The organism is Streptomyces endophyticus, assembly GCF_035798155.1.
GTDB classification, from domain to species: Bacteria; Actinomycetota; Actinomycetes; order Streptomycetales; family Streptomycetaceae; genus Streptomyces; species Streptomyces endophyticus.
Genome location: NZ_JAOZYC010000136.1, coordinates 228,120 through 284,236, shown reverse-complemented (window position 1 = coordinate 284,236; position 56,117 = coordinate 228,120). Strand labels below are relative to the sequence as shown.

The window sequence follows — 56,117 nt, the reverse complement described above, 5'->3', positions numbered from 1 at the left end:
CTGTGGGACGTCAGCGCGCCGCCCCGACCTCGACCCCGGTGCGTGGTTCGGAGACCCGGGCTCCCGGGACGGCCGCCAGCAGCTCCCGTGTGTACGCGTGCCGCGGCGAGCGGAACACCTCCTCGACCGGGCCGGTCTCGACCACGAGTCCTGCCTTCATCACCGTGACGTCGTGCGCGATCAGACGTACGACGCCGAGGTCGTGGGTCACGAACACATAGCTGAGCCCGAACTCGGCCTGCAGATCGACCAGCAGTTGCAGGATCTGCGCCTGCACCGACACGTCGAGCGCGCTCACCGCCTCGTCGAGCACGAGGATCTCGGGGTTCACCGCGAGCGCCCGCGCGATCGCGACCCGCTGCCGCTGACCGCCGGAGAGCTCGCCGGGCAGCCGGTGCAGATGGCTCTCGTCCAGCGCCACCGCCGTCAGCAGCTCGACCACCCGGGCCGTCCGCTCCCGCTTGCTCGTCGCGAGGCCGAAGGCGCGCAGCGGCTCGGCGATGAGCTTGCCGACGGTGAGCCGCGGGTCGAGCGAGGTGAACGGGTTCTGGAACACGAACTGCAGATCCCGGCGGACCTCCCGCAACCGCCTGCGATCCAGGCCGGTCAGCTCCCGGTCGCCGATGTGCACCGTGCCGCTGTCGGCCGAGGTGAACCGGACCAGGACACTCGCCAGCGTCGACTTGCCCGCCCCGGACTCGCCGACGATCGCGTGGGTGGTGCCCTTGCGTACGACGAGGTCGGCCCCGCCCAGCGCCCGCAGCTGCCGACTCCCGCCCCGGCCGCCGTGCAACCGGTACGCCTTGGTGAGCGCGCTCGCCCGCAGGACCGGCGGCGCGGCGGCCGGCACCGATCGCGCGCCCGACGTCGGCTCGAGTCGCTCCGCGTGCCGCGCGGGAGCCGCGTCGAGCAGCCGCCGGGTGTAGGCGTGGGTGGTGTGGTCCAGGACCTGGCGCACCGGGCCCTCCTCCACGATCCGGCCGTCCTGCATGACCAGGATCCGGTCCGAGCGGTCCAGCGCGACTCCGAGGTCGTGGGTGACCAGAAGAATGCCGATGCCCAGTTCCTCGCGCAGCCGTACCAGGTGGTCGAGGATCGTCTTCTGGACGGTCACGTCGAGCGCGCTGGTGGGCTCGTCGGCCACGATGATCTCCGGCTTGCCCGCCAACGCGATCGCGATGAGCACACGCTGCTTCATGCCACCGCTGAGCTCGTGCGGGTACTGATGGAAGACCTGCTCGACGTCCTTGAGGCCCGCGGTGCGCAGGCTGTCCAGCGCGGCCTCCCGGTACTGGGCCGCGCTCTGTGCCGTGGGCGCGTTGAACCGGACCGCCTCGATCACCTGGCGGCCGATCCGCTTGACCGGGTTGAGCGAGGTGTTGGGGTCCTGGGGGATGAAGCCCACGTAGTTGCCCCGCACCCGCGCCATGCGCTGGTCGCTCCAGCCGGTGACGTCGACGCCGGAGTAGCGGATCGAGCCGGACCGGATCCGCGCGGAGGCGGGAAGCAGCCCGAGCGCGCCCTGGACCAGGGTCGTCTTGCCGGATCCCGACTCTCCGACGAGCGAGACGAACTCGCCCGGATCCACCCGCAGTTGGGCCCCCCGGACGGCCGGTGTCCACAGGCGGCGCCCGGTGCGGTAGTCGATCGCGAGGTCGGTGATCCGCAGCAGCGGATCCTGCTCCTCACCGGGCGGGGCGGGCGCGTCGGTCATCGGTGGTGCTCCTTCCGGTACGAGGTACTGATGCGGTGGGTCGCGATGACGACCAGCGCGAGCGCGAGACCCGGCATGATCGAGGCCCAGGGGTGGACCGCCACGTAGTCGCGGCCCTCGGCCACCAGCAGGCCCCACTCCGGCTGCGGCGGCGGTGCGCCGTAGCCGAGGAAGCCGAGCGAGGCGACCGCGAGCACGGCCGTTCCCACTTCGAGCGCCGCCAGCGCGATCACCGAGTTCAGCGAGTTGGGGACGATGTGCCGGACCAGCACCCGCAGCCGGCCGCCCCCGAGGCCGTAGGCCGCCTTCACGTAGTCCTGGGTGACGACGGAGAGCACCTGGGCCCGCATCACCCGCGCGAACGACGCGATGGAGGAGATGCCGACGGCGAGGGCGATGTTCTGCGTGGAGTAGCCGAGGACGGAGACCACCACCATCGCCAGCAGCAGACTGGGGATCGCCAGGAACACGTCGACCACCCGCATGACGGCGGTGTCGACGAGGCCGCCGCCGAAGCCGGCGATCAGCCCGAGGACCGTGCCGATGCCGAAGGCCACGAGGACGGCCAGCAGGGTCGCGGTCAGGGTGGTGTGCGCGCCGTACACGGTGCGGGCGAACAGGTCCCGGCCCAGCCGGTCGGTGCCGAACCAGTGCTCCGCGCCAGGCGGTGCGAAACTCGCGGCGGTGTCACCGGAGTTGGGGCCGTAGGAGGTGAACAGGCCGGGGGCGACGGCCCAGCCGATCACGAGCAGCACGACGACCCACGAGAGGACGAGGAACGGCTGCTGCGCGAGCTCACCGAGGCGCCTGACGAGCGGGCCCGCCGGTCCCGGCCGGGCGGGGGCGGCGAGTTGGACGGTCATCACTTTCCTCCTCCGGCCGCCAGGGGCGGGCCGACGGCGAGCGAGGCCCGCAGTCGCGGATCCAGCAGCGGGTAGATCAGGTCGACGATCAGGTTGATCACCGCGAAGGTGGCCGCCACGACCACGACGATGCCCTGCACCAGCGGTACGTCCAGCGTGTTGATCGCGGCCTGCGTCATCCGGCCGATGCCCTCGCGGGCGAAGACGGTCTCGGTGATGACCGACCCGGCGATCAGGTTGCCGAACGTGATGCCGGCGATGGTGAGCGCCGGCAGGCTGGCGTTGCGGAAGACGTCGCGGACGACGATGCCGCTACGGGTGGCCCCCTTCGCCCAGCTCGTCGTCACGTACCCGGAGCGGAACTCGGTGGCGAAGCTGCGCACGAGGAGCTGGGCGATCGGCCCGAGCACCGGGATGGCCAGCGTGATCACCGGCAGGACCAGGCTCCTCGCCCCGCCCTCGCCGAAGGCCGGGAACCAGCCCAGCTGGAACGAGAAGATCTGCAGCATCAGGATGCCGGAGAGGAAGACCGGCACCGAGACCGCGCCCGACGGCAGCGCCTCGACGAGGTTGCGCACCCAGGCCCGGCGGGTCGAGGTCGCGACGAGCGCGATCACGAAGGCGACGAGCAGCGCCAGGGCGAGGGCGCCGGACGCGAGGACGAGGGTGCTCGGCAGCACGTCGGCGATCGTGGCGGTGACCCCGCGGCCCGACTGCACCGAGTTGCCGAAGTCACCGGTCAGCGCGTGCCCCAGGCGGGCGAGGTACTGCAGGAGCACCGGCTTGTTGAAGCCGTAGCTGTCCGCCACCTGCTCGCGGACCTTCGGGGTGATGGTGTTGAGTTCGGCGGGGTCGAAGAGCAGATCCACCGGGTTGGCCGGCAGGACGAACAGCAGGACGAAGGTGAGGGTGAAGGCGGCCCAGACGACGAACACGGCCCGTCCGACCTTCAGCGCGAGGTAGCGCAGCACGTCGCTCACTTCCCCTTGCTCTTCCAGGTGTTGACGAAGTGGTTGCGCGACTGCGCGTCGAAGATGATCCCGTGGACGTAGTCCGCCTGGGCGATCACCTGCGAGGGGTTGTAGACCGGGTTCACCAGCGCGTACTTGTCGAGCAGGAGGTCCTGCGCCGCCTTGGCGTACCGCTTGCGCTTGTCCGGGTCCAGGGTGAGTTCGAGTTTGCCCAGCGTCTTGGTGACCTCGTCGGCGTCCACTCCGGTCGAGTCCTTGCTGACGTAGGAGACGTTGCCGAGCTCCGGGTTGTACTGGAGGTTGAGGGCCGCCGGGTCGTTGCGCGAGCGGTTGCTCGCGGTGACGTTCCAGTCGTCCTTCGCCTTGGCGAGGTTGGCCGAGTAGTCCGGGATCGGGACGACGGTGAGCCGCAGGTCGATGCCCACCTTCTTGAGGTCCTGCTGGATCGCCTCGTAGGCCGGCTTGTTCACCACGAGGTTGTTGATGCCGAGCAGCTTGACCACGAGCTTCTTGCCGTCCTTGACGCGGATTCCGTCCCGGCCCACCTTCCAGCCGGCGTCGTCGAGGAGCTTCTTGGCCTTCTGAGGGGCGTACTTCAGGACCGAGCCGCTGTAGTCCTGGTATCCGTGGACCGACGGTTCGAGGATCGAGGTCGCCACCGAGTAGGAGTCGGTGAGCACCGTCTTCTTGAGCGCGTCCCGGTTCCAGCCGAGCTGGATCGCCTTGCGCACCGCCAGGTCATTGGTGGGGAACAGACCGGAGTTGAGGTTGAAGACGATGGGGGTGCCGGACACCGCCCTGTGGGTGATCCTGAATCCCTGCTCGGCCAGTGGCTTCTCGTCCGTGGTGCCCACGTCGAGCGTGGCGTCGAGCCTGCCGGACTCCAGCGAGCCGGTCCGGACGCTGGCCTCCGGGATCGTGTTGAACACCAGCTTGTTCAGATACGCCTCGCCGCGGTGCTTCAGAGCCGGCGGGGACCAGGCGTAGCCCTTGCGTCTGGTCAGGACGGTGCTCACCTGCGGCTTCCACGACCGGTACACGAACGGGCCGGTGCCGATCACCTTGGTCGCGTCCGTCCGCTGTTTCGCGCTGAGCTTCAGCGTCGAGGGCGACAGGAAGCCGGGCCCCGCGTTGGCCGTGAACGACGAGGCCTGGAGGAAGCTCGCGAGGGGCTTCTTGAAGCGGATGACGGCCGTGTGCTCGTCGGGAGTCCGCGTCTCGATGTAACCGGGCAGCAGGGGCGCGCCGTTGGGGAGGATCCCCAGCTTCCGGTCGCCGCGCACGTACTGGTCGAAGTTGGCCTTGACCGCCTCCGAGTCGAACGGGGTGCCGTCGCTGAACGTGACGTCGGAGCGCAGGTGGAAGGTGAACTCGGTCAGGTCCTTGTTGTACTCCCACGACTTCGCAAGCCACGGCGTGATCTTCCCGGTGTCCGGGTCCTGCCAGGTCAGCTTGTCGGTGATGTTGTCGCCGATGAGGGACTCGGCGTAGTTGGTGCCCCATTGCGGGTCCGGGCTGCGCTGGTAGTCGATCAGCGCGAACTGGAGGGTGCCGCCGCGGACGGGTGTGCCGTCACCGGCGGCCGGGCCACCGGAGTCGTCGCCGCGCGCGAGGGCGAGCCCGCTCGCGGCGACGAGGACGACGGCGACGGCGCCCGCGGCCCAGGGCCATTTCTTGCGCCGCGGAGCGGCACGCTCGATGGAAGTGCGAAGGTCGGACATGGCGTTACCTCGTGAGGGGTGGGCGGACGGTGGTGGCTTGCCGAGGTCGGGGGAGGCCGTATCGCTCGCGGAGCGTGGGGGCCGGGTAGTCCTTCTGGAACAGTCCGCGTTCCTGGAGGATCGGAACGACCAGCCTGGTGAAGTTCTCGAAGTCGACTGCGGTGTCGGCGGGCATGACGGTGAAGCCGTCGGCCGCTCCGGCGCGGAACCAGTCCTCCAGGTCGTCCGCGATCCGTGCGGGGGAGCCGACCAGGAGGCGGTGACCGGATCCACCGGCCGAGCGGTGGACCAACTCCCTTGGAGTCATGGGGCGTTCGGCGATCAGCGCACGCGTCGACTCGCTGAAGCCGACGGAGAACGCTGCCTGGGGTGGAGCGTCCGGCAGGTCGTCGACCGTGATGACGTCGTCGGGTCCGAACGCGTCCGCGGGCAGACCGAGGTCGGCGATGACGGCCGCGGCGAGTGTCTCCAACGGGAGGGTCCCGTGCAGTTCCCGCTCACGGCGCCGGGCCTCCTCCTCGGTCTCGGACACGAGGACGACCACGCCGAGCGAGATCTTGACGTCGTCCGGCCGACGTCCGGCAGCCGCGGCGCGCCGCCGGATGTCCTGGCGGAACGCGACCGCCTTCGGCCGGGTCTGGGCCACGGTGAAGACGACATCGGCGAACTCGCCCGCGAGTCCCAGGCCGCCCTCCGAGCCTCCGGCCTGGACGATCACGGGTCGGCCCTGCGGACCCGCGGGTACCGGCAGGGGGCCGCGTACGGAGAAGAACTCGCCGTGGTGGTCGATGGCATGGATCAGGTTCACGTCGGCGTATCTGCCGCTCGCCCTGTCGCCGACGACGGCACCCGGCTCCCACGCGTCCCACAGCCGTGTCACCACGTCGAGGAACTCGTGGGCCCGGCGGTAACGGGTCTCCTTGTCCAGATGCCTGTCCAGACCGAAGTTGGCCGCGGCGGCGGGAGTCGCGGTGGTCACGATGTTGACCGCGGCACGTCCCCTGCTCACATGGTCGAGCGCGTTGAACCGACGGGCCAGGTTGTAGGGCGAGTTGTACGTCGTCGAGCTGGTGATGACGAAGCCGAGACGGTCCGTGCTCCCGGACAGATGGGCCAGCAGGATCAGCGGGTCGAGCCCGGTGCCCGGCGCGTTCTCGATGCCCGGCCCCAGGGCGGGACCGTCGCCGAGGAAGACGGCGTCGATGCTCGCGTCCTCGGCGGCCCGCGCGAGTCGCTCGAAGTGGCCGATGTCCAGGTGGGCCCGGGGATCGACGTGGGGCAGCCGCCAGGCCTGCCGGAAGTGCCCGGGAGTCAGCAGCGAGAGGTTGAGGTGAAAGCCCGTCATGACGGGTCCGGGAGCGGGCGCCAGCCGAGCAGCGGCGCGACCTCCTGCGCGGTGGCGGCGAGCAACCGGAGATGCTCGTCGAACGCGGGCACACCAGGGACGAAGTTGACGAGCAGGTCGGTGACCCCCGCGAGGGACGGGTCGGCGGCCAGGGACTCGGCGAGCGCCTCGGCGGGCCCGAGCAGCGACCGGTCGCGCTCCAGGTACTCCTGAACGCCGAGCTCGGCGACATCACGGCGCTTCGAGGCCCATGACTGCCAGCGGTGCACACCAGGTGTGACGGCGTGGACCGCAGTGGCCCGGTCGGGGTGCGGATAGACCGCGCGGGAGATCTGGACGCGCGGCTCGTACCCCGCCCCGGCCGCGGCCTCGCGGTACGTGGCGACGATGTCGGCCTGCTGCCGCGTGTCCTGCCGGCCGGACCAGTCGCCGGCCCGGGAGAGCTGCAGCCCGTCACCGGCCCTGGCGGCGGCGACGGCCGAGTCGACGGCCCGCGTCGGCTCGCTCGTCGTCGCCTGCCACAGCCGCTGCCGCACGCCCGCACCCGGTGGATGAAGCGATTCACCAGCAGTGTTGACCGGGCGTCCTTCGAGGGTCCCGTGCAGTGCGGCCACGCTCTCGTCGAACAGCCGGTGCCTGTCGTCGAGGCTGCGGCCGAACGCCTCCCATGCGGTGGGGAACGGCCCTGACCCGACGCCGAGTTCGAGCCGTCCGCCACTGAGCTCGTCGAGCACGGCCGCGTCCTCGGCGACGGCCAGGGGGTCGGCGAGCGGCAGGATGAACACGCCGGTGCCGAGCCGGATCCGGCTGGTGTGCTCGGCGATCGCGGCCAGCAGGACGAGCGGGGCGGAGACATGCTCGTTCCCCTGGCGGAAGTGACGGTGAATCACCCAGCCCGAGTCGTAACCGAGTTGCTCGGCGGCCACGAACAGCTCGATGGCCTGGCGGTACGCCTCGGCGGGAGTGAGGTCGGAGTCGAGGTGCAGCAGAAAGGCGAGCCGGAAGGGTCGGCCGTCCGGCACTCCCGCTCCGATGGCGGGGGTCAGGGATGCCATGAATCGATGTCCGTTCGAGAGTTGAGGGGACAACGCGGGGATGTGGACGCGCCCGCGGCGCGGCGGATCACAACGACGGGATGCGGCACCGGGTCGTACGCGCCAGGCACTCAACTAGGCGGCGCGCAGCACCACTTCAGGGGCCGTCGGTGTATCCGTACAGAAAGGGCCCGGACGGCCGGAGGCCGCGGGCCGCGGCATGGATCATGCCGCGAGGTTCATCAACAACTCGCGCTGGAAACCCTCAGCAGGTCGACGCAGCGTTCGCTGGTCAGCAGGGGGTCCAGGAGGTTCATGGGCACAGAGTCTGTGGCGGACCGGCGAACCTTGTCAACCATGTCCCGGGCCACGAACTCCGAGCTCCGGCACGGGGATGCGGCCGCGGTGGACGGCTCGGCCGGTGCGTCTGTTGCGGGCTCATGGCAAGGGTGTGTCAGGCCTCTTGCGGCGGCGGGGCGGTGCCGAAATCGCCGTTGACAAGGTCGATGGAGGCACCACAGACTCTGGGCCCATGAGCCGGGACCCGCTTCTCACCAGTGAGCGATGTGTCGACCTGCTCAGGGTTTCCAGCGCGCAGTGTTGATCCGGCCTTCCGGGCCGGCGCCGCACCTGTCATCGGGTGTCCTCACCGTCGGCCCTGACGCGGTCGATCGATAACGCCTTTCCTGGCGCCTCCCGCCTTCCGCCTTCCGCCTTCCCTCTGCCGGGATGTGTGCTGCCCCGGTGCGGCCCGGTGCGGCCTGGTGCGGCCGGCAGACCCCAAGGAGCCCTGTGTGAACCGGCGCTCCGTGAAGGGACAACAGCAGTGACACGACAGCTGCATCTCAACGTCAACATCCTCAACGCCGGTGTGTTCGGCGGCTCGTGGCGGCTGCCGGGATCGGACCCGCTGGCCAGCTACGGCATCGAGCACTACACGTCGATCGCGCGGAGGGCCGAGGCCGCGAAGCTCGACGCCGTGTTCCTCGCCGACGGCCCCGTGGTCGAACCGCACCTGCGCCACCGTCCCGGCAACAACCTCGAACCGACGACCGTGCTCGCGCGGATCGCCGCCGTCACCGAGCGCGTCGGACTGATCGGCACGCTCTCCTCGACGTACAACGATCCGGTCGAACTCGCCCGCCGGGTAGGTGACTTGGACGTTCTGTCGGGCGGCCGGGTCGGGTGGAACGTCGTCACCACCGCAGGGGCCGCGGCGGCCCGCAACTTCGGCAGGGACGAGGAGCCCGAGCACGCCTGGCGCTACCGGCGGGCGGAGGCGTTCGTCCACGACGTCGTCGACCGGTGGTCGCGGCGCACCCGCCCGGTGTCCCCGCAGGGCAGTCCCGTACTCGTACAGGCCGGGGGATCGGGGGACGGGCGGCGGCTCGCCTCCGCGGTGGGCGAGGTCATCTTCTCCGCCGACCAGGACCTCGCGCACGCCCGCGCCTTCCGTGCCGAGATCAGAGCGGGAGCGGTGGCCGCCGGGCGCCGCGCGGAGGACGTCGTCGTCCTTCCGGGCCTTTCGACCGTGCTCGGATCCACGGAGCGGGAGGCCCGCGAACGGCGCGAGCTGCTGGACGAGTTGCTGCCCGAGGTGTACGCGCGGCGGCGCCTAGAGGGCCAGCTCGGCTTCTCCCTGGAAGGCCTCGCGGCCGACGAACCGCTCCCGCGTGAACGGCTGGTCGAACCCGGCCGGGCAGGCGGCTCGCAGACCTTCTACCGGATCGTGAAGTCCATCATCGACCAGGAGAACCCGACCCTCGGCCAGCTGCTGCGCAGGCTCGGCGGAGGTGGCGGCCACCGCATCGTGGTGGGCACCCCGGAGCAGGTCGCCGACGACATCGAGCGGTGGTTCCGTGAGGGCGCCGCCGACGGCTTCAACGTGATGCCCGACGTCCTGCCCTCCGGGTTCGACGACTTCGTGGAACAGCTGGTCCCCGAACTGCGCCGCAGGGGCCTGTTCCGGCACGACTACACGGAATCGACGCTGCGTGGCCACCTCGGCCTCCCGGCGCGCGGCCTGCCGCGAGCACCACTCGCGTCGGCCGAACGCATTCCCCAGCCCAGGAAGCAGAGGACCGCATGACCGGATCCGTCATTCTCGGCCTGACGCCGGAGATCTCCCCGTCCGACGCGACTCCGCTGGCGGGGACCATCGAGTTCGTGCGGGCGGCCCACGCGGCAGGAGCGACCGCCGTCCGGCTGACGGACGGCAGTCGCGACGGGGCGCTCGACCCGACGGCCGTCGCCGCCTATCTGGCGGGGCTCCTCCCGGAGTTCCGATGGATCGCCGAGGCACCCACGTCCCGCAACGCGCCCTACAACCTCGCTCGTCGACTGCTGTCGCTCGACCGGGCCACCGACGGCCGCTCCGGTCTCGTGCTGCGGGCGGGCGACGGGGACGAGGTGAGCGACGTGGCGGTGCTGGAGCGGGATCCGGAGCGGGTGCCGGTGCCAGTGCCAGTGCCGGTGCCGGTGCCGGAGTCGAACGCCTCCGGCCGGTCCGCGCGGTGGGCCGAGTACGCGCGGGTGCTGACCGGCCTGTGGGAGACCTTCCCCGCCTCGGCCCTCCTCGGCGACCAGGCCACCGGGGTCTTCGCGGAGGACTCGCTGATCTCCCCGCTCGGTCACGAAGGGCGCTTCTACCGGGTGGCGGGACCGCTCGACGGCCCGACCTCACCGCAGGGCAGGCCTGTCCTCGTCGCGGACACGCGGGACACCCTGGACTGGGCGGACATCGCGGCGTCGGCCGACGTGCTCGTCGTCACCGAGGACCAGGCGCCCGCGGCGGCGGCGCGTCTCGCCGAGGCGTGCGCACGCGCCGGGCGCCGCCGAGCGGACCTGGCACTGCTCGGCCGGACCTCGCTGCCGTACAGCGTCAGCTCACCCGAGGAGACGGCGGCGGCACTGGCCGGCTGGACCGCACGCCACGGCCTCGACGGCCTCGAACTCGCCGCGCCCCACGAGCCCGAACGGCTGCTCGCCACACTCCCCGCGCTCGTGGCACGGCTTGAGCCCGCACCCGGAGACACCCTGCGCGCCGCCCTCGGCCTGCCCGAACCGATCGGAGCCGCCGCATGACGGAGACCCTGGATGGCGCGTCACCCGCCACCGCACCGGACCACCCCGGTGCCGCGGCGGCACCCACCGTCGCCGGCATCCGCGCCGCGATCGCCCCCGTACTCGCCGAGCTCGCCGCGACCGCGCGGCAGCGCGAGGGAACCCGGGACCACCCGTTCCCGCACGTCCGGGCGCTGGCCGAGGCGCGACTGCTCCTCATCGGCATCGCTGAGGAGGACGGCGGCGCGGGCGGCACTCTCCGCGATGTCGCCGAGGCGGTGATCGAGGTGGCCCGGGCCGACTCCAATGTCGCCCAGGCCCTACGCGCCAGCTTTCTGACCGCCCATCAGGTGGCCACGCGCCACGACCTCGCGAACCGGGAACTGAACCTGGAACGGCTGTGGCGTGCGGAGCTGTTCGCCGGGACCAGCAACGAGCGGACCGGCGGTGCGAGCGGTTCGGTGTCCGCGACGGTACGCAGACAGGGCGCGCGCCACGTGGTCAATGGCGTCAAGTACTACAGCACGGGCGGCCTGTACGCCGACTGGTTCAGCGGCACCGCCGTGGACGAGGACGGTTCCGTGGTCAGGTTCACCGTCCGCACCGACGGCGAGGGCGTCGAACTGCTCGACGACTTCGACGCGGTGGGCCAGCGGCTCACGGCGAGCGGCAGCACGCGGCTGACCGACGCGCCGCTGGCCGAGGGAGGGCTCGTACGGTTCCGCGAACAGGAGCCTCCGCACCCGTGGCAGGGGTCGTTCGCCCAGCTCTATCTGACGTGTGTCGAGGCGGGGATCGCCGCGTCGGCCCGCGATGACGCGGTGTGGTTCGGCCGGGAGAAGGCGCGCCCGATCAAGCACAGCACGGCCGACCGGAGCGTCGACGACCCGTATGTGCGGCACGCGGTGGGAAGGATCGCGGCCCGCGCGCACGCCGCCAGGTCCGCGGTGCTGCTCGCCGCCGAGGCGCTGGAGGCGGTCCGGCACGTGCCGCGGGTGGAGCTGCGTGCGGCAGGCGCCGCCGCTGCCGTCACGGTGGCCGAGGCGCAGTACGTAGCCGTCGAATCGGCCCTGGAAGCCGCGGAGTTGCTCTTCGACGTGGGGCAGGGATCGGCGACCAGCCGGGAGTACGCCCTGGACCGGCACTGGCGCAACGCGCGGACCGTGGCCAATCACAACCCACGGGACTGGAAGGCCGCCGTGGTCGGCGGCTACTACCTCGCGGCGGAGGAACCACCCACCAGCGGCCTGTTCTGAACGCGGCCCTATTACACGGCTGTCCCGAACTCCGGGTCGCTACAAGGTTGTTCGGCGCACCGCACATCACTACGAGCCGCACATCACTACGAGAGGACACCATGGCACTGGACGAGACACGGCGGCTCGGCCGCACCGGGGTCATCACGAGCCCGCTGACCCTGGGCGCGATGAACCTCGGCCGGTGGACCGACGAGGCGCGGAGCCTGGAGATCGTCGCGGCCGCCCTGGACGCGGGCGTCACCGCGATCGACACGGCCGACGTGTACGGGCAGGGCGCGTCCGAGGAAATCGTCGGCAAGGCCCTCAAGGGCCGCCGGGACTCGGTGTTCCTGGCCACCAAGTTCCACGGGCAGATCGGCGACGACCGCCGCCGGGCCGGCGGCAGCCGCCACTGGATCACGCGGGCGGTGGAGGACAGCCTGCGCCGGCTCGGCACGGACCACATCGACCTGTACCAGGCGCACCGGCCCGACCCGCACACCGATCTGCTGGAGACGCTCCAGACACTCGACGGCCTGGTGCGGCAGGGCAAGATCCGCTACTACGGCACCTCCGTGTTCCCCGCGAGCCGGCTCGTCGAGGCCCAGTGGCTCGCGCGGGAGCACCGGCTGATCGCCCCGCACACCGAGCAGGTGCCGTACTCCCTGCTGGTGCGCACCGTGGAGCGGGACACCCTGCCGGTCGCCGAGGAGTACGGCCTGGGCGTCCTCAGCTACGGGCCGCTCGCGGCGGGCTGGCTGTCGGGCGCCTACCGGACGGGCGGCGAGCAGCCGGCGTCGGCCCGCGCGGACCTCATCCCGGGGCGCTTCGACATCTCCCAGCCCCACAACCAGCGCAAGCTCCGTGCGGCGGACGCCCTGGCGGCCCTCGCGGAGGAGGCCGGTCTCGGCCTCGTCGACCTCGCGCTGGCCTTCGCGCTGAACCATCCGGCGGTGAGCAGCGTCATCATCGGGCCGCGCACACATGAACACCTCGACGCCTATCTGAAGGCCGCGAACACCGTGCTCGACGACGCGGTGCTCGACCGGATCGACGAGATCGTCGCACCGGGCACCCACTTCATCGAGCGGGACACCGGGCGCGACCTGCCAGCCCTGGATCCCGCCGCCCGGCGCCGCGTCCGCCATTGACCACCTGAAGCACCCTTCACCACCTGAACCACCCCCACCACCCTCCGCTGGAAAGGCGACACATTCATGGCCGTCCCCGAGTCCTACGGCACCACGTACCAGGCAGCCGAGGACCGCTACGAGAACCTGGAGTACCGGCGCACCGGGAACTCCGGTCTCGACCTGCCCGCGTTCTCCCTCGGGCTGTGGCAGAAGTTCGGCACCGACTACCCCGCCGACGTCCAGCGCGACATCGTGCTGCACGCCTTCGACCTGGGAATCACCCACTTCGACAACGCCAACCGCTACGGCCCCCCGCACCGCGCCGCGGAGAAGTTCTTCGGCACGGTGCTCCGCAAGGACCTCGCGCACCACCGCGACGAGCTGATCCTGTCCACCAAGGCGGGCAACCCGCTCGGCCCGAGCCCGTACCTCAAGGGCGGCTCGCGCAAGTCGCTGCTCTCCTCCCTCGACCACAGTCTGCGCGACCTCGGCACCGACTACGTCGACATCTTCTACAGCCACCGGCCGGACCCCTCGACGCCGCTGGAGGAGACCGTCGGCGCGCTGGTGAGCGCGGTCCAGTCCGGCAAGGCCCTGTACGTGGGTGTCTCCAACTACCCCGCGGAGACGGCACACCAGGCGGCGGAGCTGCTCCGCGCCGCCGGGGTGCCGCTCCTGGTCCACCAGCCGCGGTACTCGATCTTCGACCGCAGGCCGGAGACCGGCGGGCTGATCAAGCTCGCCGCCGAGGACGGCTTCGGCCTCGTCGTGTACAGCCCGCTCGCCCAGGGACTGCTGACGAACAAGTACCTCGACGGGACCATCCCGGCCGGCGCCCGCGCGCTCAACAGCACCTTCCTGTCCGCGGACGACATCGACGACACCTACCGGGAGCGGGCCGGCGCGCTCGACGAGATCGCCCGGGAGCGCGGCCAGTCCCTCGCGCAGCTCGCCCTGCAGTGGGTGCTGCGCCAGCCGCAGGTGACGAGTGCGCTCATCGGGGCCAGTTCGACCTGGCAGCTCGATCACAACGTGCGGGCCCTGGAGTTCCCTCCGCTGACCGATGAGGAACTGGCCCTCATCGACCGGCACGGCATCCATGGGACCGGGGTCCGCGTCTGAGTCGATCCCGGCCGGGAAAGCGGGTCCTGGCGGTGGACGATCAGGCCCGCCGCTCGTGGGGGATCCGCTCCCCGGCCTCGATCGCCACCGGGAGCCGGTTCTCGGCCGGCGGCAGCGGGCAGGTGGCGAAGTCGGTGTAGGCGCAGGGCAGGTTGGTGGCGCGGTTGAAGTCGAGCACCACGGTGCCGTCGGGTCCCGGGGCGTCGACCCGCAGCGCGCGATTGGCCGCGTACGTGGTCACGCCGGAGGTCGCGTCGGTGAACAGCACCAGAAGGCCGCCCGGGGTACTCCCGTTGAAGGCGGTCAGCTCCAGTGCCCTGCCGTCGATCCGGAAGCGGATGCTGCCGGGTGCGTCGTAGACGTGCTGCAGCCCTTCGACCGCGGCGCCCACGGTGGTCGGTCGCGGCTCGGTGAAGGGGGCGTACGTGCCGGTGACCACCCAGCGCCGGTCGGGCGCGTACGCGGGTGTCCCGGTGAACGCGGTGCGCAGTGGATGCCGCGGGTGTCGCGGGCGGATCACGTGGTGGCCGCCGCGCTTGGCGATCTCGATCACCGCGTCTCCCCAGCCGGCATTGACGCCGCCGCGTTCGGGGATGTCGGTGAACGTGTGCCGCCCGCGCACCGGGGCGCCGTCGACGACGAGTTCCTCCCCGTCGTCGAGCACGACGGTGACGCCGTCGTCGCCCGTCGACCAGGTGCCGGGCGTATCGGGGAAGCGCTGAGGGACGGTGGTCGGCCAGTGCAGGCCGGTGACGGCGAGAAATCCGTGCTCATGGGCGAGCGCGGTGTCCTTCTGCTGGTGCCACGCCTCCCACTCCGTGGCGAAGGTGTCGTTGCCGGTGGGGGAATCCTGGACGGTCATGTGTGCTCCTAGAAGTCGAAGGGAAGCGGGGTGCCCCAGCCGTCCGCGAGGCGACATGCGTGCTGCCTTTCGGGGAGGGGTGGGAACCTGTCACGGCCCGTGGAGGAGTTCCCTGACGAGTGCGGCGACCTGTTCCGCCTCGATGAGGAAGCCGTCGTGGCCGTAGGGGGACTCGATGACCCGCGGGGCGTCCGCCGTGCCGATGCCCGCCGCCAACTCCGCCTGCTGGGACGGCGGGTAGAGACGGTCGGAGTCGACGCCGGCCACGAGGGTCCTGGCCGTCACCCGGCTCAGCGCGGCGGCCGTGCCGCCACGCCCGCGGCCGATGTCGTGGCTGTTCATGGCCTCGGACAGCACGACGTAGCTGCCCGCGTCGAAGCGGCGCACCAGCTTGGCCGCGTGATGGTCGAGGTAGGACTCGACCTGGTACCGGCCGCCGCTCCAGGGATCCTCCGCGCCCTGGGACGAGCGGCCGAAGCGGACCTGGAGCTCCGGCTCGCTGCGGTAGGTGACATGGGCGAGCCGCCGGGCCAGGCCGAGCCCGTCGTGCGGAGCCCTGCCCGTGTGGTGGTAGTGGCCGCCGAGCCAGTGCGGATCGGAGCGGATCGCGTGCAGCTGGATGTTCGCCCAGGCGATCTGCTCGGCACTCGCCGCGGCCGACGTGGCGAGCAGCAGGAGCGCGTCCGTGCGTTCGGGGTGTGACACCGCCCATTCCAGCGCCCGCATCCCGCCCATCGAACCGCCGACCACCAGGGCCCAGCGGTCGATGCCCAACGCGTCGGCCAAGTCGGCCTCGGCTGCTACCTGGTCACGTTGCGTCAGATACGGAAAGCCGCCGCCCCAGTGCCGACCGGAGGGGCCCGGCGAGGCGGGTCCGGTGCTGCCCTGGCAGCCACCGAGCACGTTCGGTGCCACGACGAACCAGCGGTCCGTGTCGAGCGCCCGCCCCGGCCCGATGAGCTCGTCCCACCAGCCCGGGGTGGGGTGACCCGGCTCGGCGGGTCCCGCCACATGGCTGTCGCCGGTGAGGGCGTGCAGCACCAGCACCGCGTTGGACCGGTCCGGCGCGAGCCGCCCCCAGGTCTCGAACGCGAGGCGCGGCCGGGGCAGTTCGCCCCCGGCCTCCAGCGGGAGCGGCCGCTCCCGCTCGTACCACTGGCGGCGCCCGGGCGGGTCCCCCTCCCGCCAGGCCCCGGAGGCCGGCGGGAGGGGGACCTGGGACGGTGTCAGCACGGAGTTCAGGACGCGCCCTTGGCCGCGCGGAACCCGGCCTCCAGGTCCGCCTTGAGGTCGGCGAGGTTCTCGATGCCGACCGAGAGGCGCACCAGACCGGGGGAGGCGCCGGTGGCCGCCAGCTGGTCCTCGTCGAGCTGGCTGTGGGTGGTGGAGGCGGGGTGGATGATGAGGCTGCGTACGTCGCCGATGTTCGCGAGTTGGCTGAACAGCTCGACGGCGTCCACGAATCGCTTGCCGGCCTCGATGCCGTCCCGCAGCTCGAAGGAGACGATGGCGCCCGCGCCGTTCGGGAGGTACCTCTGCCCGGCCTCGTACCAGCGGCTGGAGCGGAGTCCCGGGTAGTGGACGGCGGCCACCTCGTCGCGCTGCTCCAGCCATACGGCGAGCGCCAGCGCGTTCGCGGAGTGCCGCTCGATGCGCAGGCTCAGCGTCTCCACGCCCTGGAGGAGCAGGAAGGCGGAGTGCGGGGAGAGAGCGGGGCCGAGGTCGCGCAGCAGTTGCACCCGCAGCTTGACGGCGAAGGCGCCGGGGCCGAGCGCGGGCCAGTACTGGAGGCCGTGGTAGCTCGGGTCGGGCTCGGTGAAGTCGGGGAACCGGTCGGTGTGTGCCCCGAAGTCGAAGGTGCCGCCGTCGACGACGACGCCCGCGATGGTCGTGCCGTGCCCGCCCAGGAACTTGGTCGCCGAGTGCACGACGATGTCCGCTCCGTGCTCAAGTGGGCGCAGCAGATAGGGAGTCGGGACGGTGTTGTCCACGATCAGCGGCAGGCCCGCCTCGTGGGCGAGGTCCGCGACCGCCCGGATGTCGAGGACGTCACCGCGCGGATTGCCCAGGGTCTCCGCGAACAGCGCCTTGGTGTTGGGCCGGATCGCGGCCCGCCAGGACTCGGCGTCGTCCGGGTCGTCCACGAAGGACACCTCGATGCCCAGCTTCCGCAGCGTGTGCCGGAACAGGTTGTAGGTGCCGCCGTACAGCGAGGTGCTGGATACGATGTGGTCGCCCGCGCTCGCCAGCGTGAGGATCGCCAGGGTCTCCGAGGCCTGCCCGGAGGCCAGCGCCACGGCGGCGACACCGCCCTCCAGCGCGGCGACGCGCTGCTCGAAGACGTCCTGGGTGGGGTTGTGGATGCGGGTGTAGATGTTGCCGGGCTCGGCCAGCGAGAACAGGTCGGCGGCGTGCTGGGTGTCGCGGAACACGAACGACGTCGTCTGGTAGATCGGCGTCGCCCGCGCCCCGGTCGTGGGGTCGGGCGCGGCACCGGCATGGATCTGCTTGGTCTCGAACGACCAGGCCGAGGTGTCGGGCCCGGCGGGCGCGTCGTCGGGGGTGTGTCCTGCGGTCACGGAGTCGATGGGCTGGCTCATGGTGGTGCTCCCTTGTGCGGAGACGGCAAACGCGAAGGGACCGCGGAACCGCGAGCCGCGCCCCGCGAAGGGGGCGACGGGCAGCGCGATGCGGTGGGAAGAAAGCGAGAAAGAGAAAGACGGGCTGCTCAGCAGCCGGAGCGCGGCGTCAGCTCGCGGCGCAACAACCCGTGGTGGTGACACGCACGTAGTCGACGTGGCGGCGGGTCACGAGCACGGTCATGCAGCCAGGTAACCACACACGGGCCCCGGCGCACCAGATCACCCGGCGACAGGTGAACCGGATGATCGGAATCGCGGAGGCCCGGCACAACCGCCCACGCCTCCGCACGTGTTGCCGCGATGCCGCGTTGCCGCGGAGTCGTGGGACGCCGTGCGTTCCTATCCGCGTGCCGCTTCCTGCCGACGGGACCGCACGCGCACGCGCCGTGCGGCGACGCAGAGCAGGGCGACCGCGGCGACGGCCAGCAGGACGTGGCCGACGAGGTTGACCGTGCCCGCCGAGCCCTGGTCCGGGTCCTGGCCGAAGCCGACCCAGACGTAGGTCAACGTGGCACCGGCGGCCAGGGCGAAGGTGTGGGGAGGCGCCCAGTCACGCGCGCGTGCCCAGTAGTGGAGAAGTCCCCCGGCCGCGACGGCGATCGCGAGCGCGGCGGCCACACCCGGCCAACTCGGCTGAAGCACCAGCCAGAACGCGCTGGTGGCCGCGCACGAGGCGACGCCGACGAACAGCGGCCGGGGCGCTCCCCGGGAGTCGAGCCCGGCGTGCGGGCGGGGGATCAGGAACGCGGTGGCCACGAGCACGGCCACCACCACGGCCGTGCCGGCCAGCAGCGGCCACGGGGCCATGTAACCGCTGTCGTCGTAGCTGCCCCAGCCGACGACCACGGCTCCCAGCACCAGCAGCCCGGCCGTGACGGTGAGACCGGTCCGTCCGAGCCACGGACGCGCCGCGCGCTGCGGGACGAGGGCGTCCATGAGCGCGATCGGCACGGTGATGCTCCACAGCGCGTGCACGGCCAGGACGGAGATGAGTCCGTAGGCGCCGGTGCCGAGCAGCGGGATGTGCGTCACGTTGACCATGTCGTAGTTGCCGGAGTAGTCGGCGTTGAACAGCATCTGGTCCAGCAGACCCTCTTCGAGCAGGGCGTACGCGGCGCCCAGCAGCAGGATGGAGCCCCAGCCGCGGCCGGTCCTGAAGACGAGCTCGCGGATGAGCAGGGCGCCGCTGCCGTAGAGGAGGGCGAGGACCGGCAGCAGGGCCAGGGCGTCGAGGGAGGTGGCGCCGAGGAGCATCTCGCCGACCAGCGGCGCGAGGAAGAACAGTCCCACCGCCGGCATGCTGTTTCTCATGCCGTCGACGCTACGGACACCGGGGGTGCCCACGCGTCGGCCGAGCGGCTGACCTGGCCGGTCGAGTGGCTACGGGCCTTCGGCCACAAATAGCCGAACGTATACCGCGGAGCGACTTTCGGCGGATGCGGTGGGCGGCTCCTCGTCATCTCTGGCTGATCGCTCGATGCCGCATGAAGGGTCAAGTGCCGTGTGGTGCACCAGGGTTGACGGTGAAAATGGCACCTGGTTTCGTTCTCAGGGCGCGGCGCCGTCCGTCCACGTTCTGACAACGATGTCAGACGCTCGACGGGAGCGGTGACCGTGCCACGCCGGTCAGTTCCGCTGCTCCGAAGGGACCGCACGATGCGCACCCGTACAAGAAGGCTCTCCCTCCTCCTGACCGCCACCACCCTCGGCCTGAGCCTGCTGGCCGCGGGCCCCGCCACCGCCGCCCCGCGCGCCGACCGGCACCAGGACGCGGTGGACGCCGTGGACGGCCTGATGACCTGGTGGAACGCGGACACCGGCGCCTTCGAGAGCACCGGCTGGTGGAACAACGCCAACGACCTGCAAGCGCTCCTCGACTTCTGGCAGGCCCCCGGCGACACGGGCGGCCATGACATCAAGAAGATCGCCGACCGGATCTACGAGAAGAACGTCGACGCCAAGGACGGCCAGTTCCGCAACGAGTACCTCGACGACACCGGCTGGTGGGGCCTGGCCTGGCTGAGGGCGTACGACCTCACCGGCGAGAAGCGCTATCTGGACACCGCGATCGCCGACGCCGACCACATGTGGAAGCACCACGACAACACCTGCGGCGGCGGGGTGTGGTGGAACTACGAGCACAAATACAAGAACAGCATCACCAACGAACTGTTCATCACGCTCTCGGCGGGCATCCACAACCGCCTCGACCGCGACTCGACGTACCTGGGCCGGGCGCAGAACGTCTGGAGCTGGTTCCAGTCGAAGAAGCTGATCAACAAGGACAACCTCATCAACGACGGCCTCAACGACGCGTGCGTCAACACGGGCGAGTCGACCACGTGGACGTACAACCAGGGCGTCATCCTCGGCGGCCTCGTCGAGCTGCACAAGGCCACCGGCTCCAACGCCGTCCTCACCAAGGGCCGCAAGATCGCGGACGCGGTCGCCGCCTCACCGCTGCTCGCGCCCGGCGGGATCCTCTCCGAGCCCAACGACGACGACACGGACGGCGGCGCCGACGGCCCGTCGTTCAAGGGGGCGTACATGCGCGGCCTCGGCGCGCTGAACCGCACCCTGCCCGACCACCCGTACTCCGGCTTCATCGACCGTCAGGCCGACGCCCTCAACACCCTTGACCGCAGCGGCAATTACTACGGCTTCCACTGGAACGGCCCCTTCGACAAGGCCGACGCGGCCCGCCAGCACAGCGCGCTCGACGCGCTGACGGCCGCCACCTACTGACCGGATCCTCCCGTCGGGTGCGCACGCCGTGGGTGTCGCACCCGACCCTCGTCCGCCGCGTCCCCGCTCAGCCGATCGGCACCGGCAGCGGCGTCACCGCGTAGGCCAGCGTGATGGTGTCACCGGCCGACGGGTCGGACAGCTCCACCCGCCAGGCCTCGCCGAACTGGTCCACGCCCTCGGCCATCGGAATCGTGCCGGAGATCAGCACCGTGCCGGGGAGCAGCTCGCCGCGCTCGCGCAGCACGTCGGCCCAGTAGGAGGGCGTGAGCAGCTCCGCGAGCGTGCCGTCCTGGATCAGGGACTCCTCGCCGTTCACCGTGACCCAGGCGCGCAGCGTCAGGTCGTCCAGGCGGCCCTCCACGTCTGAAAGGCGCCAGGCGCGGCGGGCCAGCACGTCCGGGCTCGCGTTCTTGCTCCAGGCCACGCCGTGCACCTCGAGCTCGCGGTCCGTGTGGTCGCACGCGGCCGTGAGCAGCAGCTCGCCGTCCTGTGCCACGATCAGCGCCCACTCCGCCTCGCCCGAGGTCCGCCCGTGCTGCACCGCGACCCGCTCGGTCTGCTGCGCGAGGTAGGGGGAGATCGGGTACAGCGCCGGGGTCGTGGTCGGCGCGGGCACGCCGAGTTCGGCGAGCTCGGCGACGTGCGCGGCGACGTCGTCCTGGCTGCGCCCGGCGTAACCGGCATTGAGGACCTGGGCGACCTGCACGTCGCGGGTGGAGCCGTCGGGGAGTTCAAAGGTGAGCAGCGTCATGGAAATCTCCGGGGGTGAGCAGGTAGGAGGGTTGCGAAGCGGTTAACTTCCCGTTCAGGGCTTGCGCATACGACCTGTATACAAGAAGTATGCCGGAAGGTCGATGTCTCCCCGAACGTCGATGTCGCACCCCGACCGCCGAAGTCCCCCGAACCGAGGACCGAAATGCTGCAAGACTCCCCAAGCGGCCCGGCCGCCGCACCGGTCGTCACCCCGAACCGCTCCGGTCTCGTCCGGGCCTTCTTCGCGAGCCTGACCGGCACCGCCCTGGAGTGGTACGACTTCGCGGTCTACTCCGCCGCGTCGGCCCTGGTCTTCGGTGACCTGTTCTTCCCCTCCGAGGACCCGCTGACCGGCACGCTGCTGGCCTTCTCCACGTACGCCGTCGGCTATGTCTCGCGCCCGCTCGGCGGCATCGTCTTCGGGCGGCTCGGCGATGTGATCGGCCGCAAGAAGGTGCTGATCACGACGCTCGTGCTGATCGGCGCGGCCACGTTCCTGATCGGCCTGCTGCCCACCCACAGCAGCATCGGCGTCGCCGCGCCCATCGCGCTCGTCGTGCTGCGGTTCGCGCAGGGCGTGGGCGTCGGCGGCGAGTGGGGCGGCGCCGTGCTGCTCTCCAGCGAGTTCGGCGACCCGAAGAAGCGCGGCTTCTTCGCCTCCGCCGCGCAGGTCGGACCGCCCGCGGGCAACCTCCTCGCCAACGGCGTCCTGGCGGCGCTCGGCGCCTTGCTCACCGAGGACCAGTTCCTCTCCTGGGGCTGGCGCGTCGCCTTCCTGGTCTCCGGCGTGCTGGTCGGATTCGGTCTGTGGATCCGCGCGAAGCTGGAGGAGACCCCGGTCTTCAAGGCGATGGAGGCCGAGCAGAGCCGCCCCGAGGCTCCGGTGCGCGAGGTGCTCACCCGCCAGCCCCGCGCGCTGCTCGCGGCGATCCTCTCCCGCGTCGCCCCGGACGTGCTGTACGCGCTGTTCACCGTGTTCGTGCTGACCTACGCCACCGACAAGCTGGGCATGTCGCGGGGGTCCGCGCTGGCCGCCGTACTGATCGGCTCCTCGCTTCAGATCGTCCTGATCCCGCTCGCGGGCGCCCTGTCCGACCGGATCAACCGCCGTCTGCTGTACGGCTGTTCGGCCGTCGCTGCCGGTGTGTGGCCGTTCGTCTTCTTCGGCATGGTCGACGGTGGCTCGTGGGGCCTGCTGGTCCTCGGTGTGATCGTCGCGCTGATCCTGCACTCGCTGATGTACGGACCGCAGGCCGCGTTCATCGCCGAGCAGTTCTCGCCGCGGCTGCGCTCCACGGGGTCCTCCCTCGCGTATACGCTGGCCGGTCTGATCGGTGGCGCGATCGCTCCGCTGCTGTTCACGGCGCTGCTCGGCTCGTTCGACAGCTGGGTTCCGCTCGCGATCTACGTCGCCGTCACCGCGGTCGTGACCATTACCGGGCTCCTGCTGGGTCGCGACGCGGAGGCGGCCACGGACGAGGACGCGGAGCTGGTCGCCCAGGCGAATGCCTGAACCGTCACACCAACCGCCTTACCAGGAGGGACACCTCATGCGCATCGCTCTGAGCCAGCTCACCACCGGGCCCGACCCGGCCAAGAACCTCGACCTCATCGAGGAGCAGGCGCGGCGCGCGGCCGACGCGGGCGCCCGCGTCGTCGTCCTGCCCGAGGCGGCGATGGCCTGCTTCGGCACACCCCTCGCCCCGCTCGCCGAGCCGCTCGAAGGACCGTGGGCCAACCGGCTGCGCGCCATCGCAGAGGCGGCGGACATCGTCGTCGTCGCGGGCATGTTCACCCCGGCCGACGACGGACGGGTGACCAACACCCTGCTCGCGACCGGGCCGGGCGTCGAGGCGACCTACGACAAGATCCACCTCTACGACGCCTTCGGTTTCGCGGAGTCCGACAGCGTCGCCCCCGGTACGCGGGTGGTCACCATCGACGTCGACGGCGTCCGCCTCGGCCTCGCCACCTGCTACGACGTCCGCTTCCCCGAACTCTTCCGGGCCCACGCCGACGCGGGCGCGGTCGCCACGCTGCTCCCCGCGTCCTGGGGCGCGGGCCCCGGCAAGCGCGAGCAGTGGGAACTCCTCGTACGGGCCCGGGCCCTGGACGCCACGGTCTGGGTCGCGGCCGTGGACCAGGCCGACCCGGCGGCGAGCGGCATCAGCGTCGCCGGCACGGCCCCGACGGGCATCGGTCACAGCATGCTGGTCGGCCCGGACGGCACGGTGCGCGACGCCCTCGGCGCGGAACCCGGCCTCCTCGTCGCGGAGTTGGACGTCGCCGAGGTCGACCGGGTGCGCGAGAAGACGTCCGTACTGGCCAACCGCAGGCTCGGGCGCGACGACTCGGTGATCACCTACCCGAAGTGAAACGGCCGGGGGGGGGGTAACCCGGGTCGGTGTCCAGGGATCCCTGGACACCGACCCGGGTTACCCCGCCAGCAGCACCTTCAGCGTCGACTCCAAGTGGCTGTCGATCGCCGCGCCCACCGCGTCGGCGTCACCCGCCACGAGCGCGTCCAGGATCACCTTGTGCTCGTCGATGACCGACTTCTGCCGGCCGCTCTGGTTGTACAGCGCCACGACGCCCGCGCGCACCTGGCGGCTGCGCAGCCCGTCGTAGTGGCGGTCCAGCAGGCCGTTGCCGACGGCCGAGACGATCGTCGCGTGGAAGCGGTGGTCGATGGCGATGAACTCCTTGGCGTCATCCGGCCCGCTCAACCCGCGCTGCCGGTCGAGGAGTTCGCCCAGTTCCTCCACCGGCACCCGGCCCGCCCTGATGACCTGCTCCGCCGCGTAGCGCTCCACCATGCCGCGCAGCTCCATCAGTTCGGTGATCTGCCGCCCGGTCAGCCGGGAGACGCGCGCGCCGCGCCGGGGCACCATCTCGACCAGGTCCTCGGCGGCGAGCAGCAGCAGGGCCTCGCGGATGGGGGTGCGGGAGACGCCGATACGGTCGGCGATCTCCTGCTCGGAGAGGAACTCGCCCTGCATCTCGGGGTCGGTGAGCACCGTCCCCTTGAGGTAGGCGTACGCCTTCTCTCGACCGGACGTCCCCATGTGCTCTCCCGTGGACCGTGGACCGTATGTTCGTGATGTTCGTGGATCTGGATCGCATACAACTTGTATACGGAAGTTACCACGGGGTGGAGAACAAGAGGCCGTGCCTACCGCGCCCGCTCCCAGCCCAACGCCGCCGACACCCGGTCCGCCGCACCGACGGTGATCCGGCCGGTCCGCTGGAGCCGATCGGCGAACCGGTCCGCGGGAGCGCCGACGTTCAGCGCGGCCACCACCCTGCCCCGGAAGTCGCGGATCGGGGCCGAGACACCCACCAGGTCGGACTCGAACTCCTCGCGCACCTCGGCGAATCCGCGCTGCCGGGCCTCCTGGATGCGCTGCCACAGCTCCTGGACGGAGTGCACGAGGGAGCCGTCGAAACCGTCGGACAGGTCGTCCATGCCCAGGCGCACATACAGTTCGTCGGGTGTCGCGTCGAGCAGCAGCACCCGCCCCGCCGAGGTGCGCGCCGCCGGAACACCCTTGCCCTCCCAGCCGTGTGCGCGGAAGTCGTGCGCGGAGACCGACAGGAGGGTCAGTACCTCGGCGTCCCTGAGGACACACAAGTGACACGTCTCCTCGATCTCGGCCGCGAGGCGGCGCATGACCGGGGACGCGACCCGGACAAGCCGGTTCTCGGCGGTGCGCGCCACCAGGGAGAGCAGCCGCCAGCCGAGCCGGTACTCCAGGGTGTCGGCGTCGCGCTCGACCACGCCTTCCTCGGCGAGCGCCTTGAGCGCCCGCGAGACCTGGCTCTTCTCACGGCCCGAGCGCGCGGCGAGCTCCACCACCCCGAGTCCCCGCCCGTGTTCGGCCTCGTGCAGGGCCAGTACGTCGAGCAGGCGCAGATCGCGGCTGAGGCCGTGGCGCCGGGCGCCCTCCGCGGAGGTGTCAGCCACGGCGGCCCCCGGACAGCTGTGCGCCGGTTGCTCGCAGCGCAACCGACATTGCGATCCACCAGGATTCATTGCCCCTGGTCAGGGCCCTGCCTACGGTGGTCCGCAGAACCCGCGCAGCGGCTCGCGGCCTCCGATTCACCAGCACGTTCCCACCTCTAGATCTCCGTGCCAATGTACGCGCGCACCGGGGTGCGGCACGTCCCAGGGAGCAACCCATGAAGATCACGGACATCACGCTCGACCATCTGCGGCTCGAACTCGACCCACCGTTCCACGCGGCCTGGGACCCGGTCCCGCGGCGGCACTTCGACGCGACCATCGTGCGGGTGCACACCGACGAGGGCGTCACCGGCATCGGCTCGGGCGACACCATGGACGGCTTCGACGCCTTCCGTCACCTCTTCATCGGCCAGGACCCGCTGCACATCACCCGGCACGTGAAGGCGATCGAGACGGCGAACTTCCACGGCGGCCACTACTGGCCGCTCGAAGCCGCCCTGTGGGACATCGTCGGCAAGGTGCACGGACGGCCCGTGTCCGAGCTGTTCGGCAACGCCACGAAGCGCCTGCCCGCCTACGCCTCCTGCGGTGAGCTGAAGTCTCCGGAGGAGCGCGTGGCCACCGCCCTGAAGGTGCGGGAGGCCGGCTTCGGGGCGATGAAGATACGGATCGACCGCGACCGGGTGAGCGAAGGGATCGCGGCCGTACGCGCGGTGCGCGAGGAGCTCGGTGAGGACTTCGACATCATGGTCGACCTCAACCAGTCCTGGCGGATGGCCGGTGACACCACCGACGCGACCGACCTCGCCCGCACCCGCAAGACCCTCGCGCGCCTCGCCGAGCTGGACGTGTTCTGGGTCGAGGAGCCGCTGCCGTACGCGGATCTCGACGGTTTCAAGCGGCTGCGGGCGGAGAACCCCGGCGTGCGCATCGCGGCGGGGGAGATGCACCACTCGACCACCGAGCTGCTGCGCTACCTCGAAGAGGACGCGCTGGACGTCTACCAGATGGACGTCGTCCTGGCCGTCGGCATGCACCGTGCGCGCACCCTGGCCGAGGTGGCCCGGCTCAAGCACCGCCACTTCACCCCGCACAGCTGGACCAACGGCATCGGCGTCCTGGCGAACCTGCATGTCTCGGCGGGCGTCGGCGGCGGCCCGTACTTCGAGTTCCCCTTCGACCCGCCTGGCTGGACTCCCGAGCGGCGCGACTTCATGCTCGCCGAGCCGGTACGGGTGGACGCGGAGGGGTGTGTGCGGGTGCCCGACGCGCCCGGCCTCGGCGTCGAGCTGGACGAGGACGCGGTGGAGCGGTGGCGGGTCGGCTGAGCCCGGCCGGGCCGACGTCGTACGTCATGAGGTGTGCGGAATCGTGAGGCGGAACTGGGCGCCGCCGCCCGGCGCGGGTTCGGCGACGAGGTCGGCGTGGTGTGCGTGTGCGATCTGGCGGGCCATGGCGAGGCCGAGTCCTGACCCGGGCAGGGCGCGGGCGCTGCGGGCGCGGTAGAAGCGGTCGAAGACGTAGGGCAGGTCCTGTTCGGAGATGCCGGGGCCGTGGTCGCGGACGGTCAGCTCCAGTGCGGCCGGGGCGGAGGTGAGGGTGACCTCGACGGGGCGGCCCGGCGGGCTGAACTTGGCCGCGTTGTCCAGCAGACTCGACAGCAGCCGTGAGAGCCGGGCCGGCACACCTGCGACGGTGGCGGTGCGTGCCTCGGGCGCGATCGCGAGGGCGAGCGGGGTGGCCGGCCAGTGGCCGCGTGCCGTCTCGACGGTGTGCGTCACGATGTCCGCGAGCCGGACCTCCTCGATCAGCGGGTCCGGCTCCTCGTTGCGGGCCAGCTCGACCAGGTCGTTGACCAGGAGGGTGACCTCGCGCAGCTGACGGCTCAGCGCACCCGCCGCGCGCTCGCGCTGGGCGTCGCTGAGACGGGAACTCCTCGTGAGCAGCTCGGCGTTGGTGCGCAGCGCGGTCAGCGGCGTGCGCAGTTCGTGGGAGGCGTCGGCGACCAGGCGCCGCTGCGCGCCGATGGACTTCTCCAGTTCGTCGAGCATGGTGTTGAACGAGGCGGCGAGCCGGGTGATCTCGTCGTCCTGACCGGCGCGTTCCGGCGGCAGCTCGATGCGGTGCCGGGCGTCGCGCGTGGCGGCGATGCGTTCGGCGGTGGCGGTGAGCCGGGTGACGGGCGCCAGTCCCGTACGGGACACCCAGGCACCGAGGGCACCGGCCAGCAGCACACCGGCCACGCCCATGCCGCCGAGCAGCACCGCGGCCTGGCGCACACCCCGGTCCACGGTGTCGGCCCGGACCGCGACCTGGAGGGCGCGTCCCTCGGGCAGCGGTGTCGTGAGCATCCTGCCCCGGTGACCGGCCAGCGTCAGCTCGCTGTAGTACGGCCCACGGTCGCCGGATGCCACCTCGCGCGTGGAGTCGGTGACCGGCAGGAGGTACGGGTCGGCGGGATCGTCCGCCGGCCGTGCGGGGACCAGTTGCGCGCAGGCCGGGGCGGCGAGGTAGCGGCACTGCCCCTGCACCACACCGGACGGCTCGTGGCCGGACTGCTGGGTGGCCAGCCGCGCGGACTGCGTCAGGTGCAGGTCGAGCTGGTGCAGGAGTTGATGGCGGATCACCACGAAGCTGCCGGCGCACAGGCCGACGGCCACGGCGGCCACGGCCGCGGCGGCTGCGAGGGTCAGCCGGGTGCGCAGGGGGCGGCGGCGCATCCAGCGGGCATGTCTGCGCCCGCCCCTGGGCCGCGACGGGGACTGCGCTGGAGTGCTCGCGGCGTGAGTGCTCGCGGGTTGAGTGCTCACGCCAGGTCCAGCCGGTAACCGACGCCGTGCGCCGTGTGGACGAGGCGCGGTTCGCCGGCGGCCTCCAGTTTGCGGCGCAGATACCCGACGTAGACGGCGAGGGAGTTGGAGTCGGGGCCGAAGTCGCGGCCCCACACCCGCTCCATGATCGTCTCGCGGGGGAGCACCTGCCCCGGGTGGCGCAGCAGCAGCTCAAGGAGGGAGAACTCGGTGCGGCTGAACTCGATGACCCGTGTGCCGCGCCGCCCGCTCCTGCTGGCAGGGTCCACGATGAGGTCGGCGAACCCCAGTGTCGTCACCGACTCCTCGGGCGCGGCCGTGCGCCGCAGCAGCGCCCGGATCCGTGCCACCAGCTCGTCGAGCGCGAAGGGTTTGACCAGGTAGTCGTCGGCCCCCGCCTCCAGGCCGTCCACCCGCTCGCTCACCGAGCCCAGCGCCGTGAGCACCAGGACCGGCGTGCGATCCCCGAGCGCCCGCAGGCGACGGCAGACCGCGAGGCCGTCCATGCCCGGGAGCATGACGTCGAGCACCATGGCGTCGGGCTCCCAGGTGGCGAGCGCGGAAAGTGCCGCGAGGCCGTCCTCGGCCCCGCGCACCTCGTACCCCTCGACCGCGAGTCCGTCCTCGACGGCGTACCGCACCTCCGGCTCGTCATCCACCACCAGAACCTTCGGTGCGTTCGTGCACCCGTCGGCCGCGTTCATGGTCACAGCCTGCCAAAACCCGGTCTTAGAAAGTTCTTAGAGCGCGTCAGCAGTGTGTCGGCCATGAGGACACAGCGAACATCCCATGACCGGCTGTCGGTGGTGATCGGTGCGGGCGGCACGGGCGGACACATCTATCCGGGGCTCGCGCTGGCGGACGCGCTGCGGCGGGCCGTGCCCGATGCCGAGATCTCGTTCGTCGGCACCGAGCGCGGCCTGGAGACCCGGCTCATCCCGGAGGCCGGGTACCGCCTTCACACCGTCGACATGATTCCCTTCGATCCGTCGCTCGGTGCCCGGCGGTTCCTGCTGCCCGCCGCGCTCGTCAAGTCCGGCGCCCAGGCCAAGTCGGTCCTGCGGGCGCAACGGGCGCAGGTCGCGGTCGGCATGGGCGGCTACCCGAGCGCCCCGGTGATCGTCGGAGCGCGGATGGCCGGGCTGCCCAGCGTCATCCACGAGTCCAACGCGGTGCCCGGGCGCGCCAACCGCTTCGCCGCGCTGCTCACCGACCAGATCACGCTCGCCTTCGAGGAGAGCCGGGCGCATCTGTCCGGCAGTCGGCACGCCGACGTCGTGGGTATGCCGATCGCCTCGGAACTCGCCGCGCTGGACCGGCCCCGGCTGCAGGGCGACGCCCGGCGGGCCCTGGGAGTGCCCACCCACGGACGGCTCCTGCTGATCAACGGCGGCAGCCTCGGCGCCGCCCGGCTCACCGCGGCCGCCGCCGACCTCGCGAGGCGCTGGCGGGACCACGTCGGCGTCCACCTGCTGATCAAGACCGGCCCCGCCGCCCTGGACGAGGTCCGCCGGCGGCTCGCCGAGACCGGCGCGGACCGGGTGGCGACCGCCGTGCCCTACCTCGACCGCATGGACCTGGCGTACGCGGCCGCCGACCTGGCCGTCTGCCGCGCCGGGTCCGCGACCGTCGCCGAACTCGCGGCCACCCGCACCCCCGCCGTCCTGGTGCCCTACCCCTACGCGCCGGGCGACCACCAGACCCACAACGCGCGGGTCCTCACCGACGTCGGCGCGGGGCTCCTGCTGCCCGACGCCGAGACGGACGGCGAGCGCCTGGCCTCCCTCGTCGAGCCACTGCTGGCCGAACCGGCCCGGCTCGCGGCCATGTCGGCCGCCGCACACCCCGGCCGCCACGGCGAAGCGGCCGACCTGCTGGCCGCCCACGCCCTGCGGCTGGCCGGCCACCCCCTCAGCCACCCCGCCCTTCCCACACCCCACACGGAGATCGCCATATGACCACCCACGCCCACTCCGCCGCTGCCGCCGACTTCGACTGGACCGGCCGCACCGTCCTCGTCACCGGGGCCGAAGGGTTCATCGGTTCCACCCTCGTCGACCTCCTCGTCGCCCGCGGGGCGAAGGTCCGCGCCTTCGTCCACTACAAGCCGTACGGCGAAAAGGGCAACCTCGCCCCCTACCTCGCCGAAGCCCACGGCCCCGTCGAGATGATCGCCGGTGACGTCCGGGACGCCGGTCGTGTCATGGACGCCGTCGAGGGCTGCGACACCGTCTTCCACCTCGCCGCGCTCATCGGCATCCCCTACAGCTACGACTCACCCGGCGCGTACGTGCAGACCAACGTCGTCGGCACCGAGAACGTGGCCGAGGCCTGCCGCCGCCACCAGGTGCGCCGCCTGATCCACACCTCCACGAGCGAGGTCTACGGCACCGCTCGCACCGCCCCGATCAGCGAGACGCACCCGCTTCAGCCGCAGTCCCCGTACTCCGCGTCCAAGATCGGCGCGGACATGATGGCTCTGTCCCACTGGCACGCCTTCGAGCTGCCGGTGACGGTGGTGCGCCCGTTCAACACGTACGGCCCCCGGCAGTCGGCCCGCGCCGTCATCCCCACCATCCTGGCCCAACTGCACGCCGGACGACGCGAGATCAAGCTCGGCTCCCTCACCCCGACACGCGACTTCACCTACGTCACCGACACCGCCCGCGGCTTCCTGGCCCTGGCCGCCTGCGACGCGGCCCTGGGCCACAGCGTCAACCTCGGCACCGGCCAGGAGATCGCCATCGGGGACCTCGCCAAGGCGCTGATCAACGCCTCCGGCCGGGACGCCGAGGTCGTCGTCGACCGCAGCCGGCTGCGCCCCTCGGGCAGCGAGGTGCACCGCCTGCTGTCCGACAACTCCCGCGCCCGGGACCTGGCCGGCTGGGAGCCGGAGGTCTCCCTGGACGAAGGACTGCGCCACACCTCCGACTGGGTCGCGGAGCACCTGCACCTGTTCGCGGCCGACCGCTACCAGGTCTGACCGGCGGGTCAGGAGGCGGTCGACGCCGACGTGCCGGGGGCCGCGACGACGTCGAGACCGTGGCGGTGGATCCGGTCGCGGCCCCACTCGCCCAGCGGCAGCAGCGCCTCGTTGAGCGCCGCGCCCGATGCGGTGAGGGAGTACTCCACCTTCGGTGGCACCTCCGCGTAGACCGTGCGGTCGACGAGGCCGTCCGCTTCCATCTGGCGCAGATGCTGGGTCAGCATCTTCTCGCTCACGCCCGGCAGCGCGCGGCGCAGTTCTGCGAAGCGCCGAACGCCGTGGGTGTGCAGCTCCCACAGGACGAGGCCCTTCCACTTTCCGCTGACGACGTCGAGTGCGGCGTCGATGCCGCAGATGTAGGGGCCGTTGCGCGGTGCCTGCGCCATGGTCGGCAGTCTCCACTCTCTCCTTGCTCACCAAAAGGTAAGTACCGCAGTAAATAGTGGGTACTTCCGCGACGATACAGGCTTGCGCAGCATGGTCGTCGTGTCCGAACCCACTCGAAACCCAGTCCAGTTGACCGACGTCAGCGTGCTCGGCCTCGGCGCGATGGGCAGCGCGCTGGCGACCGCGCTGCTCGGCGCCGGCCGTTCCGTGACCGTCTGGAACCGAACCCCTGACCGTGCCGCGGAGCTGGTGACGCGCGGCGCCCGCGGCGCGGGCTCGGCCCGCGAGGCGGTGACGGCGAGCCCGGTCGTCATCGCCTGCCTGCTCAAGTACGCATCCGTCCGGGACACCCTCGGTCCGGTCGCCGACGACCTGCGCGGTCGCACTCTCGTCAACGTCACGACCACCACACCGAACGAGTCCCGCCAACTCGCCGCCTGGGCCGCCGAGTTCGGTGTCAGCTACCTCGATGGCGCCATCATGGCCGTCCCCGCGATGATCGGATCCCGCGAGGGCCAGATCTTCTACAGCGGCTCGCGGAAGGCCTATGACGCCCTCCTGTCGACCCTCGACATCTGGGCCACGAGCGAGTTCCACGGCGAGGACGCCGGCCGGGCGTCGCTGGTGGACCTGGCGATGCTGTCGGGGATGTACCAGATGTTCGCGGGGTTCATCCACGGTGCCGCGATGGTCGCCGCCATGGGGATGAGCGCGTCCGAATTCGCCGCCCGCCAGGCCCCGTTCCTGTCCGCGATGACCCAGGGGCTCGGCGGCTACGCGGAGGTCGTCGACGGCGGCGACTACACCGTCCCGGGCCAGCAGAGCCTGGACTTCTCCGACCTGTCGCACCTCGTGCGGGCCAGCGAGGAGCAGGGCGTTGACCCCGCCCCCATCGCCGCCGTCCAGGCGCTGATCAGCCGTCAGATCGATGCGGGGCACGGCTCGGAGGGGTTCGCGCGGATCTACGAGAGCCTGCGCGCCGCTCACCCCGCCACCCGCTCGGCTATCCGCCCCCAGGAAGGAACCGCGGCATGAGTGCCACCCCCGTCACCCTGATCGGCCTCGGCCCGATGGGCCAGGCCATGGTCCGTACGCTGCTCGCGGCCGGCCACCCGGTCACCGTCTGGAACCGCACCACCGCCCGGGCCGACGGCCTCGTGGCCGACGGCGCCACCCTCGCCGCCTCACCAGCCGACGCGGTCGCCGCGAGCGAACTGGTCATCCTCAGCCTCACCGACTACCAGGCGATGTACGACATCCTCGGCACCGCGACCGCCGCGCTGACCGGCCGCACCCTCGTCAACCTGAGCTCGGACACCCCCGACCGCGCCCGCGAGGCGGCGGCCTGGGCGGCGTCGCACGGGGCGACGTTCCTGACCGGCGGTGTGATGACGCCCCCGCCCATGGTGGGCACCGAGGCGGCGTCCGTGTACTACAGCGGCCCGCCCGAGGTCTTCGAGGAACACCGCCCGGCACTGGCCCGCATCGGAACGCCGCGCCACCTCGGCGAGGACGCCGGCCTCGCGCAACTGATGTACCTGGCACACCTCGACGTCTTCCTGACGAGCCTCTCGGCACTGGCACACGCCACCGCGCTGCTGGGCTCGGCCGGGATCACCGCGACGGAGGCGGTCGACGAGCTGATGGCGACGCTGACCGGCCTCCCGGCGATGCTCCAGGCAGGGGAGAACGTCGGCGCGCAGATCGACGCGGGAGAGCACCCGGGCCACCTGAGCACCGTGACCATGATGGGCGCGACGGCGGACCACATCGTCGGCGCCGCGGCCACGGCCGGAATCGACCCCACGCTGCCGCGCGCGGTCCAGGGCCACTACCTGCGGGCGATCGCCGACGGCCACGGGAAGGAGAACTGGACCCGGATCGTCGACGGGATCCGGAGCCCGGGGGTGAACGGGTAGACGCCGCACGGCCCGCTGCACGGTGCGCGAGGCGCCGCACCCACCGCTCGCGGTCGCGATGAGTTCCCGGGATGCCGGGAGTCGTACGGGGGCGAATCATGTTGTCGGGCGAAGGAGAAGTCGATGCGCAACGATGTGTGGCCGCTGGTGCATGCGGAGCGTGCGGCGCTGATCGACGACCTCGCGCAGCTCGATGACGAGCTGTGGTGGCAGCCGTCGCTCTGTGAGGGATGGACCGTGCACGACGTCGCGGCGCATCTGGTCGACTCGGCCCGGACGACACGCCTGGGGTTCGCGGTCGGCCTTGTCCGGGACCGCTTCGACTTCGACCGTCAGAACGCACGCGGTGTGGAACGCGGGCGTGGTTCCTCGCCGCAGGAGACATTGCGGCGGCTTCGGCAGGTGGCACCGCGGAGGTCGGGTCCTCCGGCGCCGCTGGACAGCAGGCTCGTCGAGGAGGTCGTCCACGGCGAGGACATCCGCAGGCCGTTGGGACTCACCCGTGCCTACCCGCCGGAGGCCGTGGCCCGAGCGCTGCGCCTCCAGGCTCGTACGCCCGCGTCCTTCGGCGGGGCCAAGGAACTGACAGCCCGTGTCCGGCTCACAGCGGTGGACGCCGACCTGTCCATCGGAGCCGGCCCGGAAGCCAGGGGCCCCGCACTCTCCCTCCTGCTGGCCGTCTGCGGACGACGACCGGCGCTGGAGGACCTCGAAGGACCGGGAACCGCCAGGCTCGGGCTTCCGCGCGAACCGGCGTGATGGCCCGAGGACCGCTGCCCGCACCGCTCCGTTCAGGACTCTCCACGGTGGAATCAAGCCATCCACTTGATTAATGCAGGCGTTTTAACTTGGGTGGGTGCTGCGGTCAGGCACCTACTCCGGAGGCACCATGCGCCAGGGAACCAAGGACGAAGCAGCAGTTCCGCACTACCCGTTCGGGCAGCCCGCGCCGCTTGAGGCCCCGGTCGAGTGGGGGCGGATGCGGCAGGAGTGCCCGGTGGCCCGGGTGACGCTGCCCAGTGGCGACGAGGCCACCCTGCTCACCCGGTACGACGACGTCCGCACGGCCCTGCGCGATCCGCGGCTGAGCCGCGAGGGCGCCGCGAACGAGGACGCCGCGCGGGTCGCCGAAGGGGACGGGGACATCTTCAACAGCCCGATGGCCCGCACCCTGAACGCGGTCGGGCACGAGCGCTGGCGCCGCCTGCTCGGACGCTGGTTCACCGCCAAGCGGATCCGGGCGCTGCGCCCCGACATGGAGCGCGTGACGGAGCGGCTGATCGACGAGATGACCGCGCAGCCGGGCCCCGCCGACCTGGTGGCCGGGCTCGCCTTCCCCTTTCCCGTCTACGTCATCTGCGCCATGCTCGGCGTGCCGGAGCGGGACCGGGACTCCTTCAAGAACTGGTCGGACACGTTCTTGAGCGTCACGAAGTACAGCGCCGACGACATGGCCACGGCCCAGCGCGAGTTCGCCGACTACATGACGGCGCTCATCGCCGAGAAGCGCGCAGACCTGGACGCGGGCCGGGTGGCCGAGGGCGAGGAGGATCTCCTCACACTGCTGCTCACGACGCCGGACGGAGAAGGCGACGTCCTGCCGGACGAGGCACTCGTCGCCACCGGGCAGGCACTGCTCCTCGCCGGGCACGAGACCACCGCGGGATTCATCGCCGTGATGGTCGCCCACCTGTTGTCCGACCGCGACCGCTGGGAGCGCCTGCTGGCGGACCGTACGCTGATCAGGCCCGCGGTCGAGGAGGCCCTGCGCATCGACCCGAGCAACGGATTCGGCATGGTCCGCTACGTGCACGAGGACATCGAGTTCGGCGAGGAACGGGTACCGAAGGGCACCACCGTCGTGTGCAGCATGTCCTCGGCCAACCGGGACGAGCGCGCCTTCGAGGGCGCGGACACCATGAACCTCTCCCGCTCGCCCAACCCGCACCTCACCTTCGGCGCGGGCCCGCACTCCTGCCTGGGGCAGCCACTGGCCCGCACCGAGATGCAGACCGTCCTGGAGGTGCTCCTGCGCCGCCTGCCGGGCCTCGAACTCGCCGTGGAACGCAGTGAGTTGCGGCAGGTCGAGGGTCTTCTGACCGGCCCGCTGCGCGAGTTGCCGGTGAGGTGGTGAGCGTGCCCGCCGAACAGGTGGCCCGGGGCGGGGCCCGGTCGCTGGAGACGAGACACGCCATCATGGCCGCCGCCGAGCGCCTCTACGCCGAGCAGGGCATCGCCGGCGTGTCCAACCGGCAGATCAGTGAGGCGGCGGGGCAGGGCAACGTGGCCGCGGTCGGCTACCACTTCGGCTCGAAGGTCGACCTGGTGCGCGCCATCACGGCACACCACTCCGCGGCCGCCGAACTCATCCGCCAGGACATGCTCGACCGCATCGCGGACCCCGAGGACGTGCGCGCATGGGTCGAGTGCCTGGTGCGGCCCGTGCCGGAGTACCTGGCGGGGCTCGACTCCCCGTCCTGGTACGCACGGTTCTCGTCCCAGCTCATGACCGACCCCGTACTGCGGGCCGTGCTCACCGACGACGCCCTGAACCGCCGCCCCCTCGCCGCGGTCCTGCGAGGACTCGGCCCGCTCCTCGGCCATGTGCCGGCCGAAGTGCGCCGTGCCCGCGCGCAGATGGCGACCCACCTCATCGGTCACACCTGCGCCGAACACGAGGAGCGGGTGGCCCGCGGCGAGGCACCGCCGGCCTCCTGGCGAGCGACGGCCACGCTCCTCACCGACGCCGTCAGTGGCATGTTCGCCGCGCCCTCCACCCCCACACCGAAGGAGTGCCCCGCATGAAGATCACCGTCGACGAGGACACCTGCTGCGGAGCCGGCCAGTGCGCGCTGATCGCGCCCGACGTCTTCGACCAGCGGGACGAGGACGGCATCGTGGTCCTGCTCGACGCCCAACCGCCCTCGGAGCAGCACGCGTTGGCCGACGAGGCCGCGAGCGTCTGCCCGGCCTCCGCGATCCGGGTGAGCGGGAGCGCGTGAGCGAGTTACGCCGCTCTTGAGTCCTCGCCGGCCAGGAACGGACGCAGCAGTGCGAGCAGGGCATCCGGGCGGTGCAGCGGGATGATGTGTCCGCAGTCCTCGATGAGGTGTGTGGTGAGATCGTCGGTGAGCGGGCGGAGTTGGCGTTCCAGGGCCGAGCCGACGGGGTGGGCGCCCAGGGCCATCGTCGGCACCGTCAGACGGGCCGCAGTGACCGCCTCGTCGATCTGTGCCGCGCTTTCGGGCATGGCCCGGTAGTACGAGAACGCGCGGCTCAGCGCCTCGCGCCCCGTGTACGCGCGGACGAAGGCGTCCCGGACGGCAGGGCGCACCCCGGCGCCGAGCGTGCCTGCACGCAGGAACCAGTCGATGTACTCGGCCTCGTGGCCTTCCAGCACGGTCTCGGCCAGGCCGGGCGCGGCCGAGTGGAAGCCGAACCACCACGGCGGGCCGCCGGCCAGGAAGTCCTCGGCGCCGGGCAGCCTGCCCAGCAGGGACTCCATGACGACCAGGCGGCGGACGAGACCGGGGCGGCGCAGGGCGAGGAGGAACGCCGGCGGGGCGCCCGCGTCGATCCCCACCACCGCGGCCGAGGACACACCGAGCGCGGCGAGAAGCCCCTCGGCGTCCTCGGCCAGGGTGCCCGCGTCGTACCCGGAGTCGGCCGGGCCGCTCGCGCCGAACCCGCGCAGATCCGGTGCGATGACGCGGTGGCGGCCGGACAGGTCGGCGATGACGTCCGTCCACAGTTCCCACGTGTGCGGGAAGCCGTGCAGCAGCAGGACGGCCGGACCCGATCCGGCGAGGGCGACGTTCAGTTCGACACCGTTGACGGTGATGCGTCGGAGTTCGGGCATGGGGGACTCCAGGGGAGGGGCTACGAGGGAGCGGCGAGGAAGGTGGCGAGGGAGGCGGTGAGGAAGGCGGTGAGGAATGGTGACAACGTCACGATAGGGAACTAGCCTGGTCCGTCCAAGACGGCACTTTTCCTTCAGGTGGTGAGCCCCAGGTGACCACGTCGAGATCCGGCGGACCCGACCAGCGGCGCGGCGAGCGCGGTGACCTGCTGGATCCGCTCTGCCCGACCCGCCGGTTGCTCGACCGCATCGGCACCAAGTGGACGTCGATGGTGGTCAAGGTGCTGGCCGAGCACGCCCCGGGCGAACTCCGCTTCGCGGAGCTGCGGCGCCTCGCCCCCGGCATCTCGCAGAAGATGCTGTCCGTCACCCTGCAGAGCCTGGCCCGCGACGGCCTGGTCGCGCGCCGTGTGGAACCCACCGTGCCGCCCGCCGTCCACTACCGGCTCACCGCGCTCGGCCTGTCCCTCGAAGAACCGCTCGCGGCCCTGCGGGGCTGGGCCGAGACCCACATGCCGGAGATCGACCGCAACAACCAGCTCGCCGGCGAGTCGTCGCCCGCCTAGGGAGCCGGGGAAGCCGGGGTTCGGAAGAACCGAACCCCCGTTCCGGGGGAATCCGCCATTGTGGCTCTGACCTGCGATTTCGTAGCGTCGATGGCATGAACAACGTACTTGAGCTGGAGCGGGTCAGTCGGTCCTACGGCCGCCGTGGACGTGCCGTGCACGCCCTGTACGAGGTGGACGTCCAGGTGCCGGAGCACTCGCTCACGGCTGTGATGGGACCGTCCGGCTCGGGCAAATCGACGTTTCTGCAGTGTGCCGCCGGTCTTGACCGGCCCACCTCAGGGGTGGTGCGCCTCGGCGGCCGGGAGATCAGCCGGATGAAGGAGCGCGGCCTGTCCCGGCTGCGGCGTACGGACATCGGATTCGTCTTCCAGTCCTTCAACCTGCTGCCCGCGCTCACCGTGCAGCAGAACGTGCTGCTGCCGCTGCGTCTTGACGGGCGGCGCCGCGATCCGGCCCGCGCGCGGGAGCTGCTGGCCCGGGTCGGCCTGGACGGGCGCGAGGACGCCCGGCCGGGGCAGCTCTCGGGCGGGCAGCAGCAGCGGGTGGCCATCGCCCGGGCCCTGATCACCGAGCCCGCCGTGGTCTTCGCCGACGAGCCGACCGGGTCCCTCGACCAGGAGACGGGCGCCGAGATCCTGAACCTCCTGCGCGAGGCGGTGGACCGGCAGGGAGCGACCGTCGTGCTGGTCACCCACGACCCCGCGGTGACCGCGCGGGCGGACCGGGTGCTGCGGCTCGCCCACGGGCGACTGGTCCAGGACAGCGGGGCCGGTGCGGGTACCCGTGCCGATGCGGGCGCGGGGGCCTTCGCCGCGAGCCGTGTCACGCACGCCGGAGCCGCAGCCGCAGCCGGAGGGCAGGTCCGATGAGCGTCCTGCGTCCCACCGGTCTGGCCACCGCCGCCGTCCGCTCCCGCCCCTCCGCCCTGGCGGGCACCTTCGCTGCGCTCGTGCTCACCGCGACCATGGTCACCGCCGGTGTCTCGATGACGGTCTCGGCGTCGGCCGTGCCGCAGGGAGCCGGTCGGGCCGCCCGCGCACAGCTCGCCGAGCTCGCCGATATGGGCATCGGTTTCTGCGTGATGTCCGTGTACCTGGCCATCTTCGTGATCAGCCAGGTGATGTCGCTGGCGGTGGCCCAACGCAGCCGGGAGAGCGCGCTGCTGCGCGCGATCGGCGCCGAGCCCCGGCAGGTCCGCCGGATGGTCGCCGTCGAGGCACTCGGCATCGCGCTCGCCGCGCTGCCCGCCGGATACGGTCTCGGGTCGCTGCTCGGCCGCTTCTGGCTGCACGGCATGGCCACGCACGACATGGCCCCGGCCGACACCTCCTTCCATGCCGGGTGGCAGCCGCTGGTCGCCGCGGGCGCGGCGCTGCTGGTCTGCTCGCAGTTCGGCGGAGTGATCGCGGGCCTGCGGGCGTCCCGTACCCGGCCGTCGGCGGCGCTGGCCGAGTCCGCCGTCCAGGGTGGTGAACGCGTGGGCGTGGCGCGGGGAGTGGCGTCGCTGGTCGCGCTGGCCGGTGCGGTCGCGCTGTCCGCGGCCGGAGCTGCGGGCCCGGCCGAGAACGCCTCCCAGACGATCCCGCTGGTGCTGCTCTGCTACCTGGCCGGGATCGGCCTCGCCGGACCGTGGATCGGGCGGTGCGTGACGGCGCTGTGCGCCCGCCTGCTGCGGCCGTCCGGCGGCGCGCCCGCGGAACTCGCGGTGGCCGGGACCCGGGCGAGGGCGCGCCGGCTGTCCGCGGCGATCACGCCGGTCGCGCTGGTCACCGCCTTCGCGGTGGCCGAGTTGACCACGATCACCGGATCCGGGACGGACTCGGCGGGGGAGAAGTGGGGCGAGGTCTTCCTCACGCTGGTCGTCGTCGGCTTCGGCGGACTCGTCGCCGCCAACACCCTGGTGATGCTGACCCTTGAGCGGCTGCGCGAGTTCTCGCTGCTGCGCGCGGTCGGCGCGGAGCGGCGGCAGATCGTCCGGACGGTCGCGGCCGAATCCGCGATCACCACACTGGCCGGCGTCGGCGCGGGACTGGCCGCGGGCTGCGCGGTCATGCTGCCGCTCGGCGCCCGGACCGGAACACCGCTGAGCGGGCTGCCGGGGTGGGCCTGGCCCGCCGTCGCGCTGTGCGGCGCGGTGCTCGTCGGGGTCTCGTCGGGCGCGCCCCTGCTGCGGATGCTGCGCGTGCGGCCGATGGACGGCCTGACGCGCCGCAGCAATTGATGTCCCGTGAGGGGAGCGGTCGGTGATGATGTGACCCGCTCCGAAACGGCGTGCCACGCCCAGAGAGATGACCATGAATCCCGCACCCCGCCCGCAGCCCCCCGAAAGTCCCCGGCCCACCCCCGCCGAGGGAGATGTCGGCCGCGGCGACAAGGCGGCCCCGGACAGCTCCGGGCAGCGGCGCCGACGGCCGCGAGGGCCGGTGCGCGGCCTGCTCCGTACGGTGGTCGGCTCGCCGGGAGAGGCCGCGTACGGGCTGCTCGCGCCGTTGCCCGGATTCCTCTGCGGGCTCGTGCTCCTTTCGCTGCTCGCCTCGGGGCTCATCACGTCGGTCGTACTCGTCGGCCTGCTGCCGCTGATCGCCGTGCCGTTCGTGGCGCGCGGCACCGGGGCCGTGCACCGCGCGCTGGTCAACCGGCTGCTGGGCGAGCGGATCCAGCCGCCACCCCGCCGCCCCCGCCCGCCCGGTGGGCTGCTCGAACGCGCCCGCGCCGCGCTGACCGACGCGGGCGGCTGGCGCTGCGCCGCCTTCACCCTCGCCTTCCTGCCGGTCGGGGCGCTGCTGGTGATGGTGTTCGTGATGATCCGCCTGTACGGGCTCATCACGCTGACCTATCCGATCTGGTGGTGGCTGGTCCGCTCCGACGACGGCCGTCGCGGCCTGGGACTCGGCTTCGGCGGCATCCAGCTCGACACCTGGCCGACCGCGCTGCTGACCGGCCTCGCAGGCCTGCTGCCGATGGCGCTGGCCACCTGGTGCACCCGGTGGCTGCTCGACCTGGCCGTCCGGCCCATGGCCCGTGCCCTGCTCGGGCCGGGCCGCCTCGACGCCCGCGTCCACGAGTTGGAGGACACCCGCGCGCTCGTCGTCCAGGACTCCGCCGCCACCCTCCGCCGGATCGAACGCGACCTGCACGACGGCGCCCAGGCGCGGATGATCGCGGTGGCGATGACCCTCGCGCGGGCCCGCGAGCGACTGGCCCGGCTGCCCGGCGCGGAACCCGAACTCGCCTCCGGACGCGAGCTCGTGGACACCGCGCTGGCCGAGTCCAGGACCGCGATCGGCGAACTGCGGGACCTCGTGCGCGGCATCCACCCGCCGGCCCTCAACGACGGTCTCGACGTGGCCCTGGAGACCCTCGCCGCGCTGCCCCTGCGGCCGCCGGAGGCGATCGAGTCGATCGCCTACTTCTGCGCCGCCGAACTGCTCGCCAACGCCACCCGGCACTCCAGGGCCACCGCCGTCCGGATCGGGGCCCGCAGCGAAGCCACGCCCGCCGGAGGCCTGCTCCGGCTGACCGTCGCCGACGACGGCCACGGCGGCGCGCACCCGCGCCGCGAGGGCGCGACACGGGGCGCGGGCGGGACCGGGCTCGCCGGCCTGGCCGAGCGGGTCAGTACGGTGGACGGACAGCTGCTGATCGACAGTCCCGACGGCGGCCCGACCACCATCACCGTGGAACTGCCGTTCCCTGCACAGGGCCTGACGCCGCATCGGACGCCCTGACGGACGACAGAGCACGGTGAGTCATGGAGCCAGGGGAGAGGGCATGGCACCCACCGCACCGCTGCGGATCGTCGTCGCCGAGGACGCGGCCGTCGTCCGCGAGGGCCTCGTGCACCTCCTGCGCGACCGCGGTCTGGACGTCGTCGCCGCGGTCGGCGACGCCGAAGCGCTGGTCGCCGCCGTCGAGGAGCAGCACCCCGACGCGGTGGTCGCCGACATCCGGATGCCGCCGACCCACCGCGACGACGGCCTGCGCGCCGCGCTGGAACTGCGCGAGCGCCATCCGGACCTCGGTGTCCTGCTCTTCTCCCAGTACGTCGAGACCCGCTACGCCGACCGGCTCGCGGCCGGCGGCCTCGCCGGACTCGGCTACCTGCTCAAGGAACGCGTCGTGGACATCGACGAGTTCGTCGACGCGCTGCACCGGGTGGCCGACGGCGGCACGGCGCTCGATCCGGAGGTCGTCACCCAGCTCCTGGCCGCGCGCCGCTCTGCCGGGGCGCTGTCCGCGCTCACCGGAAGGGAACGCGAGGTGCTGTCCGCGATGGCCGAGGGCCGAACCAACGCGGCCATCGCGGACGCGCTCGGTGTCTCCCGCCGGGCGGTGGAGAAGCACACCGCGGCGATCTTCGACAAGCTGAACCTGCCCCGCACCGAGTCCCAGCACCGCCGCGTCCTCGCGGTCCTGCACTACCTCGACGGGCCGTAGGCCAACACCGATGAGGCATGATCGGAGTCATGAGACACCCGCATCTGGCGAGTACCGAGGCCGTCGTGGTGGCGGTGCGCGAGGTCGCCCGGGAGTACCACCTCGATGTCTCCGTCACCGATGACATCGGCGCCGACCAGACGTCCCGCCGCACGTCGGCCGGGGCCTTCGCGGTGCTCGACCCGGACGGCACGCTGCCGCACGAGGCACACATCGACCTCGGTGGCTCTCCCGCCGTGTCCGTCCGGATCTTCCCGGACGACGACGCGAGAATCACGGTCGAGAACGTCGACTTCGAGGACATCCCCCGAGACGCCGTCCCGGCGTTCCTGCGATCCGTCTACGGCGGTCTGGCCCACGTAAGGCGAAGGCTGTTCCCGCCCGCCCTGTGGCTGATGGTCCCGCTGCCCGGTGACGAAACGTACAAGGAGCTGATCCTGCCCAGTGCGCTCAGCCCTTGGCTCGCCCGCAACGTCCGCGGCCAGGAACGGAGTTCCCCATGAAAGCAGCACGGTTCAGCCGGTTCGGCGGGCCCGAGGTACTGGAGATCGTGGATCTCCCCGATCCGCATCCGGGAGCCGGGGAGATCCGGATCGCGGTGCGCGCCGCAGGTGTGAACGCCAGCGACTGGAAGAAGCGCCAGGGGCTGATGGACCAGGAGCTGCCCCAGACGATGGGGTACGAAGCCGCCGGGGTCGTCGACGAGATCGGGGACGGGGTCGAGGAAGTCGCCCTCGGGGACCGGGTGTTCGGGTTCGGCGGTGACGGCGCCGCTCAGGCTGAGCGCGCCGTGCTGTCCGCTTGGGCGCGCATCCCAGCGTCGCTCGACTTCGCCGGCGCCGCGGCCCTGCCCTCCTCGGTGGAGACGGCGGCGAGAGCCCTCGACCAGCTCGGCGTCCGTGGCGGCGGCACGCTCCTGATCAGCGGGGCATCCGGCAGCGTCGGCAGCGCCGCCGTCCAGCTCGCCGTCGCGCGCGGTGCGCGGGTGATCGGCACCGGCAGCCCGGCCACCCACGACCGGCTCCGCGCACTCGGCGCGGAACCCGTCGCGTACGGGGAAGGCATGGCCGAGCGGGTTCGAGCCCTCGCGCCGAACGGCGTTGACCTGGCGTTGGACGTCGCCGGCAGCGGGATCCTGCCCGAGCTGATCGACCTCACCGGCAGCGCGGACGAGGTCATCACCGTCGCCGACTTCGCCGGTGCTCAGCGGCACGGTGTGCGCTTCAGCCGCGGTGACGCGGGCCGTGCCGTCTACGCGCTCGGGCAGGTGGCCGACCTGGTCGAGGCGGGCCGGTTCACGCTCCCCGTTGGCCGGACCTTCGCCCTGACCGACGTCGCCGAGGCGCACCGGGTCGGGGAGTCCGGCCAGGTACGCGGAAAGCTCGTCCTCCTGGTCTGACGTACGACGAACGGGAGGCGGGTGGCGGCGGTCAGCTCCGTGTGAACGGGAGCTTCGCGGTGAGCCAGGTGACCAGCGCGCCGGGGTTGCGGCTCTGGGTCCACACCCGGCCGGGCCCTGTCATCTCGAATACCAGGCCCTCGCCGGACTTCAGCGTCTGCATCAGCCCGCGGCTCACCTTCCGGGTCGTGTACGAGACGCCGTCGTCGAACGCGACCATGTGGCCGGAGTCGAGGACGATCTTGTCGTCCGCCTTGAGGTCGAGCACGTCCAGTGCCCCGTAGCAGGACGCGAGCACCGTGCCCCGGCCCTCGGCGCGGACGAGGAAGCCGCCCTCGCCGCCGGCCAGGTTCTTGAAGCCGCCCCACTTGGTGTCGAGCTCGATCCCGTCGGACGAGCACAGCCAGGCGCCGCGGGCCAGGTTGAGGCCGCCGTCCACCTCGATGTCCGTGACGTCGCCGGGCAGGTTCGCGGCGAGGTCGACCCAGCCGCCCTCGGGCCCTGCGGTCAGCCGGGTGACGAACAGCGACTCGCCGCCCAGCACGCTCCGCTTGAGCCCCTTGAACAGGCCGCCCTCGGCCTTCGCCTCGACGTCGATCCCGCCGGACATCGCCATCATCGCGCCGGACTCGGCCCGGACGCTCTCGCCCGCGGCCAGCAGGACACGCGCCACCGCGAAGGACGGACTGTGACGGACCTCGATCTGCATGACTGGCCTCTTCTCACGTGGGGGACGACGGCGGTCCACCGTCGCGTCCCATCGTCCCGCGCGGATCGTCGTCGCAGGTCAACCCGTACTCCCGACTCGCCTGCGACCGAGGGAGGAGCCACCCTGTAGGTCGATCCTCCTGACGGATGACCGACCGAACGGGGCTAGAAGGTGATCTCGAGCCCGATGACGGGATGCCTGCGGTGGCGCCCCGAGATCGCGGAGTACCAGTCGCCGATGCGGGCCATCACGTACTTCTGCCGCAGCAGCGCCCCGGCCTTCCTCGTCTCCTCCTCGTCATCCAGCACCCGGCCGGTTCCCGTGGCGTGTACGGCGTCCGGGGCGACGCGCCCGCGAACGTCGCAGACGGTCACCTCGGCCCGGGAGTCACGGCGCAGCCGCTTGACCTTCCAGGCGTCGGCCGCGCTGCGCACATAGATCCGGTCTCCTTCCACGGCGTGCCAGACCGGGGTGGCTCTCGGCGTGCCGTCCTTGCGGTAGGTGGTGAGGCTGACGTAGCGGGCGCGCTTGAGCGCGGCGAGTGTGGAGGGGTCGAGTGAGGCCATAGGGGGACGGTACCGGGAGCGGAGTTCACCGGGTGGCGACTGTCATGTCACGAACGTGTCCTGAACGCGATCAAGAAGCAACTGGGGAACCGCACCGCCTGTCTCAGGTGGCAGAAGGCAACACGGGCCAACACCCGTCCGGTTCACTCGCTCGTCGCTCACCAGGAGCGACGGCCCCATGCGGAGGACATCAGAATGCGCACTCGGAAGATCTCGGTACTGACGTTGACCGCCGTGGCCCTCGGGCTGTCGCTGACGGCGTGCAACGGCAACGGCAACGGCAACGACGGAGCCGGCAGTGCGTCTTCCAGCTCGTCCTCCAGCTCCTCCTCCAGCGCGCCTTCCTCCGCGAGCAGTTCGGCGGAGGCCACTGTTACGCCGCAGCCCGACGCGACGGAGGGCCAGTCGTCGAGCGCGCCCGCCGCGTCCGACACGAAGTGCACGGACCAGATCAACTACGCGGGTGACCCGCGCTCCAATGCCGAGATCAACTCCATCGGCGCCGACACGGGCACCTGCCCCAAGCCCCAGAAGGCCGACAAGCCGTCGGGTACGCCGAAGGACCCCGACACGAAGTGCACCGACCAGATCAACTACGCGGGTGACTCGCGACCCAACGCGGAGATCAACTCCATCGGCGAGGACACGGGGTACTGCCCGCCGGTCAAGCAGAACTGAACGGTCACACCGGCCACCGATTCCGGCGGCGTGAATCCGCCGCCGTGACCCGCGTGGCGGATACGCGCCGTGGCGCCAACCCGCCACCAAAAAGCAAGTTCCCCACACCGCACGGTAGTTGACACTCTTCCCAGCTCTCGGAGCGCACCCCCGCACCCGATGGTTCCAGGAGAAGAGGCAACTATGGCAAGAGGTACCGCGCGACGCGGCGCGGCCCTGCTGTCGGCAGGGCTTGCGTTCGCGCTGCTGCCCGCCGGCGGGGCGCACGCCGCGCCCGACGGCGTGAGACCGAAGTCCACGAAGGCCGCCCGTGCCGCGCACACCGTGACGTTGGTGACCGGGGACAAGGTGACCGTGACGGACATCGGCGGCGGGCAGCGGACCGTCGACGTCAAGCGGCCCGCGGGCGCCAACGGCCTCGTCCGTACGCAGGTCACCGACGGCGGGATACGTGTCGTGCCGGACGAGGCGGCCCCCTACCTCGCCTCGGGGAAGCTCGACGCCCGGCTGTTCGACGTGAGCGGGCTCATCGAGCAGGGCCTCGCGGACACCAAGGCCGACGCCACCCCGCTCATCGTCACCTACGCAGGCAAGGGCAAGAGCGCGCAGGCCGCAGCCACCCCCAAGGCCGCCGACCGCACCCGCAAGCTCGGCAGCATCGGCGGCGCGGCCCTCGACGCCGACAAGGGACGCACCTTCTGGAACGACCTGACCACCAAGGGCGGTTACACCGACGGCATCGGCAAGGTGTGGCTCGACGGCCGCGTCGAGAGCGACATGGCGGAATCCAACGCCCAGATCGGCACCCCGAAGGCGTGGGAGGCCGGACTCACCGGCAAGGGCGTGAAGGTCGCCGTCCTGGACACCGGGTACGACACCACCCACCCCGACCTCGCCTCCCGCGTGAGCGAGTCGAAGTCCTTCTTCGAGGGGCAGGAGGTGGCCGACCGGGCAGGACACGGCACACACGTCACCTCGACGGTCGGCGGATCCGGCGCCGCGTCCGACGGCAAGGAGAAGGGTGTCGCGCCCGACGCCTCGCTCGCCGTCGGCAAGGTGCTCAGCAACGAGGGCTACGGCACCGAGTCCGAGATCATCGCCGGTATGGAGTGGGCGGCCAAGGACATCAAGGCCAAGGTCGTCTCCATGAGCCTCGGCTCCGACACCGGCAGCGACGGCACCGACCCGATGGCCCAGGCCGTCAACTCCCTTACCGCGGACACCGGCGCGCTGTTCGTCATCGCCGCGGGCAACGCCTACAACCCCGGCACCATCGGCTCGCCCGGCGCCGCCGACGCGGCGCTCACCATCGGCGCGGTCGACGCGGGCGACAAGCGGGCCGCGTTCTCCAGCCAGGGCCCGCGCCTCGGCGACGACGCCCTCAAGCCCGACCTGTCCGCCCCGGGCGTGGGCATCCTCGCGGCCCGCTCCTCGCTGGTGGACGGCTCCGGCAGCTACACCACCATGAGCGGTACGTCGATGGCGACACCGCACGTCGCCGGTGTCGCCGCCCTCCTCGCGCAGGCCCACCCCGACTGGACGGCCGCGCAGCTCAAGAACGCGCTGATGTCGTCGTCGAAGCAGCTGTCCGCCTCCGCGTACGCCATCGGCTCCGGCCGGGTCTCGGTGCCCGACGCGATCGCCGCGAAGGTCACCGCGACCGGCAGCGCCGACCTCGGCTCCTACCGCTGGCCCTACGACGGCAACAAGCCGGTCACCAGGACCCTCACGTACTCCAACTCCTCCGACACGGCAGTGGAGTTGGACCTCGCCGTGCAGGGAGGCGCCGACGGTGTCGCGACGCTCGCCGACTCCAAGGTGACCGTGCCCGCGCACGGCACCGCCTCCACCACCGTCACCGGCGACGGCTCCAAGGCCGCCGTGGGCACCAACAGCGGGCAGATCGTGGCCAGTTCGGGCGGTGAGGCCGTCGCGCACACCGCCTTCGGCCTGGTCAAGGAGGACGAGCGGTACACGCTCACCGTCCACGTGAAGGACCGGGACGGCAAACCGGCCGCGGCCAACCTCATGTACCAGCAGCTCGCCAAGGGCACACAGCCGCTGCCCGCGACGGCCGACGACTCCGGCACCGTCAAGCTGCGCCTGAAGCCGGGAACGTACTACCTGGACACGTTCCTGAACGTACGCGGAGCCCACGGCAAGGACTCCCTCGGCACGGCCTACCTGGCCGACCCCGAGGTGAAGGTCGACGGCGACCGCGAGATCACGCTCGACGGCACCAAGCTGCGCGAGGTCGCCACCCGTGTCCCGAAGGACACCGACCCGCACCAGACACTCGTGCAGTACGACCGCAAGGCGGGCGGCACCGACGTGTTCGGCATGGCGCTGCTGCCCATCAAGTACGACACGCTGTACGCCCTGCCCACCCGCCCGGTGACCGACGGCAGTTACGCGTACCGCACCACCTGGCGCCAGGCCCAGCCGCGCATCACCGTCGACGGTGTCGACGAGGTGTGGGAGCAGCCGGGTTCCACGCTCGTCGAGGGTGTCGGCAGGCTCGCGCTGGTGAACGCGGGCGCCGGTGCCCCCGTCGACTACACGGGCAAGGACGTGACCGGCAAGGGCGTCCTCGTGCACGTCGACGGCACCCGCACTCCGGCACAGATCGCGCAGGCCGCCCAGGACGCGGGCGCCAAGGCGCTGTTCCTCACGGACGACAACGCCGGCCGCCTGAACACGCTGTTCTACAACGACGACAACACCGACCGCCCGCTGCAGATCGCCAGTGTCACCAACGCCGACTTCGCGCGGCTGCTCGCCAAGCAGAAGCGCGGTGAGCGCATCCGGATGACGGGCGTCGACAACCCCACGTACTCCTACGACCTGTCGAAGGGCTACAAGGGCGCGATCCCGGACCGGAGCCTGCTGTTCGCGCCGGACTCCAAGGACCTCGCCACCGTCGACACCACCTTCTACGGTGCGAAGAAGGCCGAGGGCAGCGAGTTCCGCTACTCGGTCGACCCGTCCTTCGCGGTCGCGGGAGGGTTCCAGGAGCGGTACGACTTCCCGGGACACCGCACCGACTACGTCTCCGTCGAGCCGGACCAGAAGTGGCACGAGTCCGTCAACCTCGGTTCCCTGGAGGAGCGCAGCGGTCTGGTGGCCTACCGGCCGGGCAAGCGCACCGAGTTGAACTGGTTCAAGCCCGTCTGGCACCCCTACGGCGGCAGTGGTCTCGGCTGGGGCCAGCAGCGGCGCGGCGACCAGCTGCGGTTCAACATCCCCGGCTGGGGCGACTCGGGCCCGGACCACACCGGCTTCGGTGACCCGTACAGCCCGGAAGCCGGCATGAAGCAGTCCACCGAGGCCTTCGTGAACGGCGAGAGCGCGGGCCGACGCACGGGCAGTACGGCCCAGTTCGGTGTCACCGACGGCTCCGAGCAGCCGTTCAAGGTCGTCACCGACACGGAACTCGACCCGGCCGTGTGGGGCGTGCGCAGCACCTCGCACAGCGAGTGGACGTTCCGCTCGGGCACCACGCCGACCGACAGGTACACGTTCCTGCCGCTGATCAACCTCAACTACGACATCGACACGGACCTCGCCGGGAAGATCCCCGCGGGCAAGCGCCTGCCGGTCGGCCTGTCCGCCGAGTACGTCAAGGACGCGGCCGGCACCGGCACCATCGGCGGCGGCACCCTGAAGGTGTCGTACGACGACGGCAAGACGTGGAAGTCGGTGTCCCTCACCGGAACCGGTGCCTCCTGGAACGGCACGCTGAATGTGCCGAAGGACGCCACCTCGCTGTCGCTGCGGGCGACGGCGAAGGACGACAAGGGTGGCTCGGTGACCCAGGAGGTCGTGCGGGCGGCAGCCGTGAAGTAGGCATCCGAACACCACAGAAGGAGTCCACAGAAGGAGTGCAGGGGCTCGGCGCGGAGCGACTTCGCGCCGAGCCCCGATGCTCTGAAGGAGGGTGGGCCCTGGGCGCGGACGGCCGCCGCCCAGCGGGTTACTCTGGGGAAATGAGGTCCGGCGCGCCGTCAGAACCCGTGCGCTTCAGCACGATTGGGCTGCCCGAGGCTCAGCGGGTCGCACTGTGGGAGGACCACAATGCGGCCGCCCTGATCGGCCTGCGCTGCCGGTCGCTCGACGACGAGGCGCCCCTTGCGGCGACGGAGATCAACCTGCAGCTGCCGCGGCTGCATGTGGCGCGGGTGACCGGGAGCCCGCACGTCGTCGAGCGCACCCGTGCGGTGGTGCGGCGCACGCCGTCGGATGCGGTGGCCTGCTATCTGACGCTGGAGGGGGACGCGTTCTTCTACCACGACGACGGCGTACAGACCCTCCGGCCGGGGCAGTTGATCGTGTGCGACGCGGACCGGCCCTTCATGCGCGGCTTCTCCCAGGGACTTGAGGAAATCGCCGTCAAGGTGCCGCGTGCGGTGTGGCGGGAGGCCGTCGAGACCGAACCGCCGGGCCGCCCCCGGGTGTTCGACTTCGGCGGAGACCTGCGGGCCCGGACGCTGGCGCGGCTGAGCGGTCGCGCGGTGCACCCCGAGGCGTCCCGGCCGGTCGATGAGGACACGCTCCTGGATCTGCTCGGCAGCGTGGTGACGGGCCGGGCCGCCGAACTGACCGCCGTCCATCTGGCGGTGGCCAAGGCCTGCGTCGAGGAGCACCTCGGCGACAGCGGACTCACCGCCGCCCGCCTCGCCAAGGGAGTCGGCATCAGCGAACGGCATCTGTCGCGGGTGTTCGCGGCGGGCGGCACGAGCGTGCCGCGGTACCTGCTGGAGCGCCGGCTCGAACGCGCCCGGGTGCTGCTGTCCCGCGGCGGCGACACGACCGTCGCCGAAGTGGCCGCGCGCTGCGGCTTCGGCTCGGCCGCGCACTTCTCGCACCGCTTCAAGGAGCGCTACGGCCTGCGGGCCACCGACGTCCTGCGCGAGGCCCGGCAGGCGACAGCCGCCCGCCGGGAGGCCCGGGCGGGTGGCTGACGTCCTGTCCTCCGTAACGGAGTTCAGGTGCCGTCCGGCGCGAGCACGATGTCGAAGCGGACCCGGGACCAGGACCGCCCGCCGAGGTCCCGCCCGTCGGGCGTCGCCCCGTCTCCAGGTTGTCGGAGGAAGTCCTTGACCAGCGACTCCTTGACGCCGAACACCGCGTCCTTGTCCAGGAGTTCGTCGCCCTTCACGAAGATGTGCGTCACCAGGGTGCGCAGCCCTGGCGCGCCGACCATGAAGTGCAGATGCGAGGCCCGCATCGGCGAACGCCCGGTCGCTGCAAGGAGGTTGCCCACCGGCCCGTCGTGCGGGATGGGGTACGGGGTCGGGGTCAGACCCCAGAAGCTGTACGTGCCGTCGGCGTCGGTGAACAGGTGCGCGCGGGCCGCGATGCGGTCGTCGCCGTACTGGGTGTCGTAGAAGCCGTCCTCGTCCGCCTCCCACACCTCGATCCGTGCGCCGGGGACCGGCCGTCCGGTGGTGTCGGTGACGGTGCCCTCCACCCAGCAGGGTTCACCGTCCGCGCCGAAGGAGATGTCCTCGCCGGCCGCGATCTCCGGGCTGTTCTCGACGAAGAACGGGCCGAAGACCGTGGCCTCGGTGGCGTCCGCGTACGCCTGGTTGTTGACGGCGACGGTCTGCATGGAGGCGCCGAGCACGTCGGACAGGAGGATGAACTCCTGGCGCCTCTCGTCGGTGATGTGTCCGGCGCGGGTGAGGAATTCGATCCCCCGGCTCCATTCCTCCTCCGTCAGCCGCACGTCCCGGACGAAGGAGTGCAGGTGGCTCACCAGCGACCGCATGACCTCCTGGAGCCGTGGATCGGCGCAGTCGCGCAGCGAGTCGAGGACCTGCCGGGTGATGTCGGCCTCCCGCGCCTGCTGCTCGGCGGCGACGGCGACGGCGTCGGACTGGCTGGACTCGTGGTCACTCGTCATGGACGTACTCCCTCCCAGGCCGCACGCAGGAGCCCGGTGATCGCCGGGCGCGTGACGGCCCGTGGGTTGCCGGGTGGCGCGGCGGCGACGACCGCGTCGGCCGCCGCGTCGATGCCGTCCTCGGGCATGCCGAGCCCGCGCAGGGCGCGCGGCGCGTCCAACTCGTCGTACAGCAGGGCCAGTCCGGCGGTCGCGGTCGGCGCGCCGAGGGCCGATGCCAGGCGGCGCTCCGCCTCGGGCGCGTGCGGTGCGTTGAAGGCGAGGACGTGGGGGAGGACGACGGCATGGGTCTGGGCGTGCGGCAGGTCGAACATGCCGCCGAGGACATGGCAGATTTTGTGGTGGAGCCCCGAGCCGGAGGACGCGAAGGCGGCCGCCGACAGATACGCGCCGAACAGTGTCTGCTCCCGGCCCTCAAGCCCCTCCGGCTCCTTGACGATCGAGGGCAGTCCGGTGCGCAGGGCGCGGACGGCCTCCGCCGCGAGCGCCTGGTTGATCGGGTCGGTGCGGGGAGCCCACAGCGAGTCGACGCAGTGCGCGAGGGCGTTGAGCCCCGAGACCACGCTCAGGGCGACCGGCAGGTGCAGGGTCAGCGCCGCGTCGTAGACGACGGCGCGCGGCAGCACCCGCGGATCGGTGCCGGTGGTCTTGCGGCCGTCCTCGGTCAGGCCCCATACGGCGGTCGCCTCGGAGCCCGCGTAGGTGGTCGGCACCGCGACCACCGGGATCCCGGAGGTCAGGGCGACCGCCTTGGCGAGCCCGGTCGTCGAGCCGCCGCCGACGGCGACCACGACGTCGACGTCGTGCTCCGCCGCCGCGGCGCGGGCCCGCTCGGCCACCGGGACCGGCACGTGCATCACGACGTCGCCGTCCCGGTCGTGCCAGTGCGCGACGGGCAGTCCGGCAGCGATCTCGCGGGCGACGGTCCGCGCGGACCGGCCCGCGATCACCATCACCCTGCGGCCGCGGAGGGCCGCCACCTCGGCCGCCACGTGGGCGGCCGCCTCCCCGGACGCGAACCGCACGCGCTGCGGCAGTGTCTCGTGGTCGAAACGCATCGGCTCCTCAGCCCCTTCCCAGTACGGCGGTCAGCGCCTCGCGCAGCCGGCCCTCCGGATCGTCGGGCAGGCTGGTCGAGCGCCAGGCGATGTGCTTGTCCGGGCGGACGAGCAGCACCCCGCTCTCCTCGACCTCCCGCAGCTTCGCCCAGTCGTAGTAGAGGTCGTTGACCTCGCGGCCGGGCCCGATGACGACCGTGGCCAGCGGCACGCCGAGTTCCTGCCCGACCTTCTCGGCCGCGCCCTCCCACGCCTCGCCCGCGATCCCGGTGATCAGTGTCCAACGATCGTAGGGCGCCAGGTCCATCAGCGCCTTCTTCTGCCGGCTGTCGCCGACCCAGGCGTGCGGCAGATGGGAGCCGGGCACGGTGGACATCTCGTGGTAGAGCTCGGGGTCGCGCGCGGGGACGGGCCGCGTGCTGCCGTCGGAGTGGACGGCCGACGAGGCGTAGAACTGGCCGAGTTCGACGCCGTGCGCGTTGAACTCGTAGTTCTTGAGGTCCATCGCCTTCATCAGCGCGGCCCGCTTGGCGGCGCCCTCGGGGGTGTTGGCCTTGCGCTCCTCGATCGCGGCGGCCATCCCGGCCTCCGTCGTCGCGTCGAGCAGCCCGAGGGCCTTGAAGATGTCGACGAACTCCCGGCTCGACTTGTTCGCCCGCTTGACGATGCGTTCGGCGACCGGCGCCCGCTCGTCGGAGTACGTGTCGAGCAGGGCGGGGCCCGCCTGCCCCTTGAGGACGGCGGCCAGCTTCCATACGAGGTTGTAGGCGTCCTGCACCGAGGTGTTGGAGCCGAGTCCGTTGCTCGGCGGGTGCCGATGGACGGCGTCGCCCGCGCAGAACACCCGGCCGTTGTGCAGTCGGGTGGCGTACATCTCGTTGTTGCCCCACAGGCTGGTGCCGGTGATCTCGACGTCGAGGTCGGGCATGCCGAGCAGGTTGCGGACGATCTCGACCGCCGCCGCCTCGTCGACCTGCGGCGGCTCCTCGTTGATGTCGTAGCCCCACACGATCAGCCACTCGTTCCAGGGGCGGACCATCCGGACGAGGCCAGCGCCGATCCCGCCGACGTTCGAGCCCGGCTGGACGACCCAGTACAGGACGGACGGCCGGTGGGCGACGTAGCGGCCGATGTCGGCCTTGAACGTGATGTTCATCGAGCCGGCGATGTCCATCGCCCCCTCGAAGGGCAGACCGATGTCGTCGGCCACTTTGGAGCGGGCGCCGTCGGCGCCGATCAGGTACTTGGCGCGGATCGAGGAGGTCCGGCCGGTCAGCCGGTCGAGGACGGTGACGGTGACACCGTCGGCGTCCTGGGTGTGGGAGAGGTACTCGGTGGAGAACCGGGTCTGGGTGCCGCGCTGCGCGGCGTTCTTGACGAGGATGGGTTCCAGGTAGGTCTGGGGGATGTCGACGGTGAGGCAGGGCGACGCGAGCCGGTAGTCCGCCTCGCGGTCCGGGCGGGTGCCCCAGGTGTGGATCCGGCCGATCTCCTCACCGGAGATGCTGGTGCAGAACACGGTGTCGCCGACCAGCGCGTGCTCGGTGGCCTCGGCGAGCACCTGGTCCTCGATGCCGAGGTCGCGGAAGACCTCCATGGAGCGCTGGTTGGTGATGTGCGCACGCGGAGTGTTCGCGGTCCAGCGGTACTTGGTGATCATGACGTGGTCCACGCCGAGCGTGGCGAGCAGCAGCGCCGCGCTCGCGCCTGCCGGACCGGATCCCACGACCACGACATCCGTGGCCATGACCGGACCCGGAGGCGGTCCGGCCTCGGCGGTCCTGTCGTTCGACTCGGGCATCCTGGGGCACCTTTCATCCGGCCGGCGTTGTCGCCGTCGGCGCCACTATGCGGCCGATGACGGGCGGGGGCGGCGGCAGCCCGCGTTCTTGGCGGATACCGCAAGGGATGGCGGTTCCGCGAAAGCCGGGCACGTGGCGTGGAGCGCCGCCCCGACGCCGCCCCGACCCCGTTCCTGCACCGTGAGAATCCGCCATTGCCAAGATCGGTTCACCGGGCAAGCATTCCCCGCGCACCCGCCCGGTGACCTGAGAACTCCGCCTGCCGGCCGGGGCCCTGCCCATGGCCCGTCCGTCCGTCCGTCCGGAGGGAGCACGTCACGTGTCACGCCGCTGGATCCTCTATCTGCTCAGCGCGGTCCCGGTCGCCGGGTCGCTGATCGTCGTCAATACGGAGCAGCCCTACGTCCTGGGGCTGCCGATGGTGGTGTTCTGGGCCGCCCTGTGGGTGCTGCTCACCACCGTCGTCATGACGGTCGTCTACTTCCTCGACCCCGCGAACCGCGAACCCGACGAACCGGCCGACGAGCACGGCGAGTTCGCCGGAGACGCGGCCCCGAGCGCCACCGCCGACGGAGCCGCCCGATGAACGTCGCCCTCGCCATCCTCGGCAGCGCCTTCGTCCTCGTCCTCGTGCTCGGGCTGCTCGCCCGGCGCGGTCGCACCATGGACCTCGAACAGTGGTCCGTCGGCGGTCGCGGACTCGGCAGCCTGCTCGTCTTCCTCCTCGCCGCCGGCGAGAACTTCACCACGTACACCTTCCTCGGTGGCAGTGGCGGCGCCTACTCGATGGGCGGGCCGATGATCTACATGTTCTCGTCGATCTGCTACGTCGTCTTCTACTGGCTGGCCCCGCCGATCTGGGCGTACGCCCGCCGCCACAAGCTGCTGACCGCACCGGACCTGTACGCGCACAAGTACCGCTCGCGCGGGTTCGGTGTGCTGACCGCCGTCGTCGGGGTGGTGTCCCTCATTCCGTATCTGGTGCTGCAGCTCAAGGGGCTCGGCATCATCGTCCACGAGTGCTCGTACGGGCGGATCTCGCAGGGCGCGGCCGTGTGGATCGGTGTCGCCGTCATCGCCGTGTACGTCACCGTGTCCGGCCTGCGCGGCACCGCCTGGAACGCGATCATCAAGGACACGTTGATGCTCGTCCTCGTCGTGGGGCTCGGCCTTTATCTGCCGATCCACTACTACGGCGGGCTCGGTGACATGTTCCACGCGCTCTCCGCCGCACACCCGCACTTCCTGACGCTCCCCGACCACGGGTACAGCGTGTGGTGGTACATCTCCACCAGCCTGCTGTTCGCCCTCGGCATCTGTACGTGGCCCCACATGATGCCCGGCATCCTGGCCGCCCGCAGCGCCAAGGCACTGCGCCGCAACGCCGTGATCACACCCGCGTATCAGATCGTCCTCGTCATGGTGCTGGTCATCGGGTTCACCGCGGTGCTCAAGGTGCCGGGGCTGAAGGACGGGGACCTCGCGCTGCTCTCGCTCGCCAAGGACGCGCTGCCGCCGTGGCTGGTCGGGCTCGTCGGGGTCGCCGGGATGCTCGCCGCGCTCGTTCCGGGCGCGATGCTGCTCCAGTCCGCCGCGATGCTGGTCGCGAAGAACATCTACCAGACGGCCCGCCCCGCCACGAGCGAGCGAACCGTCGGGCGGCTCAGCCGCCTCCTGGTGCCGGTGCTCGCGCTGGTCGCCGCCGTGCTCACCTTCCGCGGCGGCGAGGCCATCGCGATGCTGCTGATCATGGCGTACGGGTTCGTGGTCCAGCTCTTCCCGGTGCTCGTCGCGTCGATGTGGCGGCGCAACCCCGTCACCACCGCCGGTGCCTGGGCCGGTGTGTGCACAGGTGTCGCC

The 56,117-nt window shown here is 71.6% G+C and carries 51 protein-coding genes (1 of these 51 only partly in view); 29 read left to right on the top strand and 22 right to left on the bottom strand.

Annotated elements, in window-relative coordinates; genetic code table 11:
• Positions 1-10 precede the first annotated feature (10 nt).
• The 6 genes from OKJ99_RS25390 to OKJ99_RS25365 are packed head-to-tail and all read right to left on the bottom strand — an operon-like array spanning position 11 to position 7,669.
• The gene (locus OKJ99_RS25390) at positions 11-1,714 is read right to left on the bottom strand and encodes an ABC transporter ATP-binding protein (protein WP_326019808.1); all 1,704 of its coding nucleotides are present in this window, start codon (positions 1,712-1,714) and stop codon (positions 11-13) included.
• Complete coding sequence (locus tag OKJ99_RS25385; RefSeq protein WP_326019806.1) at positions 1,711-2,577, bottom strand: ABC transporter permease; 867 nt, start codon at positions 2,575-2,577, stop codon at positions 1,711-1,713. The genes OKJ99_RS25390 and OKJ99_RS25385 overlap by 4 nt, the downstream gene beginning before the upstream one ends.
• A complete protein-coding gene (locus tag OKJ99_RS25380; RefSeq protein WP_326019804.1) occupies positions 2,577-3,557 on the bottom strand; it encodes an ABC transporter permease in 981 nt (326 codons plus the stop codon). The genes OKJ99_RS25385 and OKJ99_RS25380 overlap by 1 nt, the downstream gene beginning before the upstream one ends.
• The gene (locus OKJ99_RS25375; protein WP_326019803.1) at positions 3,554-5,269 is read right to left on the bottom strand and encodes an ABC transporter substrate-binding protein; all 1,716 of its coding nucleotides are present in this window, start codon (positions 5,267-5,269) and stop codon (positions 3,554-3,556) included. Before OKJ99_RS25375 ends, OKJ99_RS25380 begins: the two co-directional genes overlap by 4 nt.
• Before the next feature lie 4 nt (positions 5,270-5,273).
• Positions 5,274-6,614 carry an NtaA/DmoA family FMN-dependent monooxygenase gene (locus OKJ99_RS25370; protein ID WP_326019802.1) on the bottom strand — a complete coding sequence of 447 codons (1,341 nt, stop codon included), beginning with the start codon at positions 6,612-6,614 and terminating at the stop codon, positions 5,274-5,276.
• Positions 6,611-7,669, bottom strand: coding sequence for an LLM class flavin-dependent oxidoreductase (locus OKJ99_RS25365; protein ID WP_326019800.1), 1,059 nt, complete (start codon positions 7,667-7,669; stop codon positions 6,611-6,613). The genes OKJ99_RS25370 and OKJ99_RS25365 overlap by 4 nt, the downstream gene beginning before the upstream one ends.
• An 805-nt stretch (positions 7,670-8,474) precedes the next feature.
• Between OKJ99_RS25365 and OKJ99_RS25360 the strand changes: the two genes are divergently transcribed.
• The 5 genes from OKJ99_RS25360 (at position 8,475) to OKJ99_RS25340 (ending at position 14,204) form a co-directional block, all read left to right on the top strand.
• A complete protein-coding gene (locus tag OKJ99_RS25360; protein WP_326019799.1) occupies positions 8,475-9,737 on the top strand; it encodes an LLM class flavin-dependent oxidoreductase in 1,263 nt (420 codons plus the stop codon).
• Positions 9,734-10,732 carry an LLM class oxidoreductase gene (locus OKJ99_RS25355; protein WP_326019797.1) on the top strand — a complete coding sequence of 333 codons (999 nt, stop codon included), beginning with the start codon at positions 9,734-9,736 and terminating at the stop codon, positions 10,730-10,732. Before OKJ99_RS25360 ends, OKJ99_RS25355 begins: the two co-directional genes overlap by 4 nt.
• A complete protein-coding gene (locus OKJ99_RS25350; protein ID WP_326019795.1) occupies positions 10,729-11,967 on the top strand; it encodes an acyl-CoA dehydrogenase family protein in 1,239 nt (412 codons plus the stop codon). The genes OKJ99_RS25355 and OKJ99_RS25350 overlap by 4 nt, the downstream gene beginning before the upstream one ends.
• Positions 11,968-12,068: 101 nt before the next feature.
• Complete coding sequence (locus OKJ99_RS25345; RefSeq protein WP_326019794.1) at positions 12,069-13,100, top strand: aldo/keto reductase; 1,032 nt, start codon at positions 12,069-12,071, stop codon at positions 13,098-13,100.
• A gap of 66 nt (positions 13,101-13,166) precedes the next feature.
• Entirely contained in the window at positions 13,167-14,204 is a 1,038-nt protein-coding gene (locus tag OKJ99_RS25340; protein ID WP_326019793.1) for an aldo/keto reductase, read from the top strand.
• A 40-nt stretch (positions 14,205-14,244) separates the two neighbouring features.
• Here the strand turns inward: OKJ99_RS25340 and OKJ99_RS25335 are convergent, their stop codons facing one another.
• The 4 genes from OKJ99_RS25335 to OKJ99_RS25320 form a co-directional block, all read right to left on the bottom strand.
• Positions 14,245-15,066: a DUF1684 domain-containing protein gene (locus OKJ99_RS25335; RefSeq protein WP_326019792.1), complete on the bottom strand. Its 822-nt coding sequence runs from the start codon at positions 15,064-15,066 to the stop codon at positions 14,245-14,247.
• Between the two features lie 90 nt (positions 15,067-15,156).
• Positions 15,157-16,299, bottom strand: a complete 1,143-nt coding sequence (metX, locus tag OKJ99_RS25330) for a homoserine O-acetyltransferase MetX (RefSeq protein WP_326019791.1) — start codon at positions 16,297-16,299, stop codon at positions 15,157-15,159.
• Between the two features lie 5 nt (positions 16,300-16,304).
• The gene (locus OKJ99_RS25325; RefSeq protein ID WP_326019790.1) at positions 16,305-17,666 is read right to left on the bottom strand and encodes a bifunctional o-acetylhomoserine/o-acetylserine sulfhydrylase; all 1,362 of its coding nucleotides are present in this window, start codon (positions 17,664-17,666) and stop codon (positions 16,305-16,307) included.
• Positions 17,667-18,047: 381 nt separating this feature from the next.
• Complete coding sequence (locus OKJ99_RS25320; protein WP_326019788.1) at positions 18,048-19,019, bottom strand: DUF998 domain-containing protein; 972 nt, start codon at positions 19,017-19,019, stop codon at positions 18,048-18,050.
• A 345-nt stretch (positions 19,020-19,364) separates the two neighbouring features.
• On the opposite strand from OKJ99_RS25320, the gene OKJ99_RS25315 reads away from it, so the two are divergent.
• Positions 19,365-20,453: a glycoside hydrolase family 76 protein gene (locus OKJ99_RS25315; RefSeq protein WP_326019786.1), complete on the top strand. Its 1,089-nt coding sequence runs from the start codon at positions 19,365-19,367 to the stop codon at positions 20,451-20,453.
• Between the two features lie 67 nt (positions 20,454-20,520).
• Here the strand turns inward: OKJ99_RS25315 and OKJ99_RS25310 are convergent, their stop codons facing one another.
• The gene (locus OKJ99_RS25310; RefSeq protein ID WP_326019784.1) at positions 20,521-21,207 is read right to left on the bottom strand and encodes a DUF2848 domain-containing protein; all 687 of its coding nucleotides are present in this window, start codon (positions 21,205-21,207) and stop codon (positions 20,521-20,523) included.
• Positions 21,208-21,372: 165 nt separating this feature from the next.
• Between OKJ99_RS25310 and OKJ99_RS25305 the strand changes: the two genes are divergently transcribed.
• Positions 21,373-22,722 carry an MFS transporter gene (locus OKJ99_RS25305; RefSeq protein ID WP_326019783.1) on the top strand — a complete coding sequence of 450 codons (1,350 nt, stop codon included), beginning with the start codon at positions 21,373-21,375 and terminating at the stop codon, positions 22,720-22,722.
• 37 nt (positions 22,723-22,759) lie between these two features.
• Positions 22,760-23,584, top strand: a complete 825-nt coding sequence (locus OKJ99_RS25300; RefSeq protein WP_326019782.1) for a carbon-nitrogen hydrolase family protein — start codon at positions 22,760-22,762, stop codon at positions 23,582-23,584.
• 60 nt (positions 23,585-23,644) lie between these two features.
• On the opposite strand, the gene OKJ99_RS25295 is transcribed toward OKJ99_RS25300, so the two are convergent.
• Entirely contained in the window at positions 23,645-24,274 is a 630-nt protein-coding gene (locus tag OKJ99_RS25295) for a GntR family transcriptional regulator (RefSeq protein WP_326019781.1), read from the bottom strand.
• Between the two features lie 107 nt (positions 24,275-24,381).
• Complete coding sequence (locus OKJ99_RS25290) at positions 24,382-25,173, bottom strand: IclR family transcriptional regulator (RefSeq protein WP_326019780.1); 792 nt, start codon at positions 25,171-25,173, stop codon at positions 24,382-24,384.
• A gap of 215 nt (positions 25,174-25,388) precedes the next feature.
• Here OKJ99_RS25290 and OKJ99_RS25285 point away from each other — a divergent pair, with 215 nt between their 5' ends.
• A complete protein-coding gene (locus OKJ99_RS25285) occupies positions 25,389-26,501 on the top strand; it encodes a mandelate racemase/muconate lactonizing enzyme family protein (RefSeq protein WP_326019779.1) in 1,113 nt (370 codons plus the stop codon).
• A gap of 24 nt (positions 26,502-26,525) precedes the next feature.
• Here OKJ99_RS25285 and OKJ99_RS25280 read toward each other — a convergent pair whose 3' ends face one another.
• Positions 26,526-27,893, bottom strand: coding sequence for a sensor histidine kinase (locus OKJ99_RS25280; protein WP_326019777.1), 1,368 nt, complete (start codon positions 27,891-27,893; stop codon positions 26,526-26,528).
• Between the two features lie 86 nt (positions 27,894-27,979).
• Complete coding sequence (locus OKJ99_RS25275; protein ID WP_326019776.1) at positions 27,980-28,687, bottom strand: response regulator transcription factor; 708 nt, start codon at positions 28,685-28,687, stop codon at positions 27,980-27,982.
• Between the two features lie 63 nt (positions 28,688-28,750).
• On the opposite strand from OKJ99_RS25275, the gene OKJ99_RS25270 reads away from it, so the two are divergent.
• Positions 28,751-29,941, top strand: coding sequence for a UDP-N-acetylglucosamine--N-acetylmuramyl-(pentapeptide) pyrophosphoryl-undecaprenol N-acetylglucosamine transferase (locus tag OKJ99_RS25270; RefSeq protein ID WP_326019775.1), 1,191 nt, complete (start codon positions 28,751-28,753; stop codon positions 29,939-29,941).
• Entirely contained in the window at positions 29,938-30,966 is a 1,029-nt protein-coding gene (locus OKJ99_RS25265; RefSeq protein ID WP_326019774.1) for a GDP-mannose 4,6-dehydratase, read from the top strand. The genes OKJ99_RS25270 and OKJ99_RS25265 overlap by 4 nt, the downstream gene beginning before the upstream one ends.
• An 8-nt stretch (positions 30,967-30,974) precedes the next feature.
• Here the strand turns inward: OKJ99_RS25265 and OKJ99_RS25260 are convergent, their stop codons facing one another.
• The gene (locus OKJ99_RS25260) at positions 30,975-31,355 is read right to left on the bottom strand and encodes a winged helix-turn-helix transcriptional regulator (RefSeq protein WP_326019772.1); all 381 of its coding nucleotides are present in this window, start codon (positions 31,353-31,355) and stop codon (positions 30,975-30,977) included.
• Between the two features lie 130 nt (positions 31,356-31,485).
• On the opposite strand from OKJ99_RS25260, the gene OKJ99_RS25255 reads away from it, so the two are divergent.
• From OKJ99_RS25255 to OKJ99_RS25230, 6 genes are all read left to right on the top strand, one after another.
• The gene (locus tag OKJ99_RS25255; protein WP_326019771.1) at positions 31,486-32,391 is read left to right on the top strand and encodes an NAD(P)-dependent oxidoreductase; all 906 of its coding nucleotides are present in this window, start codon (positions 31,486-31,488) and stop codon (positions 32,389-32,391) included.
• Complete coding sequence (locus OKJ99_RS25250; protein ID WP_326019769.1) at positions 32,388-33,275, top strand: NAD(P)-dependent oxidoreductase; 888 nt, start codon at positions 32,388-32,390, stop codon at positions 33,273-33,275. The genes OKJ99_RS25255 and OKJ99_RS25250 overlap by 4 nt, the downstream gene beginning before the upstream one ends.
• 123 nt (positions 33,276-33,398) lie before the next feature.
• Positions 33,399-34,034: a maleylpyruvate isomerase family mycothiol-dependent enzyme gene (locus OKJ99_RS25245; RefSeq protein WP_326019767.1), complete on the top strand. Its 636-nt coding sequence runs from the start codon at positions 33,399-33,401 to the stop codon at positions 34,032-34,034.
• A gap of 130 nt (positions 34,035-34,164) precedes the next feature.
• Positions 34,165-35,409: a cytochrome P450 gene (locus OKJ99_RS25240; protein ID WP_326019765.1), complete on the top strand. Its 1,245-nt coding sequence runs from the start codon at positions 34,165-34,167 to the stop codon at positions 35,407-35,409.
• 2 nt (positions 35,410-35,411) lie between these two features.
• The gene (locus OKJ99_RS25235) at positions 35,412-36,080 is read left to right on the top strand and encodes a TetR/AcrR family transcriptional regulator (protein WP_326019763.1); all 669 of its coding nucleotides are present in this window, start codon (positions 35,412-35,414) and stop codon (positions 36,078-36,080) included.
• A complete protein-coding gene (locus OKJ99_RS25230) occupies positions 36,077-36,277 on the top strand; it encodes a ferredoxin (protein ID WP_326019762.1) in 201 nt (66 codons plus the stop codon). The genes OKJ99_RS25235 and OKJ99_RS25230 overlap by 4 nt, the downstream gene beginning before the upstream one ends.
• Positions 36,278-36,282: 5 nt before the next feature.
• Here OKJ99_RS25230 and OKJ99_RS25225 read toward each other — a convergent pair whose 3' ends face one another.
• The gene (locus tag OKJ99_RS25225) at positions 36,283-37,134 is read right to left on the bottom strand and encodes an alpha/beta fold hydrolase (protein ID WP_326019760.1); all 852 of its coding nucleotides are present in this window, start codon (positions 37,132-37,134) and stop codon (positions 36,283-36,285) included.
• A 152-nt stretch (positions 37,135-37,286) separates the two neighbouring features.
• Between OKJ99_RS25225 and OKJ99_RS25220 the strand changes: the two genes are divergently transcribed.
• From OKJ99_RS25220 to OKJ99_RS25190, 7 genes are all read left to right on the top strand, one after another.
• Positions 37,287-37,700 carry a winged helix-turn-helix transcriptional regulator gene (locus OKJ99_RS25220; RefSeq protein WP_326019759.1) on the top strand — a complete coding sequence of 138 codons (414 nt, stop codon included), beginning with the start codon at positions 37,287-37,289 and terminating at the stop codon, positions 37,698-37,700.
• 95 nt (positions 37,701-37,795) lie between these two features.
• Complete coding sequence (locus tag OKJ99_RS25215) at positions 37,796-38,572, top strand: ABC transporter ATP-binding protein (RefSeq protein WP_326019757.1); 777 nt, start codon at positions 37,796-37,798, stop codon at positions 38,570-38,572.
• The gene (locus OKJ99_RS25210; RefSeq protein WP_326019755.1) at positions 38,569-39,924 is read left to right on the top strand and encodes an ABC transporter permease; all 1,356 of its coding nucleotides are present in this window, start codon (positions 38,569-38,571) and stop codon (positions 39,922-39,924) included. Before OKJ99_RS25215 ends, OKJ99_RS25210 begins: the two co-directional genes overlap by 4 nt.
• A gap of 73 nt (positions 39,925-39,997) precedes the next feature.
• Complete coding sequence (locus tag OKJ99_RS25205) at positions 39,998-41,431, top strand: sensor histidine kinase (protein ID WP_326019753.1); 1,434 nt, start codon at positions 39,998-40,000, stop codon at positions 41,429-41,431.
• A 61-nt stretch (positions 41,432-41,492) separates the two neighbouring features.
• Positions 41,493-42,140, top strand: coding sequence for a response regulator transcription factor (locus OKJ99_RS25200; RefSeq protein ID WP_326019835.1), 648 nt, complete (start codon positions 41,493-41,495; stop codon positions 42,138-42,140).
• A 29-nt stretch (positions 42,141-42,169) separates the two neighbouring features.
• Entirely contained in the window at positions 42,170-42,643 is a 474-nt protein-coding gene (locus tag OKJ99_RS25195; protein ID WP_326019751.1) for an SRPBCC family protein, read from the top strand.
• Positions 42,640-43,539: an NADP-dependent oxidoreductase gene (locus OKJ99_RS25190; RefSeq protein ID WP_326019749.1), complete on the top strand. Its 900-nt coding sequence runs from the start codon at positions 42,640-42,642 to the stop codon at positions 43,537-43,539. The genes OKJ99_RS25195 and OKJ99_RS25190 overlap by 4 nt, the downstream gene beginning before the upstream one ends.
• A gap of 31 nt (positions 43,540-43,570) precedes the next feature.
• Here the strand turns inward: OKJ99_RS25190 and OKJ99_RS25185 are convergent, their stop codons facing one another.
• Together OKJ99_RS25185 and OKJ99_RS25180 are read right to left on the bottom strand one after the other, a co-directional pair.
• A complete protein-coding gene (locus OKJ99_RS25185) occupies positions 43,571-44,248 on the bottom strand; it encodes a TIGR00266 family protein (protein WP_326019747.1) in 678 nt (225 codons plus the stop codon).
• Between the two features lie 164 nt (positions 44,249-44,412).
• Positions 44,413-44,814, bottom strand: a complete 402-nt coding sequence (locus OKJ99_RS25180) for a PPOX class F420-dependent oxidoreductase (protein ID WP_326019745.1) — start codon at positions 44,812-44,814, stop codon at positions 44,413-44,415.
• A 195-nt stretch (positions 44,815-45,009) separates the two neighbouring features.
• Here OKJ99_RS25180 and OKJ99_RS25175 point away from each other — a divergent pair, with 195 nt between their 5' ends.
• The 3 genes from OKJ99_RS25175 (at position 45,010) to OKJ99_RS25165 (ending at position 50,453) form a co-directional block, all read left to right on the top strand.
• On the top strand, positions 45,010-45,492 hold the full coding sequence (locus OKJ99_RS25175) for a hypothetical protein (RefSeq protein ID WP_326019744.1): 483 nt from the start codon (positions 45,010-45,012) through the stop codon (positions 45,490-45,492).
• A gap of 183 nt (positions 45,493-45,675) precedes the next feature.
• Positions 45,676-49,338, top strand: coding sequence for a S8 family serine peptidase (locus OKJ99_RS25170; RefSeq protein WP_326019742.1), 3,663 nt, complete (start codon positions 45,676-45,678; stop codon positions 49,336-49,338).
• 167 nt (positions 49,339-49,505) lie between these two features.
• The gene (locus tag OKJ99_RS25165; RefSeq protein ID WP_326019740.1) at positions 49,506-50,453 is read left to right on the top strand and encodes an AraC family transcriptional regulator; all 948 of its coding nucleotides are present in this window, start codon (positions 49,506-49,508) and stop codon (positions 50,451-50,453) included.
• Positions 50,454-50,476: 23 nt separating this feature from the next.
• On the opposite strand, the gene OKJ99_RS25160 is transcribed toward OKJ99_RS25165, so the two are convergent.
• From OKJ99_RS25160 to OKJ99_RS25150, 3 genes are read right to left on the bottom strand one after another with little or no spacing between them, the layout of a single operon-like run.
• Positions 50,477-51,397, bottom strand: coding sequence for a dioxygenase family protein (locus OKJ99_RS25160; RefSeq protein ID WP_326019738.1), 921 nt, complete (start codon positions 51,395-51,397; stop codon positions 50,477-50,479).
• A complete protein-coding gene (locus tag OKJ99_RS25155; protein WP_326019736.1) occupies positions 51,394-52,455 on the bottom strand; it encodes a maleylacetate reductase in 1,062 nt (353 codons plus the stop codon). The genes OKJ99_RS25160 and OKJ99_RS25155 overlap by 4 nt, the downstream gene beginning before the upstream one ends.
• Before the next feature lie 7 nt (positions 52,456-52,462).
• Positions 52,463-54,256 carry an FAD-dependent oxidoreductase gene (locus OKJ99_RS25150; RefSeq protein ID WP_326019734.1) on the bottom strand — a complete coding sequence of 598 codons (1,794 nt, stop codon included), beginning with the start codon at positions 54,254-54,256 and terminating at the stop codon, positions 52,463-52,465.
• Positions 54,257-54,576: 320 nt separating this feature from the next.
• Here OKJ99_RS25150 and OKJ99_RS25145 point away from each other — a divergent pair, with 320 nt between their 5' ends.
• Entirely contained in the window at positions 54,577-54,843 is a 267-nt protein-coding gene (locus OKJ99_RS25145; protein ID WP_326019732.1) for a DUF3311 domain-containing protein, read from the top strand.
• Positions 54,840-56,117, top strand: partial view of a sodium:solute symporter family protein gene (locus OKJ99_RS25140; protein WP_326019730.1) — the 5' portion only. The gene runs 219 nt beyond the window's last position; 1,278 of the gene's 1,497 nt are visible here — the first part of the coding sequence; it begins with the start codon at positions 54,840-54,842; its stop codon lies off the right edge, out of view. The genes OKJ99_RS25145 and OKJ99_RS25140 overlap by 4 nt, the downstream gene beginning before the upstream one ends.

Coding starts and splice junctions, on each gene's coding strand:
- OKJ99_RS25390 (WP_326019808.1), bottom strand. CDS start 1,714: ATGACCGACGCGCCCGCCCCGCCCGGTGAGGAGCAGGATCCGCTGCTG.
- OKJ99_RS25385 (WP_326019806.1), bottom strand. CDS start 2,577: ATGACCGTCCAACTCGCCGCCCCCGCCCGGCCGGGACCGGCGGGCCCG.
- OKJ99_RS25375 (WP_326019803.1), bottom strand. CDS start 5,269: ATGTCCGACCTTCGCACTTCCATCGAGCGTGCCGCTCCGCGGCGCAAG.
- OKJ99_RS25370 (WP_326019802.1), bottom strand. CDS start 6,614: ATGACGGGCTTTCACCTCAACCTCTCGCTGCTGACTCCCGGGCACTTC.
- OKJ99_RS25365 (WP_326019800.1), bottom strand. CDS start 7,669: ATGGCATCCCTGACCCCCGCCATCGGAGCGGGAGTGCCGGACGGCCGA.
- OKJ99_RS25355 (WP_326019797.1), top strand. CDS start 9,734: ATGACCGGATCCGTCATTCTCGGCCTGACGCCGGAGATCTCCCCGTCC.
- OKJ99_RS25350 (WP_326019795.1), top strand. CDS start 10,729: ATGACGGAGACCCTGGATGGCGCGTCACCCGCCACCGCACCGGACCAC.
- OKJ99_RS25345 (WP_326019794.1), top strand. CDS start 12,069: ATGGCACTGGACGAGACACGGCGGCTCGGCCGCACCGGGGTCATCACG.
- OKJ99_RS25340 (WP_326019793.1), top strand. CDS start 13,167: ATGGCCGTCCCCGAGTCCTACGGCACCACGTACCAGGCAGCCGAGGAC.
- OKJ99_RS25335 (WP_326019792.1), bottom strand. CDS start 15,066: ATGACCGTCCAGGATTCCCCCACCGGCAACGACACCTTCGCCACGGAG.
- OKJ99_RS25325 (WP_326019790.1), bottom strand. CDS start 17,666: ATGAGCCAGCCCATCGACTCCGTGACCGCAGGACACACCCCCGACGAC.
- OKJ99_RS25320 (WP_326019788.1), bottom strand. CDS start 19,019: ATGAGAAACAGCATGCCGGCGGTGGGACTGTTCTTCCTCGCGCCGCTG.
- OKJ99_RS25315 (WP_326019786.1), top strand. CDS start 19,365: ATGCGCACCCGTACAAGAAGGCTCTCCCTCCTCCTGACCGCCACCACC.
- OKJ99_RS25310 (WP_326019784.1), bottom strand. CDS start 21,207: ATGACGCTGCTCACCTTTGAACTCCCCGACGGCTCCACCCGCGACGTG.
- OKJ99_RS25305 (WP_326019783.1), top strand. CDS start 21,373: ATGCTGCAAGACTCCCCAAGCGGCCCGGCCGCCGCACCGGTCGTCACC.
- OKJ99_RS25300 (WP_326019782.1), top strand. CDS start 22,760: ATGCGCATCGCTCTGAGCCAGCTCACCACCGGGCCCGACCCGGCCAAG.
- OKJ99_RS25295 (WP_326019781.1), bottom strand. CDS start 24,274: ATGGGGACGTCCGGTCGAGAGAAGGCGTACGCCTACCTCAAGGGGACG.
- OKJ99_RS25285 (WP_326019779.1), top strand. CDS start 25,389: ATGAAGATCACGGACATCACGCTCGACCATCTGCGGCTCGAACTCGAC.
- OKJ99_RS25280 (WP_326019777.1), bottom strand. CDS start 27,893: ATGCGCCGCCGCCCCCTGCGCACCCGGCTGACCCTCGCAGCCGCCGCG.
- OKJ99_RS25275 (WP_326019776.1), bottom strand. CDS start 28,687: ATGAACGCGGCCGACGGGTGCACGAACGCACCGAAGGTTCTGGTGGTG.
- OKJ99_RS25270 (WP_326019775.1), top strand. CDS start 28,751: ATGAGGACACAGCGAACATCCCATGACCGGCTGTCGGTGGTGATCGGT.
- OKJ99_RS25265 (WP_326019774.1), top strand. CDS start 29,938: ATGACCACCCACGCCCACTCCGCCGCTGCCGCCGACTTCGACTGGACC.
- OKJ99_RS25260 (WP_326019772.1), bottom strand. CDS start 31,355: ATGGCGCAGGCACCGCGCAACGGCCCCTACATCTGCGGCATCGACGCC.
- OKJ99_RS25250 (WP_326019769.1), top strand. CDS start 32,388: ATGAGTGCCACCCCCGTCACCCTGATCGGCCTCGGCCCGATGGGCCAG.
- OKJ99_RS25245 (WP_326019767.1), top strand. CDS start 33,399: ATGCGCAACGATGTGTGGCCGCTGGTGCATGCGGAGCGTGCGGCGCTG.
- OKJ99_RS25240 (WP_326019765.1), top strand. CDS start 34,165: ATGCGCCAGGGAACCAAGGACGAAGCAGCAGTTCCGCACTACCCGTTC.
- OKJ99_RS25230 (WP_326019762.1), top strand. CDS start 36,077: ATGAAGATCACCGTCGACGAGGACACCTGCTGCGGAGCCGGCCAGTGC.
- OKJ99_RS25225 (WP_326019760.1), bottom strand. CDS start 37,134: ATGCCCGAACTCCGACGCATCACCGTCAACGGTGTCGAACTGAACGTC.
- OKJ99_RS25215 (WP_326019757.1), top strand. CDS start 37,796: ATGAACAACGTACTTGAGCTGGAGCGGGTCAGTCGGTCCTACGGCCGC.
- OKJ99_RS25210 (WP_326019755.1), top strand. CDS start 38,569: ATGAGCGTCCTGCGTCCCACCGGTCTGGCCACCGCCGCCGTCCGCTCC.
- OKJ99_RS25205 (WP_326019753.1), top strand. CDS start 39,998: ATGAATCCCGCACCCCGCCCGCAGCCCCCCGAAAGTCCCCGGCCCACC.
- OKJ99_RS25195 (WP_326019751.1), top strand. CDS start 42,170: ATGAGACACCCGCATCTGGCGAGTACCGAGGCCGTCGTGGTGGCGGTG.
- OKJ99_RS25190 (WP_326019749.1), top strand. CDS start 42,640: ATGAAAGCAGCACGGTTCAGCCGGTTCGGCGGGCCCGAGGTACTGGAG.
- OKJ99_RS25185 (WP_326019747.1), bottom strand. CDS start 44,248: ATGCAGATCGAGGTCCGTCACAGTCCGTCCTTCGCGGTGGCGCGTGTC.
- OKJ99_RS25180 (WP_326019745.1), bottom strand. CDS start 44,814: ATGGCCTCACTCGACCCCTCCACACTCGCCGCGCTCAAGCGCGCCCGC.
- OKJ99_RS25175 (WP_326019744.1), top strand. CDS start 45,010: ATGCGCACTCGGAAGATCTCGGTACTGACGTTGACCGCCGTGGCCCTC.
- OKJ99_RS25170 (WP_326019742.1), top strand. CDS start 45,676: ATGGCAAGAGGTACCGCGCGACGCGGCGCGGCCCTGCTGTCGGCAGGG.
- OKJ99_RS25160 (WP_326019738.1), bottom strand. CDS start 51,397: ATGACGAGTGACCACGAGTCCAGCCAGTCCGACGCCGTCGCCGTCGCC.
- OKJ99_RS25155 (WP_326019736.1), bottom strand. CDS start 52,455: ATGCGTTTCGACCACGAGACACTGCCGCAGCGCGTGCGGTTCGCGTCC.
- OKJ99_RS25150 (WP_326019734.1), bottom strand. CDS start 54,256: ATGCCCGAGTCGAACGACAGGACCGCCGAGGCCGGACCGCCTCCGGGT.